This window comes from Mesorhizobium sp. B2-5-11, from assembly GCF_006440835.1.
Classification (GTDB): Bacteria; Pseudomonadota; Alphaproteobacteria; order Rhizobiales; family Rhizobiaceae; genus Mesorhizobium.
Genome location: NZ_VFUK01000019.1, coordinates 1 through 55,387, shown reverse-complemented (window position 1 = coordinate 55,387; position 55,387 = coordinate 1). Strand labels below are relative to the sequence as shown.

Here is a 55,387-nt window from a genome sequence, read left to right as displayed (position 1 = left end):
CACTGCTTCGCGGCCGCTCCGCGCGCGTTGTGGTGACGATGGGTATGCCTTCCGTTCTTTACCGGCTATGGTTCCTGGGACACGGCATCGCCGGCATGAAGCGAAGCATCCTGCATTTTGTCGGTATCAGTCCGGTGCGCGAGACGTTGTTCGGCATGGTCGCCGGCGCCAGCGATGCGACCCGCGCGAAGTGGATCAGCCAGATCCGAAATCTTGGCGAGCGGGCCAGATAATCCTCAACCGCCAATCACGGTACCAGGACGGCGGCGCCGCTCAATCTGCCTTGCCTCAGATCGTCCAGTGCCTGATTGGCCTGTTCCAGTGAGTAGACCTTGGTGTGGGTGCGTGCCTGCGCACGCTTGGCAATGGGGAAAAACTCTTCGGCATCGCGGCGCGTCAGGTTTGCCACCGACACCAGTTCGCGCTCTTCCCAGAGCAACTCGTAGGCCATCGCCTGAATGTCACTCATAGGGATGCCGCCGCAAACCACCCGGCCGCCCTTGCGGACGGCACCAAGCGCGATCGGCACCAAGTCACCCACAGGAGCAAAGATGATCGCGGCATCGAGTTGCCCGGGCGGAAGTTGATCCGAACCGCCCGCCCAGGTCGCTCCAAGCGAGCGCGCGAAATCCTGTGCTTGCTCGTCACCGGGCCGGGTGACAGCGAAAATCTCACGGCCTTGCCAGATCGCGATCTGAGCGACGATGTGCGCGGCGGCGCCGAAGCCGTAAATCCCGAGCCGCTTGCCGTCGCCGGCCTTCTTCAGGCATCGCCAGCCGATCAGGCCGGCGCAAAGCAAGGGTGCCAGCGATACGGGGTCGGCATCCCGGTCCAGATCGAAGGCGAATTGCGCGTCGGCAATGACATGGCTGGCAAAGCCGCCATCGCGCGTGTAGCCCGTGAAATCTGGCTGATCGCAAAGATTTTCATGTCCTGTGGCGCAGTAGGGACAACGCCCGCAAGTATGCCCAAGCCATGGCACACCGACTCTCTGCCCGATCCTGGAAGGCGCCACCCCCTTGCCCACGGCATCGACGATGCCGACGATTTCGTGACCGGGAACGAGCGGCAATTTTGGGTGATGCAGATCGCCATCTATGACGTGAGATCGGTCCGACAGATAGCGCATGCCTCGACCTTCAACCTGATCTCACCCATCCCCGGTAAGGGGTCGAATCTTCGACCAGTTTCAAGGGAGTGCCTATGCTTTCGAGCACCATTGCTCTTATGACGCGCTCCATGTTGCCCCGCAAACAAACGAAGCCGATTACGATCAACTCCTCCGCTATTCCCGGCACCAGGCGATGGGATGCGATCCGGGCAACCTTTCGAAAACGGCGACAAGTCGCAGGCTCCTAGCGCTGCTCTGTTTTGGGGGTTCATGGACCGACGGTGAACTCGGTCCACATGCCGGCGCCAAAATGACCTGGCACGTTGCAGATAAGCAGGTATTTTCCAGCCTTCAGGTCGACGGTCAATGTGCCCGATTTGCCGGGATCGAGCTCCGAAACCTCGCCCTTGTCGCCCGCCTTGTCTTCGTCGACCCGGTTCTCGGCCTCAACATAGGGAAGCGGCTTGCCGGGATCGGCAAGGTACATCACGATCATTTCGTGAACGGTGTCCTTGGAGTCATTCTTCACTTTGAATGTGACCTCCCCGGCCTTCACGGCTCCGGGGGACGCCTTGATGCCCATGGTGGCCTTCGAGAGATCGCGTCCTGGCGTTGCATAAGCAAGAGCCATCGGCATCTCCGTACTCGCGCCCTTGTCCGAAAGCGAGACCTGAACAAGCTCGGCAGTCCGCGCAACGCCCGCACTGCTTGCCATCAGCATTGCGGCCGCAAGCCCGAGCGCCACTCTCCTCGATATGGTTTCCACGGTATTCCTCTTTCAGGACGGCAGCAGAAGCGCTCTACATCCTGGCGGTCATCATGCTCGCAGCACACCCGCGGTCGTTGCGCCAGATCAAACCGACCGATGCGAGCCCGATCTGCGGCCCGACCAAACTGTCAGCCAGTTGTCAGGTTGAAGTGGTTATTTCGGAACCAATGACGGCGAAAAGGCCGTCTGACAGACCGATCGAAATCCACCCGCAGGCGCAAAATCGGCGCCCAACTCCCGAATGGAGCCATCATGTATCGCACACTCGTCCTCGCCGCTCTCGCTGGCATGATTGCAGGACCGGCGCTCGCCGCCGGCGACAGCTGCAGCACCGCCCCGAAATCACAGTTCAAGCCCAAGGCAACGCTCGAGGCGCAATTGACCGGCCAAGGCCTCACCGTGCGCCAGATCAAGGTCGAGAAGGGTTGCTACGAAGTCTACGCGGTCGACAAGGCCGGCAAGAAAGTCAACCTGGCCTACAATGCCGAAACCCTTGAAAAGCTCGACAATGCCGAAGCCGGCGAAAACTGATCTGCGTGTTTCAGCCACTGCGGACGTGCAGCCATCTTCGCAGATGGTGCGCGTCTGGGACCTGGTCGTACGGAGTTTCCACTGGGCGCTGGTGCTCAGCTTCGTAACGGCCTGGTTCACCTCCCATTCCTCCGAGGTCTTGCACCATTTGGCAGGTTACGCCGCCGCCGCCCTGGTCGTGATGCGGCTCCTGTGGGGCGTTGTGGGCACGCCCTATGCGCGGTTCACTCAATTCGTGCGAGACCCGGCGACGGTGCTGCGCTATCTCTCTGCAATACCGAGCGGTCGCGAAGCCCGCTACATCGGCCACAACCCGGCCGGCGGCGCAATGGTGGTCGCGCTGATGGCTGCGATGGGGTCAACCGCACTGACCGGCTGGCTGATGACTACGGACGCCTATTTCGGCGTGTCGCGGGTTGAAACGGCGCACAGCCTGAGCGCGCACGGCTTACTTGTGCTGGTCCTCTTCCATATAGGCGGCGTCGCGCTGGCAAGCTTTCGCCATCGCGAAAACCTGGTACGGGCCATGATCACCGGGCGAAAACGCAAAGCCGAGTCGGCGGACATCGGCTGACGACCTGCCAATGGGCCAAATTCGATTTGCGCCCCGGCCGATATCGGGGGCGCGTGTCGGTCGCTCCTTGTTCAACATGGCCCTGGAAGCGCGCGATGCGACATGGGCGGAGCGGATAATATAAGAGCAGGCATTGGTGCGGCGACCCAGAAACCGGAACACCAACGCCACTCTTTTTATTCAGCAACCGCTTATTGACCCGCATCAAAGCTGCCGGTCCTGCCTTCCTGTTTATTGCCTCCCATCAGAGCTTTCAAAAGTGGGGAGAGCATCATGACTACGGCTGATTTCAACATCCCGGTTCCGCAAGTCGGTACCTTGGCGCCTGCGAAACTTCGATTGGGGTCGTTGACCGCCTTGGTCATCGGCTCGATGGTCGGGTCCGGCGTCTTCAGCCTGCCGCAGAACATGGCGGCAGGCGCTGGTCCCCTCGCAATTCTGATTGGCTGGGGTATCACCGCGTTCGGCATGCTGGCGCTGGTCTTCGTCTATCAATCGCTTGCGACCCGCAAGCCCGAGCTCGACGCCGGTCCCTATGCTTACGCCAAGGCCGGCTTTGGTCCCTTCATCGGCTTTAACAGCGCCTGGGGCTACTGGATCAGTGCCTGGGTCGGCAACGTCTCCTATGCTGTGATCGTGTTCAGCGCCCTGTCCTATTTCTTTCCGGCCTTCGGTGACGGAAACACCTGGCAGGCGGTGCTCGGCGCATCGGTCCTGCTGTGGCTGATCCACATCCTGGTTCTCGCCGGCATCCGGCAGGCCGCGGTCGTCAACCTCATAGTCACCGCGGCAAAGATCGCTCCGATCGTCCTGTTCGTTGGCGTTGTTGCCGTTGCCTTCAAGCTTCAGGTCTGGTCCCTCGACTTTACCGGTCTCGGCAACGCCAGTCTCGGCTCGATCACCGCACAGGTGAAGAGCACGATGCTGGTGACGTTGTGGGTGTTTATCGGCATCGAGGGCGCCAGCGTCTTTTCTGGCCGTGCGGAGCGCCGCAAGGACATCGCCACCGCGACGGTTCTTGGCTTCTTCACATGCCTCGCGCTCTACGCCCTGGTGTCGCTGCTGTCACTCGGCGTCCTCAGTCAACCCGAACTCGCCGGCCTGAAGAACCCCTCCATGGCCGGTGTGCTAGAAGCCGTTGTCGGCCCGTGGGGCGCTAGCCTCATCAACATCGCGCTCGTGGTGTCGGTGGTCGGCGCCTTCCTGAGCTGGACGCTGCTTGCGGCTGAAATTCCGCATGTCGCCGCCAAGGACGGCACAATGCCGAAGTTCTTCGGCTGGGAGAGCGAACGCGGTGTGCCATCGACCTCGCTGCTGATCACCAACCTGCTCGTCCAGGCATTCCTGGTGATCACGCTCTTCGCCCAAAGCACCTATCAAGCGCTGTTCTACATCGCGTCGGCCGCGATCCTGGTTCCCTACATTTTTTCCGGAGCTTACGCAGCCAAGCTCGCGCTGACCGACGAGAGTTACGGGAATGGCGAGCAGCGCGTCGGGGCTCTTTTTGCCGGATTGCTGGCCACGGTCTACGGACTGTGGCTCGTCTATGCGGCGGGACCCGCCTACCTGTTCATGTGCGCGATCCTCTATGCGCCCGGCATCATCTTCTACATCTGGGCGCGCCGCGAAACCAACCAGCGTGTGTTCCACCCTGCCGAAGCAGCGCTCGCCGCAGCTCTCGTCGCCGTCGCCATCCTCGCCGTTTACGAGATGTGGACCGGCGCCGTCAGCCCGCTTTGAAGGGATCGGTTCGATGACAAGCCTGGGTGTTCACTCCGAAGTCGGCCGTCTGCGCGAGGTTATGGTCCATCGTCCGGACCTCAGCCTGCGCAGGCTGACGCCGGAGAACTGCAAGGCGCTGCTTTTCGATGACGTGCTATGGGTCAAGCGCGCCCGCCAGGAGCACGATGTCTTCGTCGATGCATTGCGTGAACGCGGCGTCGTGGTCCATTCCTTCGGAGAGCTCCTGGCTGAGACGATGAGCCTGGCCAAGGCCCGCGAGTGGCTTCTCGACCGCAGGGTCCACCCCGGGGTCGTCGGTCTCGACATGGTCAATGAGCTGCGCGGATGGCTCGATGATATGCCGTCGGCGCAGCTTTCGTCCTTCCTCGTCGGCGGGGTTGCCAGGGCGGAGCTTCCTTTCGAACCCAAAGGTCTGACCGGGAGGACGCTCGCCCCCCAAGATTTCGTGCTGCCGCCGCTTCCGAACCAGCTGTTCACCCGCGACAGTTCCTGCTGGATCTACGGCTCAGTCTCGGTCAATTCCATGTACTGGGCTGCGCGGCGCCCTGAAGCCGCCAACGTCGAGGCCGTCTACCGCTTCCATCCTCGCTTTCGCGACAGCGGCATACCTTTCGTGTCGCCGGACCTAGGCACAGGCACGAGCCTCGAAGGCGGCGACGTTATGCCGATCGGTGGCGGGACTGTTCTCGTCGGCATGGGGGAGCGCACCACGCCGCAAGCCGTTGGCGACCTGGCCCGCAAGCTGTTCGCAGCCGGTGAGGCAACACGCGTGATTGCCGCCTTGATGCCACGCGACCGCAGTTTCATGCATCTCGACACCGTCTTCACCTTCTGCGATCGCGATCTTGTGACCTTGTATCCACCGGTGGTCGACCGCTTGCGCTCCTTCTCGCTGCGGCCGGGCGATGGCGAGGCGGCGGTCGAGGTCACGGATGAGGCAAAACCATTCACGGCTGTCATTGCCGAAGCGCTTGGGCTGAAAACGCTCCGAATCATCGCCACCGGTGGCGACCGCTACGAGGCCGAACGCGAACAATGGGATGATGGCAACAATGTCGTTGCGGTCGAACCCGGCGTGGTGGTCGGTTATGACCGCAACGTCTACACCAACACGCTTCTGCGCCGCGCGGGCATCGAAGTGATCACCGTCGAGGGGGCTGAACTCAGCCGCGGCCGCGGCGGTGGCCATTGCATGACCTGTCCGGTGGTCCGCGACGCAATCTGACGTGAAAGGAATTCTGGATGTCGACCAATCTTCACGGCCGCTCCGTCCTGACGCTGGACGATCTCACCGCCGATGAAATCCGCTTTCTTCTTAAGCTTGCCGCGGACCTCAAGGCGGCCAAACTCGCCGGGCATGAGATCCCGCGTCTGGTCAGGAAAAACATCGCACTGATCTTCGAGAAGGACTCGACTCGCACGCGCACAGGGTTCGAAGTCGCGGCCTACGACCAGGGCGCACACGTGACTTACTTTGGTCCCAGCGGCAGCCATATTGGCCACAAGGAATCGATGAAGGACACGGCGCGCGTGCTCGGTCGCATGTACGATGCGATCGAATATCGCGGCTTTGGCCAGCACCAGGCGGAATTGCTTGCCGCGCATGCCGGCGTGCCCGTCTACAACGGCCTCACCAACGAGGCGCATCCAACACAGATCCTCGCCGACCTCATGACCATGCGCGAATACACGCACAAGCATCTTTCGGACATGACCGTCACCTTCGTCGGCGAAGGGCGCGACAACGTCGCGCTGTCGCTGGCACTAGGCGCAGCCAAGGTCGGTATCGACATGCGCATCGCCTCGCCAAGGGAGCTCTGGCCGGATGAGGTATTTTGCGGCCATGTCGGAGAGCTCGCAGCACAAAGCGGCGGCCGCTTCCGGCTCGACGAGAATGTGACGGGTTGCGTCCAGGATGCCGATTTCATTTACACCGACGTGTGGATGTCAATGGGCGAGGACAAATCCGGCTGGGCCGAGCGTATTCGTCTTTTGACACCCTACCGCGTGACCGGCGAGGTAATGGCTGCCGCCGGCAACCCCCACGTCAAATTCATGCATTGCCTGCCGGCGTTCCATGACACGGATACCGAGATCGGTGCCTTCGTTGCGAAGGAATATGGCATCGATTGCATGGAGGTCACCCACCAGGTGTTCGAGTCTGCTGCCTCCATCGTTTTTGATCAGGCCGAAAATCGCATGCATACAATCAAGGCGCTCCTCGTCGCCACGATCGGTAACTGAGATGCTGATCGTCGTTGCACTTGGCGGAAACGCGCTACTGCGACGCGGCGAACCGATGACGGCCGAAAACCAGCGCGCCAACATCGTGCGCGCTGCCGCTGTGTTGGCGAAGCTGGTCAACACAGGGCACTCGATTGTCGTCACGCACGGCAACGGTCCGCAGGTGGGACTGTTGGCCCTGCAGGCAGCGACAACTGCGGACGGTCGCACATTTCCACTCGACGTGCTTGGCGCCGAGAGCGCGGGGATGATCGGCTACGTCATTGAGCAGGAGCTCTGCAACCTCCTTAAGGAGAGGCTTTTTGCGACGCTGCTGACGCAGGTGAGGGTCGATCCGCAGGATCCGGCCTTCGCTCATCCAACGAAGCCTATCGGCCCTGTCTACGATGAGACAACCGCACGCAGGCTTGCCAGCGAGCGCGATTGGCAGATCGCGCCAGATGGCGACAAGTGGCGCCGCGTCGTGCCTTCGCCCAGGCCCCTGGCAATCCTGGAAGCATCGGTAATCGCGTTCCTGGTCGAGCGCGGCGTGATCGTCATCTGCACCGGTGGCGGCGGTGTTCCTGTGATAGCAAGGGAGGACGGCAGTCTTTGCGGTGTGGAGGCAGTCATCGATAAGGACCTGGCAAGCGCACTTCTCGCCCGACAGCTGAGAGCCGACATGCTGCTCATGCTGACCGATGTCGACGCCGTTTATGAAGGCTACGGCACGCCGGGCGCTCGCGCGCTTCGTCAAGTGCGGTCAACGGAAATATCAGGGCGGAATTTTGCAGTGGGATCGATGGGGCCAAAGATCGAAGCTGCGGTCGAATTCGCGCAAGCGACTGGCAATCCTTCAGCGATAGGCCAACTCAAGGACGCCGTTGAAATCGTCAAAGGCGAGCGAGGCACCCTGTTCGCCCCCTGAGCCGTCCGGCCTTCAAGGCCTTCGAGCATTTTTCCAGCCGGGTTGCTCGCTGAGATCCCAGTACCTCTAAAATTCATCGTCATGCGCATCGCTTGATCGCCGTCAAGGCAAGCCGCGTCGCACGTTAGGTTGCTCCTGGAAACGCGAACGGGGCGCCGGCGGATGAGCTACAAATCCATTCGCTTGAACGTGGACATTGACGGTCCGATCGAGCCCATTGCCAGGGTAGGTATCGACCTCGCCCGGTTGATAGGCTTTTTGCGCGGCCGAAGCTCCGCTGCCGGTGACAATGGCTCCGGAAGGCGCCGAGCTGGCCGCGCAGTTTGTGGGAGCAGTCGATGGCGAGCGCAGTGCCGAGCACCGCGCCCGCATCTGCGCCGGCAAGATCATAGGCGAGAAGCCCGAGCGCGACAGTGGCGAGGCCGGTGCCGATGAGCGCGATGACCTGCGCCATGAACAGATGCCGATAGGTGCGATCGGCGAGAACTTCCAGCATGATTATCTTCTCGGGATGCTTGGGCGGCGTAAGGTGCCACGCCAGTAGTAGGATCAGTGTTTGTGGCCTTCCGGCTCAACCATCTTGAACGGCAGGACCTGTTGCTTGCCCTTTGAGGTCAGGATCAGCCTCGCCTCGAACTCGTGCGGCTCGGCGGGGGCGACGCTGCTTTCACGACGGTGGTGATTGCCGGCGACAGGCCCGAGCGAAAGCGTCTCGGGATCTTCGGACCGGTCGATGATCACGGTCGCCCCTAGATCGTCGGCATGGCTGTCGATGGTGAGACGGAAGCGCTCGCCAGCGGGCGTATCGACGATTTCGAGCGTTCCCGTTGCCAGGTCGCTGACGACCTTGAAAGGCTCCGGCGCATGATCGGCGTGGGCCGAACCGCCCGCCACGGATCCGACTTCGCCTTCCAGACGGATGTTCGCCTCCGAGAGCGCCGGCAGGTGGTCGAACAGCTCCCCTCTCAAAGCCTCCGCGATGCCGACCACATCCTTTGCGCTCGCTGTCTCGGCCACCTTGATGGCGATATCGGCGTGCAGCCTGTGGCCTATCCAGCGCGCCCGCACCTGGGCGACCCGTTGGATGCCCCCCACATGTTCAGCCGCATGATGGATTTCCTCGACGATGCCCGGCTCGACGCCATCCAGCATGCGTGTCAGCACCGCCTTTGAGGACTGCCAGACGATGGCGAGGATAGCCACAGTGATCAAAAGGCCGATGATCGGGTCCGCGAGCGGGAAGCCTAGCCAGACGCCGGCCGCGCCAAGCACCACCGCAAGGCTGGTGAAGCCATCGGTGCGGGCGTGATAGCCGTCGGCGATCAGGGCCGCGCTGTTTATCTCGCGGCCGACGCGGATGCGGAATACCGCGACAGCCTCATTGCCCAGGAAACCGACCAGGCCGGCGGCGGCAACCCAGCCGAGGAAGCTGATGGCTTGGGGATGGATCAACCTGTCGATCGCCTCATAGCCGGCGACGATGGCACTGAAGAGGATAATCAGGACGATGATGATGCCGGCCAGATCCTCGACCCGGCCAAGGCCGTAGGTGAAGGTCCGTCGAAACCCCTCTCCCAACAAATGTCGTCCACTGTTGTCCACCCGCCATTTCGCCAGTTGCTGCCATTCGTGTCGACCGCAGCCTTGCCGTTCCGACATAAGGCTATCGAGCATATCGGAGATCACGCTCCGCTAAGCGGCGATCAGCAGGAAAGCGATCGTGACCAGACCGGCCTTCGAAGTCCAAAATCCGCCTGCCTCGGCCTTCGGTTCTGGTTCGGACCCGGTCGGGGGATCGAACATGCGGTGCACGTTGTTGGTGTTCATGGGGTGGGTTCCTTATTTGTCAGCGATTGTCGTTGCGGGAGCTTTCGAGCCCATAGACGATGAGGCTGACGGCCCAGACCAGTCGCGGGCGAAGAGTGGCCACCTAAAGTCGGAGCCGATTGTGAAGTTGACCGCCGACATCAAGCCGATGGACGACGCTCCTCCGATCAGAACGCCGGCCACCGCGATCGCATGGCGCGCGCGTAACGCGGTGATTGCCAGCGCAACCAGGAGAACGCCGGGGGCGAGGGCGTAGCCGCCGAGCATCCGGAAACCTGGGTGAGCCACACGGAGGTCGAACGGATCCTGCAAACGCTCTACGGCATCTTGCGAACCCGAGGCCAGAACGGCCAAGACAAGGTGACGGCGGCGGCGTCAAAACGCCTCCTAAACCGGCGGATTTGTACCCAACCATCTCGTAGGCAAGGTTAGCGCGGCTTGGTGAAACCCGCAGGGTCAGCACCAATGGCGCGGTCAGGCTTTTAACCACCCTCTCCAGAAATGCTTCAGGAACTCAAGGCAGACCAGCACTGCGGCTCCTGCCGCCAGCGTCATCGAGAGGTCGTCAAGGTGCAGCGGTCCGAACTGGAAGAGACCACTGGCGAATGGCCAGAGAAGTGTCCCGCCCAGCGCTGCAGCAACCACCACGACGACAAGAGCAAGCGATCGATTGGGCCGGAACAACGCAATCAGCAGCGAGTCGCCGAACGTACGGTTGACGAAGATCAGGCCGACGATCGAGAGGACCAGCGAAAAAAACGTCAAGGCGCGAATTTCGTTCTCCGGCATTCCCCAGTGGAAGGCAAAAAGGAAGATGCTTGCGACAAGTGCGAACGCCAGCAGGCCCTGCACAACGCTCCAGGCTATGAGCGAGCGCGAAAAGAGCGATGCTTGCGGATCTCGTGGAGGGCGATTCATGACGTCATCTTCCTCGGTCTCGGCTTCAAAGACCAAGGAACACACCGGATCGATCACCATTTCCAGAAAAGGCTATGTGCATCGGTCCGAACAGAATGGGCAGGCCAAACAGCAGAGGAAGAAGGGCCAGCCCAGCGATCGGCACATGCACGGCAAGAATGAAGCCCATGGCCTTGCGCAAATTGTCGTAGATGCGGCGGCCCAGCCGTATGGCTTTGACGATCGACCCGAAGTCGTCGTCGAGAAGGACAATGGATGAAGCCTCGCGCGCGACGTCGGTGCCGCGACCTCCCATGGCAATGCCGATGTTGGCCGCTTTCAGCGAGGGGGCGTCGTTGACGCCGTCTCCTATCATGCCGACGATCTCGCCATTGGCCTTCAACGCTCTGACGATCGCCAGTTTCTGCTCGGGCGTGATCCGCGCGAACACTGTGGCGGTCTTGACGCGCGCGCAAAGTGCCGCATCGTCCATTGTCTTGAGCGTTTCACCGGTCACGACGTCGTTGAAATCGAGCCCAGCCTGACTGGCTATTGCTCTGGCGGTCGCCGGATAATCCCCCGTGATCATGACCACTCTGATTCCAGCGGACCGGCAGTTGTTCACGGCATCCGGAACCTCCGGGCGGAGGGGGTCAGCCAGCCCGACGAGGCCCATGAACTCGAAATCGAAGCCTGTCTGCCTTTCTGGCAGTTCACCAGCACAATGACTGGCTCGGGCCACCCCGAGGACGCGCAGTCCTTCGGTCGCCATGGCGTCCACGGAAGCCTTGATCGAAGCGAAGCGCTCCGCGCTCAGACGACAGAGTGCCGCTATGGCCTCCGGCGAGCCCTTGGCGGCGACCAGACAGTCGCTGCCGTCAGCCGGTGATCGCCAAGCATTCGACATGGCCAGCAGCTCGGGACGCAACCCATAGGCGCGGACAAGTTTCCGATCAACACTGTCCAGATCCTTGCGACTGGGTGATCGCTCCTGCGAAAGGGTGTGAAATGCCTTTTCCATCGGATCAAAAGGAATTTCGGCGCTGGCGAGCACACCAAGCTCGACCAGCTCGCCAAAGGCCGCCGGCATCCCGGCATTCATGTTGTCCGGTAACCGGAACCGTTTGCCGTCAGGCGTTCTCAGCTCCGCGATTGTCATGCGGTTTTCGGTCAACGTTCCGGTCTTGTCGGTGCAGAGAACTGTCGCCGAGCCAAGCGTTTCGATCGCCGCCGCACGACGGGTGAGCACGCGCGCCTGCGAGATGCGCCAGGCGCCCATGGCCATGAAGATGGTCAACACCATCGGGAATTCCTCGGGCAGCATCGACATGCCCAGCGCGATGCCAGCAAGGACCGCGTCGAGCCACCCGCCCCGCAAAACGCCATAAAGCACGACCGCCAGAACGCTGACCGCACCACCGACCAGTGCGAAGATGCCGACAAGACGTTTCGTCTGTCGCTGCAAGCGGGGTGCTTCGGTCTCCATAATGCTGAGCGATTGGCCGATCGCACCGATTTGGCTCAGCGGCCCGGTTGCCAGAACTTCGCCAATGCCCGAACCGCGCACCACGAGTGATCCGGAAAATGCGAAAGGCAGGTCGTCGCCGCCTGGGCGGCGTTCGGCTGGCGGGTCGCCATCCTTGGCTGCAAACTTGCGCACCGGAACCGACTCACCGGTCAGCAGCGATTCATCGGTCTGGAGATCCAGGCTTTGGATCAGCAAGACGTCGGCCGGCACCCGATCGCCCTCGCCCAGCACCACCAGATCGCCGCGCACGACCTCGCGCCCTGCAATGCGCCTACGTTCACCGTCGCGTATCACCAGGGCACGCGGGCTTGTCAGGTCGCGCAACGCCTCCAGAACGCGTTCTGTCCGCGCTTCCTGTACGATGGTTATCCCCACCGACAAGGTGGCAAAAGCAGCCAGGATCAACGCCTCATGCAGATCCCCAAGCAGCAGGTAAACGGCACCTCCGCCCAACAGAAGGGCCAGCATCGGTTCGCGCACGACTTCGAAGGCAATCCGCAGCGGCGTCCGCCGGTTCGATCTGGGCAGTTCGTTGAAACCATCGAGGGCGAGCCTGGCTTGTGCCTCGACCTCGCTGAGACCAGACAAAGCGATAGTGGGTCGGGTGGATTGGGACATTTGGGTGTTTCCCTCGTTCCCAACATCTTTAATCAGGTGAATAGAGCGGGCCTTGACCTACCGCAAAGGCTATCGTTCAAATGCCGAACGGACACCCGGTTCTGGATGGCCATTCGCCGATGCAACGGGCCAGCCTGAACGGATTAGGTGGTTTCCCTTAGGGACATAACCGAATTTCGCGATCTGCGGATTCGCGCGATTGCTGTGTTACGGATCAACCGGGAACACAGCCATGTACGCTCAACAGATCGCCAAGATTGAACTGCCAACGCAGCCGAGCCCTTTCGCTCTCCTCGATGGGGCTATGGCGCAACCGGTCAGCTTCTTCCCGGCTGGCACGGAGATCTACGCCCAAGGCGAAAAGGCAGGACCCCTTTACCAGGTCGAATTCGGCGCGGTGCGTGTCTACCGGCTGCTCGCCGACGGCCGCCGGCAGATCAGCGCCTTCCACATGGCCGGAGAGACTTTCGGCTTCGAGGCCGAGGCCACCCATCATTTCTTCGCCGAGGCCATCAACGCGACCGGTATCCGCGTTGTCCGGATCGCTGCGGCCGCGGACATGTCCCGCCAGTTGCTGCCGCTTGCGCTCAAGGGCTTGATCAGAGCTCAGGAACATCTGCTGGTCCTTGGCCGCCAGAACGCCATCGAACGGGTCGCAGCGTTCCTAGTCGACATGACGGAACGGCAGGGCGGCTTGCGCCAGGTCGACTTGCCGATGTCGCGACTGGATATTGGCGACTATCTCGGCCTCACCATCGAGACGGTGTCGCGGGTCTTCACCCGACTGAAGGACAAAGGCGTCATTCGCCTGCTCGGTTTGCGCAGCATCGAAATCCTCAAGCAGGACGTGCTTTTGGACATGGGTGAATAACCCACCCTCGCCGCTGCGACGACGCCAGACAACACCCAAGGATTTGAGACGATGAACAAGACGCTCACCACCCACACGGGATTCTGTTTCCAAGTGCGCGGCGCGCGCCCCGAGGACGAGCCGGCACTGGCTGAGTTTTTCACCCATGTGACCCCTGAAGATCTGCGCTTCCGCTTTCTCGGCGCCGTGCGGGAAGTTTCGCACGAACGGCTGGTGGCAATGACGCGGTCCGATGATGCGCACATCCATAATTTTCTTGCATTCGCACCAGACGGAATGCTGATCGCGGTGGCGACACTGGCCAGCGATCCGGCCGACCGGCGTGGCGAGGTCGCTGTCTGCATTCGCGATGACCGCAAGCAACTGGGCGTCAGCTGGGAATTGCTCGCCCACATTGCGCGCTACGCGGATGAGCTCGGTCTCGAAACCATCGAGTCGATCGAACACCGGGAAAACCGTGCGGCAATCGAGCTTGAGCGCGAGATGGGCTTCACCGTCACGACGGATCCGGATGACGCAACCCTCGTGCTGGTGCAACGCAAGCGAGGGGCCAAGTTGCCGAAGTAGCTGGGCACGCGGTTCCAGCGGCAGACAGACCGCTCAGAATGCCAGCGTCTCGCGGGCAACGGCCTGTTCCTCACCGGCCGGAATGACGAGAATGTCGACGCGCGAATTTGGCGCGCTGACACTCTCCGCACCTTTCTGGTTCAAATGCTCATCGAGCTCGACGCCAAGCCACGCAGCTGCTTCGCAGATCCTGTGCCGGATCAGTGGCGCGTGTTCGCCGATGCCAGCGGTGAACACCAGCGTGTCGAGCCCGCCAAGCGCGGCGGCAAGCGAGCCGATTTCACGTCCGACACGATAAACAAATAGGTCGACGGCTTGAACGGCCGAAGGCTCTTTTGCGCCCAGCAGAACCTGCATGTCTCCAGAAATGCCGGAGACGCCCAGCAGGCCCGAACGTTCGTAGAGAAGGCTGGCCAGGTCTTCGCTCGACAGCCTCCTCTCCTGCAGCAAATACAGGATGACGCCCGGGTCCAGCACGCCGCAGCGGGTGCTCATGACGAGGCCGTCAAGCGTCGAGAACCCCATCGTCGTGGCGACACTGCGTCCAGCCTTCATCGCGCAGAGGCTGGCGCCGCTGCCGAGATGGGCGACGATCACCCGACCGCCGGCGGCCGCACCGTAGCGCTCGCGCAGCTTCGCAGCGATATGGCTGTAGGACAGGCCGTGAAAACCATAGGAAACGATGCCCGCCTCGGTCATCGCGCGCGGCAGCCCGTAGATCTTGACAAGTGCTGGCCGGCTCGCATGAAACGCAGTGTCGAAGCATCCGACCTGACGCGCCCGCGGGAGGAGCTCTGCAGCCCGGGCAACGATCTCGAGATTGATCCTTTGATGGATGGGCGCCAGCGGCTCCAGCAGCTGTAGTGCCTCGAGCGCGTCCGTGTCGAGCAGCGTCGCTTGGGTGAAGTCGCGCCCGCCATGGACGATCCTATGCCCGACCCTGTTGATGCGGCCAAGAAGGTTGCGATCGGCGAGCAGCGCAGCGACCGTTGAGAAGGCTTTGGCAACATCGATCGATTTTTCGCCCAGGCTGATGTCGATCTCGGGGGATCCGGCCGCGGCCGCGACGTGCAGGCGCGGATGCCGTGCGAGCGACGAAATACTGCCGCGCAGCAGCTCGGAAAGCTCGGCGCTTGCCTCGAACACCGCGAATTTCAAGCTCGATGACCCGCTGTTCAGGACAAGGAACGCATCACTCATGAAGCCGTCCGCATTCTCGGCCCGGTGGTGCGCCGAAACCCGCTCGTCGGCTTATTGGGCAAGTCTGGCGCCGCATCCATGCCCTGCTCCCATTTCCAGCCAAGGATCTCCGGCATATCCTGACCATGAGCACGGATATAGGCCCGATGCTCAATCAGTTTGCCTTCCATCTCCTGCACCTGCCCGATATTGGCGCCCTTGCCCTTTGGCAGCCGCTCAAGGACGCTCTGGACGAGATGGTATCGATCCAGGCCATTGAGCACCGTCATGTCGAATGGCGTTGTCGTCGTGCCTTCCTCATTGTAGCCGCGCACATGGATGTTGTCGTGATTGGTGCGCCGGTAAGTCAGGCGATGGATGGTCCAGGGATAGCCGTGATAGGCGAAGATCACCGGCTTTTCCGAGGTAAACAGGGCGTCGAATTCACGGTCCGACAACCCATGGGGGTGATGCTCCTTGGGTTGCAGGGTCATCAGGTCGACGACATTCACCACCCTGATCTTGAGTTCGGGAATGGCATACCTGAGGATCTGCACGGCCGCCAGCGTTTCGAGCGTCGGGACGTCGCCGGCGCAAGCCATCACGACGTCAGGATCCTCGCCATTGTCGGTCGAAGCCCAGTCCCAGATGCCGATACCCGTCCCGCAATGAACGATGGCCTTGTCCATTGAAAGCCACTGCCACGATGGCGGCTTGCCGGCGACGATCACGTTGATGCGGTTCCATGTCTGCAGCACGTGATCGGTCACGCACAGCAAGGTGTTGGCATCCGGCGGCAGGTAGACCCGCACAATATCGGCTTTCTTGTTGAGAGCGACATCGATGAAGCCTGGATCCTGATGGCTTGAAGCCATTGTGCTCCTGGTGCCAGACATGGCTCGACAGCAGATAGTTCAGCGACGCCACCGGCCGACGCCACGGAATGTCGCGGCAGGCATCCAGCCATTTGGCATGCTGATTGAACATGGAATCGACAATGTGAATGAACGCCTCGTAGCAGGAAAACAAGCCGTGCCGCCCGGTGAGCAGGTAGCCTTCGAGCCAACCCTGGCATGTGTGTTCCGAGAGAATCTCCAGGACCCTGCCGTCGCGGCCAAGATGAACGTCTTCGGGCAGGATCGTTTCCATCCAGGCGCGCTCGGTGACCTCGAACACGTCCTGAAGCCGGTTCGAGGCCGTCTCATCGGGACCGACGATGCGGAAGTTCTGCGCCGCCTCGTTCAGCTCCATGACGGCGCGCAGGAACTTGCCCATCGCCCGTGTCGATTCGGTCTTCACCGCGCCCGGTCGTTCGATCGCAACCGCGTGGTCGTGCACTAGGGGCAGGACGAGGGACTTGCGCAGCAGGCCGCCATTGGCATGCGGGTTGGCACCCATGCGCCATGTGCCCTCAGGGGCGGAAGCGCGGATCGCTTCAATAGGGGCGCCGGCTGCATCGAACAGTTCTTCGGGCCGGTAGCTTCTCAGCCAGTCCTCGAGCAGCTTGAGATGCGCCGGGTTTTCCGCAAGGCCCGACAAGGGAACCTGGTGCGAGCGCCAGAAGCTCTCGGTCTTCAGTCCATCGACCTCCTTCGGTCCGGTCCAGCCTTTGGGGCTGCGCAGCACGATCATCGGCCATCTTGGTCGCGAAGTCCCTGTTGCGGAACCGCTCCGCGCGGTCTGCTGGATCGCACGGATCCGGTCGAACGCATCGTCGAGCACGCTCGCCATGCGCTCATGCATCAGCGCCGGCTCGTGCCCCTCGACGAACAGCGGTTCATAGCCATAGCCGACGAACAGCGAGCGCAATTCGTCTTCTGGGATACGGGCCAGAATGGTCGGATTGGCGATTTTGTAGCCGTTCAGATGCAGGATCGGCAGAACCGCTCCATCGCGCTCAGGATTCAGAAACTTGTTGGAATGCCATGCGGTGGCCATCGGCCCGGTCTCGGCCTCTCCGTCGCCGACGACGCAGGCGACCACGAGATCGGGATTGTCGAAGGCCGCGCCATAGGCATGAGAAAGCGCGTAGCCCAGTTCGCCGCCCTCATGGATCGAGCCCGGCACGTCGGGCGCCGCGTGGCTCGGTATGCCGCCCGGAAAGGAGAACTGGCGGAAAAGTTTGCGCATCCCCTGCTCATCCATCGATATGTCGGGATTGAGCTCACTGTAGCTGCCCTCAAGATAGCTGTTCGCCACCATTGCCGGTCCGCCGTGACCAGGTCCGCAGACATAGATCACATTCGCGTCACTGAGCCTGATCATGCGATTGAGGTGGGCGTAGATGAAACTCAGCCCCGGCGACGTTCCCCAATGGCCGAGCAGGCGTGGCTTGACGTGCTCCAGCCGCAACGGTTCGCGCAGCAGTGGATTGTCGAGCAGGTAGATCTGGCCGATCGTGAGATAGTTGGCGGCACGCCAATAGGCATGGATGTCGTACGCCTCGCGGTTGGACAGGACACCACTGGAGGCTGGATTTGTCGTGTGCTCGGTCATGTCTGGCTCCGTTGTTGGCGACAGTCTTGAGTCTTGCGATTTCGACTTGCGCCTGTGTTTCGTCGAGCTGCAGCGAAGGAACACAAACGCGTCGGCGTTTCAGTGCATCTCTTCGCAGGATTTAAGCATCATTGCCGTCGAGCGCGCGGCGCATGCGCCTGATGACCGCCGCACGTCCCCGCTCGTCGGCCGCAGCGCCGACCGCTTCGTTGATGTCGAGGAGAAGTCTGGAAAGGTCGTTGTGCCAGTCGAGGCGGGCAACGCTTTCTGGTCTCAGACGGCGGGGCTGGTTGAGTTCGACCGGCAGACTGCCACTGAACGTCAATTGGAAGGCATCATCCAGCCGCGGCGTGATGATCCTGCCGTCAGGCATAATCGATTGCAGCCGCTCGCTGAAGCCACGCAGCCCTTCCTCCTCGCCATGGGTGAGGAACACCGCCTGCCTTACCGGACCTCTGGACGCGACCCACGCAACCAGTTCGGCTGCGTCGGCATGACCGGAATAGAGGTCGAACAGGCTGACATGCGCCTTGACCTCGACCTCCTCGCCCTGGATGCGCACGCGCCGAGCGCCGTCGAGCAGGATCCTGCCTAGAGAGCCCTGGGCCTGGTAGCCGGCGATCATCACCGTGGCATTCCGGCGCCAGAGATTGGCCTTGAGGTGATGGCGGATCCGGCCCGCGTCGCACATGCCGCTGGCAGCGATCACCACGAAGAAGCCGGTCAGGCGATTGATCGCCTTGCTCTGTTCCACCGTCTCGGTAAAGCGTAACTCCTTCGAGTTGAGGGCCTGCCGTAGCGCGTCACCCTGTTCGATCTCGTCGGCATGCCGCTCAAAAATCGCGCTGGCGCGTGTCGCCAGCGGCGAGTCGACAAAGACCGGCGCGGAGGGCACGGCACCGGTCCGCATGAGCAGATGGAGATCGACCAGCAGTTCCTGCGTTCGCTCCACGGCGAAGGACGGAATGATGAGAGGTCCGCCGGTCTCGGCGGCGCCACGCACGATGTCACCCAGCTGCGATCGCCGCTGCTCGGGCGATACATCCGGGCGCTCGCGGTCGCCATAGGTCGATTCGCAGATCAGGTAGTCGACCCCAGCCGGACCTTCCGGGCCGGTCTGCAGCAACTTGTGTCCAGGCCCGATATCGCCTGAAAACAGAATGCGCATGGGTCTCTTCTGGTGATCCAGATCGATCTCAAGTTCGACCGAGGCAGAGCCGAGCAGGTGACCAGCGTTCCAGAAGCGGGCCCGAAGGCCTTCGGCGACGGTTGTCCATTCGCCATATTCCAGGGCCCGGAACAAGGTCATGCAGGCGGCCGCATCTGAAAGAGTGTAGATCGGCTCGACCAGCGGCCGACCGCGCCGCGCGTTGCGTCTGTTCAGCTGTTCGACTTCCATTTCCTGGATATGCGCCGCGTCGGGCAGCATCACTGAGCAGAGATCGATGGTGGCGCGGGTCGAATGGATGGGACCGGAAAAGCCCTGCTTGACCAGCTTCGCCAACAGCCCACTATGGTCGATATGCGCATGCGTCAGGATGACAGCGTCGATCGTCTCCGGCGGGAACGGAAACTGGCCATAATTAAGTTCCCGTTCCGACTTCGATCCCTGGAAAAGGCCGCAATCGACGAGAACCCGCCAGCGGGAGGTTTCGATCTCGTAGCATGAGCCGGTGACGCCGTGGGCCGCGCCGTGAAAGCGCAGGATAGGATCCGTGCCGCGAGCGCCTTGCATGTCGCCACGCCCTAGTGGGAGAGCAGGACAGGCAGGCGCAGATCGGCAAGCACCCCGTCCGTAGCGCCACCGAGCACGAAATCCCTGACACGAGAATGGCCATATCCGCCCATGACCAGAAGCTTGCCGCCGATTTTGAGGGCATGCTCCTGCAGTGCAGTCGCGACCGAACGGTCCTGTGCCTGGATCGAGACCGCCTCGGCCATCAGACCACGCGCCCTCAAGCCCGAAGCAAGGCGCTCGCCAATGCCTTGCCCCGGAAGCGGCTTCTCGTCGGTGACGGTCACAACCGTAACCATTGAGGCACGTTCGAGAAACGCCCGCGCGTCTGCAACAGCCCTTGCGGCCACTCGGCTGCCATCCCAGGCGATAACGACATGTTCAAAGGGTTCCACCTTCGTGGAATCGGGAAGAAGAACGGTCGGCCTACCGGAGCCGAAGACTGTCGCCTCGGCCAGCGTCCGTGCCGTCTGGTTGGCGGGCGCCCAGCCGACAAGGCAGGTGTCGAAATAGCGGGAGTGCTCTGCGGCAACATCTCCCATCAGGGCCAGTGGCGCTGCGATCTCCTGGGCGGACAGGATCACCGCACCTGATGAGGCCTCATTGGCAACCGCCTCAAGCAGAGCTTTGCCGTGCTTGCGGCTTGTCGCCTCAGCTTCCGCTATCTTGTAGGGGAGGTCGAGGAGGTAGGTTGAGAGCGCATTTGAAACGTCGGGAATATCGACATTGATGGCGACGGCATGAAGCGCCGCTCCGATCTGCTTGGCGACGGCAACAGCGTTTACGGCCACTGCCCCAGCATTTGCGTCCGGATACGTCGCCAGACAAAGAACTGCCATTAGCTTCATCGGTTTTCGCCTCCATTGATGCCGGCCCGGATGGCCAACTTGCGTGGTATTGGTAGTCGCGGTGGGCGAGCCCGGCTTTGATCCACCGCAAATGCGTGACCACTGGACGAGATCCGCGTCGGCGCCCACGCCGACATCGTGTCGCCCGCCGTCGCTGCGCTGGCTCAATTGCATGGGCGAAAACCTGTCGCTATTTTGGAGCGAATGTTGTCTCTTGTCAGACGTCAATGCCCAAGCGGAAGACGACGCAACGATGGCACCGGCGGTCACCGCGATCCATGTCATTTCGGGGCTTCCGGACCTTTGACCGACTGACGTCGAGGACGCCTCCCGACGGGCTCGCCTCGCGACCCTCCCGTTCACGGTCCAGCATCAGCGCCACATCGTGGATTGTCTTGAACTGAAACGGCGCACGAAGCTGCGGCACCACCAGTAGACGGTCTGCCAGGGCGGGAAATCCTTCGGCAGCATGCGCCAGCCGCCACCCGGTCGGGCCATGTAGCGGATCGCGTTCAAGACTCGCGCAGGTCCCTCGCCACGCGCCGCCCGGTCATGGACGCGCCCGGCAGGAACGGTTGTATCCGCGACCATTCCTCATCCGTCAGATCGGACGGATAACGCTTGGTCTTCTTCTCGACGTCGGCCATCCGGCCACGCGTCGCTCGGGTCCACATCCCAAGCTTGAATTACGTGCGATCGCACCGTTCAAGGCGTTTTCAATCGGTCTCTGAGCGCGCTCGAACAAGCCCCGCCAATCCGCCGACCGCACTGCAGCATCGGGCGGCAATCAATCTGGTTCGGCTGTGATTCTTGGCGAGAACACGATGTCAATCGGAGATGACCAATCTGGATTAATCACTGAGTGGCTGACATTGCCATAAAATACGACAAAAAGGCGTGTGCCCGTTCCGAACCTTCGGGCCGGCCGCCACCTATGGTTCTGCACAAAACGGGAGGGCGGCTACTCCTAGCACAAGGGCTGCGTCTCTGCGTGGATACTCGTTGCCTCGACCCGAACAAGATCCGGCCTTCGCACCCTTGTCGCCGAAGACATACGGCCACTTTCGGAAACCCGAAACTTCATGGAGTGTTTCAATGACGCGAATACTGTTTGCCGGCCAGAAACCTGAAACCGTCGACTTCTCGGACCCGTCCTTGCCGCCCGGCTTCAATGCCGAAAAAATCAACGCTGGGATCGCTTTGGGCGTGGCGAAAATCGAGGAACGGGGCTGGCAGGGTGACACCTGCATGATTACGCCCGATGCCGCACTCAAAGGAGCGCTGAGCAATGCGACGTACGATTGCGTGGTGATCGGTGGCGGCCTAGGCTGCCGCCCAAGGGGCTACCCTTGTTCGAAACCGTTGTGAACATCATCCACAAGGCGGCGCCTAACGCCGCCTCAACACCAGACCCGAGGACACTGCGGAAGCCGCTGCCCGTCAGCTCCCCACGAGTTGACACCTCCCACGCAGTTTTGCAGTCGTGCTACAGCATTACAAAGTTTTAACCTTGGCGGCAGAGGTGGCCCTCAACCTTTCCGCTCCCGCTTGGCTCTAGCAAAGCCCCGATCGGTCGCGATAAATCGCTCAAGCATGGGCACAATCAGGCGAAGAGGATCAGTGGAAGGCTGACCCCCGTCGCGGCCAAGGATCTCAGCATATCTGGACAGATCGCGGTGCAGCGGCGCCGGCAGTTCCACTGTGACCTTAACCGGCTTGTCGTCTGCAATCGGACCGAGTTTCAGATTGGCCATTTTCAGCCTCCGTAGGGTTCGAGCACGAGATCGCGCGTAACGACGACACGCACATTGACGCCAGGCCGTATCGTCAGTGTGGGTGCGATGTTGAGTTGGCGCTGGACGATCTGCTGGCCCATCTGGCTGAGGCTGTCGGAGGCGCCGCTGCGCAAGGCGCGCACGATGTCACCTTCCTGGCCGGACGAGCCGGCCTCCGCGCCAACGCTGAGAATGGTGGTGAGTGCGGCCGCCTTGAACAGCTCGGCCCAATGGTAGTCGACGCCGTCCTCAAGGCCGGCATAGCCTTGGGCGTCAGTGCCAGGCTGGCGTTCAAGAACAATGGAGCGTCCGTTGGGAAAGACCAGCCTGTTCCAGACAAGCAGCACGCGCCGCTGGCCGAAGCCGACGCCATTGTCGTACTGGCCAATGACACGCGTGCCTTGCGGGATCAGCAGCGAGCGACCCGTCGGACTGTCATAGACATTTTCGATCACCTGGGCGGTGATCTGACCGGGCAGATCGGAACGGATACCGGTGATGAGGGCCGCCGGGATGACGGCCCCTGCTTGGAGCACATAGGGCGACGCCGGCGGCGTGACGCGATCCGGCGCCACGGTGCGCCGATCAGCGGCCGCATTCAGAAAGCCGAGCTGGCGGTCTTGCGTGGTCGACTGGCCGATCTGACCGGCAAGGTCGGGGCCGCCAAGGTTCGGCGGGGAAGTTCCTGCGGGCGGGGTTTCGGCCAATGCCGCGATTGACTGCCCCGTCTGGAAGAAAACACGCGACGTTCGGGCCGCCTCCTCTTCGGCCCGCCGGCGCTGTTCGGCTTCATCAACCATCGGCGTTGCGATCGTAGGCGGCACGACGGGCTGTCCCTTGTTCTGGGCATCAAGCATCGGCCGGCCAAGATCGCCAGGCAGCGGCGGTCCAAGAACAGGGCCAGTATAGTCGCGCGGCAGGCTGGCCAGTCCCTCGGCGGGCTGCCTGTTGGACGTCGAGTAGAGCTCGTCGCCATGCCTGCCGGTTTCACTCGTCCGAAGCGCGTAGATCAGCGCGCCGCCGACGCCAAGCGATGCACATAAGCCGATGCCGGCAAGCACCTTGCGCGACAAGCGCGTGACGCGCGGCGGATCGGCGCGAAGCTGCATGGGGGCAGCCGGGATTTCGTTCTCGCTCATGATTGTTCCCCTCCCCTTTGACGAAATGCGTTCTTTGCACTCGGCGCCGCATTGGTGCCTGACATCCACAGACCTCTCCTCGTGGCATCGGTGCGGACGATCCTGACGGTCTGTTGCCGCTTGCCACTGCCAAGCCGCAATTCCGCGGCGCCAAAGAGACGGTCGACGATCAGGGTGTTCTGGTAGACGCGGCTGTTGGCAATCTCGGCCTCGCCGTCCGGGCCTATGACGAAGATGGGCGGCATCTCGCCTTGCACGATCCCGCGTGGAAACTCGACGTAGGCCCGCCTGCCGTCGTCATAGACGCTGACGGGCCGCCACGGGGCCGCGTCGCCGGTGAAACCATAACGATAATTGCGTGCGGTGATGGCGGGAATCACCGGTGTCGCGGGGATCGCGCGCGCTTGTCCGGCCGGCGCCGCGGGATAGGCCCATGACACGGCGGGCATGTAAGGCTCCTCGCCCGATTGCAGCTCGATCATGTAGCTGCGCCGGTCGGTGGTGATGACGAGATTGGTGTTGATGTCCGGACGCGAAGGCTTGACCAGCACATGGACGCGCCTGGAGACGCCCGCTCCGCTTTCGGTGTCACCGATGATCCAGCGCGCGGTATCGCCCGCCGCGATCGGACCTTCGCCGGTCAGGCTTTCGCCGGGCTCAAGCGCGATGTCCGTTATCTGTCCTGGAGCGGCATAGACCTGATAAAGGGCTCCTTCACTCCAAGGATAAATCTGAATGGCGTTGTAATAACCCTCACGACGCGGCTGGACCCGCGCCGCCGCGTTCGCGTTCTCGACGCGCGCCACCGGCGTGCTGCCGGCCGCGCCGCCGCGGGCCGGGACCCACCCTGGTGGAACGTGCAGCGGTTTGGGTCTCTCATCGAGTGCGGCCACCGGAGCGGCAGGCAAAGGCGGCACGGAGGCGTCATAGGAGATCTGAGGTGGTTTCTGCGGTGTGGCGCAACCGGCAAGTAGCCAGCCCGACAACAACACCGCGGCAAACGCCGACTTTCTCAAAGCTGGAGTGGCGATGATACCGAATGGCTGGTTCATTGGCTCATCTCCCGCGACCAGTTTATGGCGTTGACGTATATGCCAAGCGGATTGGCCCGCAGCCGGTCAGCGTCGCGTGGCGCCTGGATCACGGTTGTCAGAATGGCTGTCCATCGCTCGCTGGTGGAGAGCTGGCCATCCTCGTAATGACGCTCGGCCCAGGCGACGCGAAAGGAGTCCGCCGAGGCACGAATGACGGACGAGACATCGACGGAGACCTGCTGCTTGCCCACCCTGGAGAAGGGGTCGTTGACACGGGCATAGTCGTTGAGTGCCGCGGCGCCCCCGTCGGTGGTCCATTCGTAGGCGCGCATCCAGTTCTGGCGCACGACGATCGGATCGGCCGGGATGGAGCGGACCTGCTCGATGAAACGGGCGAGATGCCACGCAATTTGCGGGTCGGTTGGCCTATAGTCCGAGGTGGCGGGCGCGAGTGCCTGCGCCTGTCCGAGCGTGTCAACCTGCACCACCCAAGGGATCACCGTCCCTCGCAGTGATTGCGAAACGAGCGTGGCGGCCAGGCCGGCCGACAGGATCAATGACCCGAAGGCCATTAAGCGCCAGCTTCTGGCCTGCACGCGAGCAGAGCCGATGCGGTCGTCCCAGACTTGCGCGGCCTTCTGGTATGAAGTCTCGGGCTGGGGCGCCTTGCCGTAGTGGGTGGCGGGCCGTCGAAAGATGTTCATGGGTCATTTGCCTTCGGAGAGAGAAACGGAACTACCGCTGCCATGGCCGTCGCCAGCGCGAACTGCGTGGGCAGCGGTTTGGACGCCGTGCGACAGGCGCTGGGACCGCTGCATGCGCTTGGCCCAGTCGGGTGTATTTTGTGCCACTTCGCCCGCGCCGGCCGCGCGGGAGACGGGAGGGTCGCTTGCGCGTTCGGCATTGCCCCTAACCGTCCCCGCTGTCGCGGTCTCACCGCGTTCCGCGTTGGCGGACCGTGGGCTAGCCGAGGAGGCCGATTGCACGGATTCACCGGCACGCGCGGCGGCGCGCCTGAGCGGCGAGCCATTTTGCGAAACACCGCCGCTGCCAACGCCGCCGCCCAGGGCGGAGGCGGCAGCTGCGGTGTCACCCTGGCCCGACGCGCCTGCAATCGAGCCGCCACGCACAATGGAGCTGCCTGCGGAGAAAGCCGCCGAGCCGCCGCGGGCTGCGAGGCTTGCGGTGCCGCCCGTGGCAAGCACCATGCCGCCTGCGGCCAGGCCTGTACCGACGGCGGCACCCGCACCGAGTTGCGGTCCGCCAGAGACGATGCCGTTGGCGATGCCCGGGCCGAAGATGCCGAGACCGAGAAGCGACAATGCAGCCAGCACGATTGCCATAGCTTGATCGATGGTGGGGTTTTCGCCGCCGAACCCTTGAGTGAACTCGCCGAACAGGGTCGAGCCAATGCCGATGACGACGGCCAGCACCAGCACCTTGATGCCCGATGAGATGACGTTGCCAAGGACGCGCTCGGCCATGAAGGCTGTCTTGCCGAAGAGGCCAAAGGGGATCAGCACAAAACCGGCCAGCGTCGCCAGCTTGAATTCGATCAGCGTTACGAAGAGCTGTACCGCCAAGATGAAGAAGGCAAGCAGGACCAGTGACCAGGCGAATAGAAGGCAGACGATCTGGATGAAGTTTTCAAAGAAGGAGACGTAGCCCATCAAACCTGAGATCGCCTCGAGCAATGGCCGTCCCGCATCGAGACCGGTTTGCGCCACCTTGCCGGGGTGCAGCAGGTCCTGAGCCGAGAAACCGGTTCCACTCGCCTTCAGGCCAAGACCGGAAAAACTCTCGAATACGATCTGGGCGAGACCGTTCCAGTTGGATATCAGATAGGCAAAGACACCGACGAAGAGCGTCTTCTTGACAAGCCGCGCAAGAATGTCGTCATCAGCGCCCCAGCTCCAGAAGAGCGCGGCGAGCGTCACGTCGATGACGATCAGCGTGGTGGCGACGAAGGCGACCTCGCCGCCGAGCAGGCCGAAACCGCTGTCGATGTAGCGGGTGAAAGTCGCCAGGAATTGGTCGATGACGCCAGTATTGCCCATATCTATCGGGCCTCGTGCAGGGCTGCATCTGGCGCGTCGGGCTCGCCTATCGAAGGCCCCGATGGCTGTTTCAGGCCGAGGAAGCGATCGCGCTGTTCGGCCCATAGCCGCGCGCATCCATCGTCACGCAGGGCAGCCTCGCCGAGGACCTGGCAACGGCGCAGACCCTCGCGAAGCGGGTTCGGCATCAAGCCTGCGCTTGTGTGCGCGCCCTCGCCCGCCAGCTTATTCTGTTTCCGGCTCATACCGAGCGCGGCCGCCGAGAGGGCGGCCGCGACAAAGATCACAGCCACCGCGCGAGCGAGGGTTTTGCCGTCCATGGCCATCGACCTCAGCGGTTAAACATCTGGACCGAGCCGACCTCGTAGCCCGAGCCGGGAGTGAGGAAGCGCCGGCGCTGCTCCCGCCCCTGATCGACCGCGGCGGCACGTTCGGCCTCGGTCAGCGCCTGGGCGCGACCGTTGGCGGCGACAACAGCGGTCAGGTCCGCGAGCTGCTGGCCCTGAAGCGCAAGAAGCTGATTGCCAGCTTGCGTCGCCTGCAGCGCTCCGGTCGCCGATTGGCTGGCGCCGACCAGCGCCGACATTTGCGCGCGGCCGGTCTCGATGTTTCCAACGACGCCCGCCTGGATGCGCATGGCGTCCTGAAGGCCGCCCACCGTGTTTTGCCAGCGCGAGCGCGCGTCCGTGACGAGCTCCTGGTCGGATGCAGAAAGCGAGACGCTGCCGTATTGCTGCTGAAAGGCCTTGTCGACCTGCTGGACGTCGAAGGCGATGTTTTGTGCTTGCCCGAGAAGCTGTTGCGTGCGTTGCACCGACTGTTGCAGTTGCTGGAGCGAGGACAAAGGCAGGCTCGCCAGGTTGCGCGCCTGGTTGATCAGCATCTGGGCCTGATTCTGAAGGGAGGTGATCTGGTTTGTGATCTGCTGCAGCGAACGCGCGGCCGTCAGAACATTCTGGGAATAGTTCGATGGATCAAACACGATGAAGGCATACGCTGGCGCAGTCGGCGAGATGGCGACCGGCGCGGCGAGTATCGCCGCGACCATGAGAAGGGCGTGTGGGCGCCTTTGACGAACAGTCATGGCTGGGAATCCTTTTCAGGTTCGGAAAGGGTTAGGTTGGGAATGAGGTCGGCGGCCCAGCCCACGTCACGGGCACGCAGCCAGGCCGCCAGGAAGCCGTTGCGGCCATGCTCGGCGATGATGCTGCCAATCAGGGCCTGATCGCTCTTCGAGGACGCGGCGCAAAGCGCCAGCCCGACCTCGGACAGGCCGAGCTCGAAGAGACGGTTGCCGCGGCGGGACTGGCAGTAGTAGTCGCGCTTGGGTGTGGCTCGTGCCAGGATTTCGATCTGGCGGTCGTTCAGGCCGAAGCGCCGATAGATGGCGGCAATCTGCGGCTCAACCGCGCGCTCATTGGGCAACAGCAGCCGGGTTGGACAGCTTTCGATGATCGCGGGCGCAATAGTCGAATTGTCGATATCGGCAAGCGACTGGGTGGCGAAGACGACGCTGGCGTTTTTCTTGCGCAGCGTCTTCAGCCACTCGCGCAACTGCCCGGCAAACCCCCCGTCATCGAGGGCGAGCCAGCCTTCGTCGATGATGAGCAACGTCGGACGCCCGTCGAGCCGGTCCCCGATGCGATGGAACAGGTAGGAGAGGACGGCCGGCGCGGCTTGCGTGCCCACCAGTCCTTCGATCTCGAAGGCCTGCACGGATGCCTGTCCGAGGTGTTCGGCCTCGGCGTCGAGCAATCGGCCGTGAGCGCCTCCGACACAGTATGGGCGCAATGCCTGTTTCAGGTCATTGGCTTGCAAGAGCACACTGAGCCCGGTGATGGTGCGCTCCTCGACGGGAGCCGAGGCAAGCGACGTTAGCGCCGCCCAGATATGCTCCTTTGCGTCCGGGGTGATCTGGATGCCTTCGCGCATCAGGATCGCGACGATCCAGTCAGCCGTCCAGGCACGCTCGTATGTGTCATGAACCCGGGCGAGCGGCTGCAGCGAAACGGAGGCGTCCACGCCTTCGGTGAGGTGCCCTCCGAGATCGTGCCAGTCGCCCCCCATGGCGAGCGCCGCGGCGCGGATAGACCCGCCGAAATCGAAGGCGAAGATCTGAGCGTTGCGGTAGCGGCAGAACTGCAGCGCCATCAGCGCGAGCAGCACCGACTTGCCGGCTCCAGTGGGGCCGACGACCAGCGTATGACCTACATCGCCGACATGAAGGACCAACCGGAACGGGGTCGAGCCTTCGGTCTTGCCGTAAAGCAAGGGAGGACTGACCAGATGCTCGTCCCGTTCCGGCCCCGCCCACACGGCAGAGAGGGGCATCATGTGGGCGAGATTGAGCGTTGAGATGGGAGGCTGACGGACATTGGCGTAGGCGTGCCCGGGCAAGGAACCAAGCCAGGCGTCGATGGCGTTGACGGTCTCGGCAATCGCCGTGAAGTCGCGGCCCTGGATGACCTTCTCGACAAGCCGTAATTTCTCGTCGGCCACGCGCGGGTCACAATCCCATATCGCGACGGTCGCGGTGACATAGGCCATGCCCGCCATGTCGGCGCCGAGCTCCTGCAATGCGGTGTCGGCGTCGGCCGCCTTGTTGGCGGCGTCGGTGTCGAGGAGGGCCGACGCTTCGTTGGTCATCACCTCCTTGAGGATCGAGGCGATGCTCTTGCGCTTCGCAAACCATTGCCGCCGTATCCTGGTCAACAGTCGGACAGCGTCGACCTTGTCGAGCAGGATCGCACGGGTCGACCAGCGGTAAGGGAAGGCCAGCCGATTGAGGTCATCAAGCAGGCCGGGTGTCGTTGCGGTCGGGAAGCCGGCGATCGAGAGCACGCGAAGATGCTTATCGCCAAGTCGTGGCTCGAGCCCGCCGGCGAGCGGTTCATCAGCGAGCAGCGCATCGAGATAGATCGGCGTCTCGGGGACGCGCACCTTATGGCGTTTGGTCGAGATCGTCGAATGCAGATAAGTGAGCGTTTCGCCGTCATCGAGCCAATGGCATTCCGGCATGAACCCGTCGAGCAGGGACAGCACGCGCACTGTCCGGTCGACAAAGGCGCGCACGATCTCGCCCGGATCCGCGTCCGACTGGTCGCGACCCTCATAAAGCCACCCCTCGGCGCGCGTGGCGTCTTCGGGCGGTGGCAAAAACAGGAATGTGAGAAAGTAGCTCGATACGAAATGAACCCCTTCCTCGTCGAAATCGGCTTTGCGCTCGGCATCGAGCAGGCTGGCGGCCGCATTGGGAAACTGGCTCTCGGGATAGGAGGCGGCTTCGTGCCGCTGTGCTTCGACAAAGACGCTCCAGCCCGAGCCGAGGCGACGAAAGGCATTGTTGATGCGCGACGCCACCGCGACAAGCTCTGCCGCGACGGCGGAGTCGAGATCGGGGCCGCGAAACCTCGCGGTGCGCTGAAAACTGCCGTCCTTGTTGAGCACGACGCCCGGCGCGACGAGTGCTGCCCAAGGCAGATAGTCGGCAAGGCGAGCAGCGGTTCGGCGGTATTCGGCAAGGCTCATCATAGCGGCGCCCTCAAACCGAAAGATGTCCGGGGAGCCGCAGGTGTCGGCGCCCAACCTCGAAAAACAGCGGATCGCGCCTGGCGGCCCATACCGCCGTGAGATGTCCGATTGCCCAGATGAGGAGACCGACCAGCCACAGCCGCAGCCCAAGGCCGACCGCGCCCGCCAGCGTGCCATTGAGGATCGCTATTCCGCGCGGCGCGCCGCCGAGCAGGATCTGCTCCGTCAGCGCCCGGTGGACGGGCACCGTCCACCCCCGCACCGCGTCGAGTTGTTCAAGAGCGGTTGTCATCAGATCAGCGCTCCGCCGCCGAACGAGAAGAACGACAGGAAGAAACTCGACGCCGCAAAGGCGATCGAAAGGCCAAAAACGATCTGGATGAGCCGCCTGAAGCCACCCGAACTGTCGCCGAAGGCCAGCGTCAGGCCGGTGACGATGATGATGATCACGGCGACGATCTTGGAAACCGGTCCCTCGACGGACTGAAGAATCTTTTCGAGCGGCTGTTCCCACGGCATCGAGGAGCCTGACGCATGGGCGACCGGAGCCACCACGAGATTGACGGCAATTGCGACGCAGGCCGCAGCCAGGCCGGCGCGGCAGCGCGAAAGCAGGCGGATCATGAATTTTCTCCTGTGTTGATGGGGGCAGCTTCAGCAATGCGGTAATCGCCGTCGGCGCCGAGACCCTCGACTCTGACCAGTTCGACAAGCCGCCGCGCGTTGCCGCGTCCGGCGAGCACAGCGACAAGCCCGATCGTGTCGGCGATCAGCGCACGCGGCACGGTGACAACGGCTTCCTGGATAAGCTGCTCAAGACGGCGCAGCGCGCCTATACCGGAGCCCGCATGAAGGGTACCTATCCCGCCAGGGTGCCCTGTGCCCCATGCCTTCAACAGATCCAGAGCTTCGGCGCCGCGCACCTCGCCGATGGGGATGCGGTCGGGCCGCAGGCGCAAAGACGAGCGAACCAGGTCGGAAAGCGTGGCGACGCCGTCCTTCGTGCGCATTGCGACAAGGTTGGGCGCGGCGCATTGGAGTTCACGGGTGTCCTCGATCAGGACGACCCGGTCCGTCCCTTTCGCCACTTCGGCAAGCAGCGCGTTGGTGAGCGTCGTCTTGCCAGTCGACGTGCCGCCGGCGACGAGGATGTTGGCGCGCACGGCAACCGCGGCACGCAATATCGCGGCCTGGGCGGCCGACATTGTGCCCGCCGCGACATAGTCATCGAGCGTGAACACGGCGACGGCGGGCTTGCGGATTGCGAAGGCCGGCGCGGCCACCACGGGCGGCAACAGGCCCTCGAAACGCTCGCCGGTCTGCGGCAACTCGGCCGAGACGCGTGGAGAACGGGAATGGACCTCGACGCCGACATGATGGGCGACCAGACGCACAATGCGCTCGCCGGCGGCGGGCGCCAGCATGTTCCCTGTATCGGCCAGACCGTCCGAAAGCCGATCCACCCAGATGCGGCCATCCGGGTTGAGCATGACCTCGACGATCGCGGGATCGTCGAGAAACCGGGCGATGGCGGGTCCAAGCGCGGTGCGCAGCATGCGCGAACTGCGCGCGCGTCCTTCGGTATCGTTGTGCGAGATGGCCATACTGTCCCCGTTCTGGCCGGGAACACGTCGAACAACGCCCGGTCGGGGACGATCAAAAGAGCCTTGGAGCAGCCCGGTTCAACCGGTTTCAGCCGTCGTCGTAGCGTAGCGTAAAATTACCGGCCAACGGCGGCGCCGACGGTCATCGCGCTTTAAGCCCGACGTCTTTCCGCCTTCGCCGCAGCTCAAATATGAACTTTTGCAGTAAGATGTCCATGTTTATTGACAGAAGACTCCCGCCGGGTTTATGACAAAGCCACCGATGGCCTCTCCGGAAAGGCGATCGTTCTTTCCACCGCACGGAGAATTGCCATGAGGTCCGGTCAGAAGGACGCGATTTCTGAGCGGAAAGCCGCCGACCTGAGGCACGCTGAAACCATACTGACATCATCGGCACCCCTTTCAGCAAAGATAGGTGGCACCTCGTGAACATGTTCGAGATCTGGCTAGGCATTCTGCAGGGGCTGGGCATCACCCTGAAGGTCACGGCCTATGGCCTGGTCTTTGCGATCCCCTTCGCGCTCGTCTTCGGCGTCGCGCAGTTTCTGACCACCGGCATGACCCGCTTCCTGGTCACCGCCATGATTGAATTCTGGCGCAGTTCCGCGGTGGTCGTCCTGCTCTTCGTCTTTTACTATGTGCTGCCGGTGATGGGGGTCACCCTATCGGCGCTGACCGTCAGTGCACTGGTGCTCGGTCTCAACACGGGCGGCTACGCCAGCCAGGCGGTGCGCGCCGGACTGCAATCTCTTCCCGCCGGCCAACGCGAGGCGGGCATGGCGCTCGGCCTCTCGCGCCCGGCGATCCTGTTTCTGATCGAGCTGCCGCAGGCCTTGGTCGCCATGAGCCCCACCTTCGTCAACAATCTTATCCAGCTCGTCAAGGCGACGTCCCTCGTTTCGCTGGTCACGCTGACGGACATGACCTTCCGGGCCAAGGAGATCGCGCAGACCGAATACGATCCGGTGGCGATCTACTCAGCGCTGCTGCTGGCCTTCTTCGTCGTGTGTTATCCGATCGCACTCGCCGGCCGCTGGCTCGAGGCGCGGGTCAAATCCTGAAAGAGGAACGCCTGGTGGGATTTAACTTTGACTTCGCGCTCTCGACCATTCCGACCATTCTCGGGGCAATCGGAGCGACTCTGCTGGCAACGGTGTTGAGTTGTCTCGGCGCTTCAGCGCTTGGTTTCAGTTTCGAGATGATCCGCCGCGGCGGCGGCGCGCCCGGCCTCGCCGTCCGCTTTCTGATTGACTTCATCCGCTCGACGCCGGTTCTGGCCTGGCTCTATTTCCTGTATTTCGTCATGCCTTTCTACGGCATCCGGCTTGGGGCCATGACGGTCGGCATACTGGGGCTGAGCCTGTATTACAGCGGCTATCTGGCGGAGGTGTTCAAGGCGGGCATCGACGCGATCCCGAAGGGCCAACAGGAAGCAGCCAGAGCCTTGTCGCTCAGCCGCCGCGACACGGTCGTTTTCATTGTCGCGCCGCAAATGTTGCGCAACGTCGCCGCACCGTTGGGCAACTATCTCGTTTCGATCCTCAAGGCCACGCCCTATCTCGCGATCCTGGCGGTACCCGAAATGCTCGGCCGCGCCTTCGATATCGCGTCTGAAACCTATCGATACGCGGAGCCGCTCACCGTCGCCGGCATTCTGTTTCTCGCCTTGGCGCTGATCGTTGCTTATGGCGTAAAGCGTGTCGAGCAGCGCCTGCTTGCATCCGGACGTCGCTGATGCTCGCTCAAGTCTCGCTCCCAGTCTCCTCCGTTCAAACCACCGCGCATCTCCGGGTCGATGGCCTCAATAAATGGTTCGGTGCCCTGCACGTCTTGAAGGATATTGATCTGACGATCCGCGCGGGCACACGCATCGTCGTTTGCGGGCCTTCCGGCTCGGGCAAATCGACGCTGATCCGCTGCTGCAACGGTCTTGAGCCTTTTCAAAAGGGAACGATCCAGCTCGACGGGATAGCACTGGGAAGAAATGCCCGGGACACGGCGACGGCGCGCCGGCTGACAGGCATGGTGTTCCAGAGTTTCAACCTCTTTCCGCATCTCACCGTGCTTGCCAACTGCACGCTGGCGCTGCGACGGGTTCTCCTGAAAACCGGCCGGGAGGCCGAAGAGATCGCCATGCAGCATCTGACGGCGGTGCGCATTCCCGAAAAGGCGCAAGCCTACCCGGCCCAGCTCTCGGGTGGTCAACAACAAAGGGTGGCGATCGCGCGTGCGCTCTGCCTCAATCCCCGAATCATGCTGTTCGACGAACCCACCTCCGCGCTCGACCCGGAAATGATCAAGGAAGCCCTCGACGTCATGATCGCGCTCGCGAAAACCGGCATGACCATGGTCTGCGTGACGCATGAGATGGGTTTCGCACGCGAAGTCGCCGATGAGATTGTTTTCATGGACGACGGCCGCATTATCGAGCGTGCCTCTTCCAAAGAGTTTTTCTCAGCGGCCGCTCACCCACGCGCGCGGCTGTTCCTGGACACCATCTTGAGCCATTGAGATGAGACGCGTGTCGACCGGCGTGCCGGCACCGCCCGCGCAGGAACGCTGCACGCCCGTCAGATCACCAGTCCGGCGCGAACGCGTAACCTGCCGAGCGAACGGTCCGGATCACATCGCTTCCCACCGACGCCCGAAGCCTTTTGCGCAACCTGGCTATATGGACGTCGACGCCCCGCACGTCGGTTGCGGCGGCATGTTCAGGCCATGCCGTCGCGACCAGCTCCTCGCGACTCAAGACCTTGCCAGGTTGCCCCAAAAGGCTGCGCAAAAGCTTGAACTCGATCGGTGGCATGACGATCTCCTTTTGCTTGAAGAATGTCCGGTGGGTCTGTCGCTCGAGCCGAAAATCGCCCTGCACCAACTCACCCGAGTCCGTTTCGCGTGAAAGCTTCGCTATGCCCGCCTTGCCGTGCAGCCATGTCAGCAGCTGTTCGGGGGCGAACGGCCGGGAAAATATTTCGTCGACGCCAGCCTTGATCAAGTCCAGATGCAGCCTGCCGGAGCGCGGGGCAACCAGGCTCGCGACCGGCGTCGCTTTGGTTGCGGCGGTCGACTTCAACCAGCTGCACTGCTTGACGATTGCACGGTCGCCCGGATGGCAGTCCACGATTATGGCAAGCGGGGCTGTCGCCGCGATGGCACGTGCGATTTCCCGGTCTCCCGTGATCAGCTGTGTTTCGAAGCCGGCTACCGAAAGTATGTGGCCGAAGACCAGGAAGAAATCCGGGTCCTTCGAGGCGATCAGGACCAGCGGCTTCATGAGTCCATCAACCGGGTTCGACACATCATAGGGCTGACTACCGCGCAAATGGGCGCGATGACAATACACCCCTGACGATCGAGCCCTCGCGCGCTTCCCGCAGGTGCCTGGTTACGAGCCTAGATGTTGTCGGCAAGTATGACGCCGCTGATGCCGTAAGCGCGGCGCGTCTGTTCAACAGCTTCGGGCGTGACCTCGATCAGCAACGCGATGATATCGCCGTCGGGATGTTCGAGAACGTCACCGAGCTCGGTCAGCGTCCACCCAAGCGCGCGCAGCCGTTTTGGCCAGAATGTCTCGCACACCACACTGATCTGTCGAATCCCCAGACGTTGAGCGATCTCGAGCAGACCGCAGAGAACCAAGCCGGCGATCGGCGACGGGGTGCCGTGCGTACGAAGCGATGGAACGACGAAGAAACGCGTCCACTCGAAAATTTCAGCCGCTCGCGGAGGCCTGTCGCCGGCGAGAACCGGGAACACTTCGCTCATGAGATGCGGCTCCAGCGTCGGGACGAGACGGGAGCCGCCTAGGATCTTGCCGTTGGTATCAAGCGCCAGAACATAAAGCGTATGCTCGTTATCGAAGGCGTCGATCTCGATGTTGATGGGCCGTGCGACGGCGCGCCATCGCCTCTGCTTGACGTAAATCTCGTAGCGTATCCGAAAGTAGCGCTCCAGAACTTTCCTGTAGTGCTTCCTGTTATCCCAAGTGACCAGATGTATACGAACCATGACGCCTCCAGGCGGAGGGTCGTAGGAAAACGGACTTGCCGTACGTATGACGGTATTCAGGTATTGCTAAATCTGGATTTCCTGCCGTCGCAGCGCCTTGACGATGGCATGCGCGACATTGATCGCATCGAGCTTTGCTCGAATGTTGCGCTGATGGCTTTCAACCGTGTTCCTGGTGACACCAAGGATACAAGCGATGTCATCGGTGGATTTGCCTTGCGCGCTCCACTCCAGGAGTTCGCGCTCGCGCGCCGTCAAGGGCGTGGGCTCTTCGCCATCGCCGGGTGTTCCCAGCCCTGAGAGGCTGCGAAAGGTATGCACGCAAACCGTCTCGATAAGGGGCATGGCGCTCGGCGGCACGTCCATCCGGTCGCTCGCCGCAGTGACCACACTTGGGCCCGCCAGAGGCACGTGAATGGGTACACAGATACCTTCTTTCATCCCGAACTCGGCAGCTTCGTCCATGACCAGCTTCGCGCGTGCACCCAACCTTGCGGCCGGCAGCTCGCGCCACAGGAAGGGCTCCGGCGAGTGCCGGCACTGCGCAACACACGGATCGTGCAAAAAGTGATCCTCGGAGACGTAGCGCCGATACCAATCGATAGGCCAGCCATCGCCCAGGATTTCACGCTGCCAGTCCGTATCGTGCGGCACGGGCAGTCCGGTGATCAGAAAATTGCGCAATCCGTAACGCCCCATGGCTGAGCGGAACTCTTGAAGGATTGCATCAGCCGACCGCGCAGTATCGATCTTGGTGATCGCCGCAAAAAGGTCGACAACAGTTTCGTTCTCCATTGGAAGACCTCAACCAAAGTCAGGCCCTACCCCGCAGAACAACCTATGGCTGTCTAGACACCATCTTCAATGGGACACGCATCGAATGTACACTAAAGGAGTCAATCACGTGTCACAAAGACGAGATAAGTGAAAATCAGGTCAGCACTGAATTGCGGAAGTCCGGCTTCATTCATTCGACTTTGAGGCGGCCGGCTTCGTCACCCGAACAGCGTGCTTACTTGCCGGGTTTGCTGAAACCAACTCTTGTGGCTCGACATTCAACGCCTTGGCCAGAATTTCGACTGTATCAAGCGTAGCGTTGCGCCGCCCGGCTTCGACGCTGCTGATATAGGCGCGCGTGCGGCCCGAAACGAAAGACAACTGCTCCTGAGAGAGTTTTCGCTCTCTGCGAAGCCGCTGCACGTTTAGGCCGAAAACGCCGCGAAGTTTCATCCAACAACGGATGCTACGACGCGCACTGTGGTGCGACACACTATAGTGCACATTCCGCATTGACAGCCGTGCTGCGGGCTGTTGAAACAACAAGCGAATTCCTCGTTTCCTGAATAAGGAATAGCCATGGCGAGCCGGCCATTTCGCGACCTCGCACACAACATGTCCGCGCATCTCTCGGGCGAGCAAAAGCCGCCTGGTATGGACGCAGGTCGTGTCCTGGAGTTCGTCTGCATCCGATGCGGCGCTTCCTCGCCTGCGCACGTCACCATCGACTCCAGGGGATGCGCCCACTGCCAAGACACCGCGCCGGCAAATCTTCGTCCGGTCTATGCGGTCCCGCACCTCCATCCCTTTGACGGCGTCACCAGTTCGCGCTCGCTGTGGCGTTTTGCGCATATGCTGCCTTGCACAGAAGCCGACGCGGTGAGCCTTGGCGAGGGTCTGACACCTTTGCTTGCCGCACCGCGCATCGGCGCGTTTCTGGGCGTGCCGGACCTTGCAATCAAGGACGAAGGCCGAAACCCGACCTGGTCGCACAAGGACCGCTTCTCGACCATCGCGGTCAGTGTGGCGCGCGCACGTGGCGCGAAAATCGTCGCGACCGCCTCATCGGGAAACGCCGGCGCTTCGCTGGCGGCCTACGCCGCTCGAGCTGGTCTCAAATGCGTCGTCACCACTTTCGCGGGGTCGGCCGGCGCGATGCTGGCGCAGATCCGAAAGTATGACGCGACGGTCTTGCCCCTGGTCAACAAAATGGACCGATGGTCGCTGCTTGAACAGGCGGCTGCCCGTTACGACTGGTTCATCGCATCGCCCTATCACGGTCCGGTCGTCGGCAGCCATCCACTCGGCATCGAGGGCTACAAGACGATCGCCTATGAGATCGTCGAGCAATCGAATGGCACGGCGCCAGACTGGTGCGTCCTGCCGGTCTGCTATGGTGATGCGTTGTCCGGCGTGTGGGCTGGCTTTTGCGAGCTGTTCGCGGCAGGGTCGATCACGCGCTTGCCTCGTCTCGTCGCAGCAGAGGTGCATGGGTCGCTGGCGCACGCTCTGGCCAGCGGCGCCGATGCGTTGAGTGAACGCAAGATGCTCTTCGACAGCCTAGCCGTATCGATTGGCACGCCACGCAGCACCTTTCAGGCCTTGAAGGCTCTGCGCGAATCCGGCGGGCATGCCGTCCCCGTCAGCAATCACGGCCTGATCGCGATGCAGGAACGCCTTGCGCGGGAGGAAGGAATCTTTGCCGAACTGGCCTCGGTCACGCCGCTGATAGCGATATCGACGTTGAAGGACCAAGGTGTCATCGCAGCCACAGACCGTGTCGTGGCCGTCGTGACAGCCAGCGGCCTCAAGGACCTCGATCGCTCCGTTGGATCGAACGAACACGACCAGATCTTCCAGACGACGCACGACGCCTGGCGCTGGCTCGACAAAAACGGGCTGGATCTCGTTTCATAGATTTTCCGCCGCACCAACAACCGGTGGCACTTCGCCTGCCGCCTGCGTTTTCAGCACATCGCCGAGGCAGCGACGCAGCCAAAGAAAGCGCGTCCATTGCGTCTCTTCGGCCGGTGCGATGGTCGTCAGCGTCCTCGGCTCCGACAGTTCCTTGCAGGGCCAGCCAGGCAGCGCCGCAAGCCACTCATCATTGTAGACGGTCTCGGCATGGCGATGGCCTTCGTCAGGCATGATCACCGCCACCTGCGCGTCAGGAAGCGTCGTTGCAACCCATTGCGCCACCAAGGCGGCGGCGCCGCTGGTCGGCCCCATGAAAATGCCATGCTCGCGCAGCAAGCGGTGCGCGCTCCTATACGCCGGGTAGGCGCCAACCCAATGGATCTCGTCGACAAGCTCATGCCTGACATTTTTCGGCAGAACGCTGTTGCCCAAGCCCCGCAGCATGCGCTTGCCGACAGGGTGCCCGAACAGAATGCTGCGATGGGTATCGACGGCAAACACCATCAGGTGGGGAAAGACAGTTCGCAAAAAGGAGGCGGTGCCGCATAGCGAGCCTCCCGTGCCGACGCAGCCGACCAGGCAGTCAATCCTGCCCATGGCCCGGACAAAGAGTTCGGCCAGCCGCGCATAGGCAAGCCAATTGCCCGGACTGTCGTATTGGCGGGTCCAGAAGCCATCCGGCTCCTTCGCCAGGATTTCCTTGAGGCGCTCCAGCCGGCCCGGCTGGTTGCCATCGCCGCGCGGATCGTCAAGGGCGATAACCGTCGCGCCGATGCGCTCCAGACGGGCTTTGTATTTGGCATCGATCAGCGTTGAAGCGGTGACGAGCGTAAGGCGATAGTCACGCGCCGCCGCCAGCAGCGCCACCGCCATTCCAAATGTGCCGGACGTCGTCTCGACGATATGGGAGCCGGCCTTCAGTTCGCCATTCGACGCTGCCCGATCCAGAATGTAGCGGGCCGGCATCAGCTTCATCAGCGGGAACGCAGCGGCCACGAGATTGGGCGCCAGCAGAGCAAGGCGCGGGGTCTCAAGGTCCCTGAAATAGTCCACGTCGAAGGTCACCATGTCCAGCTCTCCGCGTTGACCAAGTGAACTTCGACATCCTTGAAGCCGGCACGTCTTATCTGTTGCGCGACGAGGGCCGCCCGTCGCTTCAGATTCGATGTGAAAAGATCGAAAATCAGGCCAAACAGCGAACCGCTATGGGCGACTTGCACCCCGCACGCCCCGGCTCGCCTGGCGATGTCGGCGATCTCGCCGAAGCCCTGTTTCGGCAAGTGCCGTTGACTGATCACCGCACTGGCCGAGGCGGCACGTCCGAGAAGATAGGGATCCTGAAGGCGAACCGCCCGCGCCACCAGCGCCCTAAGCACGCCGAATTCCTGGATCTCGGTACTGTCGTAGCGTGCAGGCGGCAGCTGCAATGTGTCGACCGGAACCCCGCCATTTGCCTTGAACCCGACCAGGAGCAGCGGCGGCAGGGAGCCCCCGAAATTCTCGATCACCATGCCTTCCCGTTGCGCGAAGAGCACTGCGTGCTCATCGAACGCGATCGCGTCGCTGGCGCGCTCGGCAGCCACGGCCAGACGCCCGATGCTCGACGCCCGCAGCTGGATGTTGACGGCTGCGGCGACAGCGCGAATGGAAGCGACAACGTCAGCCGTCGATGAGCCGTAGCCGTGCCCCACAGGGATTGAGCTTTGAAGTGTCAGCTCGCCGCCGCCAGTGACGTTCAGAAAATCGAGCGTGAGGCGCGCGGCTGCCGCCGCCTTGACCTTATGATCGGGGTGGACAACGACCGCATCGCCGTCGCTCCTGGCGAAGCTTGCCTCGGATCTCAAGCCAGCAATCGGCAGCGTCACGAGCCCGCGATGAAGGCGCCCGCCATCATCCTTGAAGACGCCCTGGATGAGCTCGCCGTGATGCGCCATTGCCGTCGCTGTTCTCACCGGCGACCGCAGCGCTTCACGGCTCATGACATCGCCGGCCTCGGCCATTTTCATCTCCCCCATGCTTTTCTCGCCATGCGGGAAGATGGCGCCGACGATCGGCCGCGGCTCTCAAGGAATTCCGGTATTGACGGCCTCCTACCGTACCAGCAGGCGCGAGGCGATGCTGGCGGATCGTCAGGCGGCCGAGCCAAGGTGCCGCAGCGGCCGGCCGGCCGAAACCGATTGCACTGCTGCCATGATACCTTGCGCATCGATCCCGTAATGCCGGTAGAGATCCGCGATCGTACCGGTCTGGCCGAAATGCTCGACGCCGAGCGCGCGCGTGCGGTGGCCATGGACCGATCCCAGCCAGGCGAGCGTCGCGGGGTGCCCGTCCAGCACCGTCACGATGGCGCACGAGGCCGGGAGGCCAGCCAGCAGGCGCTCGACATGGCTGGTGGCGCGCGGATGGCCAAACTGGCGCGCCCGCGCCGCCGCAGACCAGCCGGCGTTCAGCCGATCGGCCGAGGTCACGGCCAGAAGCCCGACATCGCGCCGATCTCCGGCCATCAGCCCCAACGCCTGCACCGCCTCCGGCGCGACAGCTCCCGAATAGGCGATCACCACAGCGGCATTGGGCCCGGGCTTGCGCAACCAGTAGGCGCCGTCGACGATGGCGCGCGCCAGCGGATCCTCCATCTGGCGAGACGGTTGTTCGACCGATCGCGTTGAGAGCCTGAGGTAGACCGAACCTCCAGTACGATCGCGCAGCCAGGTTTGGTCGTCGGGCTCGGCCTCGCCGGAGCGCTGCATGTAGTCGAACGCCCAACGCAGGATGACTGCCAGCTCGTCAACATAGGCCGGCTCGAATGCGGCCAGGCCGTCCTGCGCCATGCCGATCAGCGGCGTGGCGATCGACTGATGCGCTCCGCCCTCTGGCGCCAGCGTCACGCCGGAGGGCGTTGCCGCCAGAATGAAGCGCGCGTCCTGATAGCAGGCATAGTTCAGCGCATCGAGGCCACGCTCGATGAAAGGGTCGTAGAGCGTGCCGACCGGAAGCAGCCGCTCGCCGTGAAGCGAGTGCGACAAACCCAGCGCCGACAGCATCGTGAAGAGGTTCATCTCCGAGATGCCCAGTTCGAAATGCTGTCCCGACGGCGAAAACGTCCAATTGAAGGTGGAGGGTATGCGTTCTTCACGGAAGAGGTCCGCCTGGTCGCCGCGCGCGAACAGGCCTCGCCTGTTCACCCAGGCGCCGAGATTGGTCGAGACCGTGACGTCCGGAGACGTGGTGACCACACGCTTTGCAAAATCGCTGTCTGACTTGGCGATCTCATGCATCAGAAGGCCGAAGCCCTGCTGTGTCGACATGGAGACCTGCGCGCGCCAGGGTATCTGTGCCGGCACGGATACGGCCGAGGCTTTATGGCGACGGGTAGCTGCCTGCGCGAAAGGCGACGACGCCAGATAGGACCGGATCGCGGCCTCATCGTATGCAAGGCCCTCGAACATGTCCCATTCACGCCCCTGGCGGACACCCATGGCTTGTCGCAGCGCCTCGACTTGCGCCGGTGTCATCAATCCGGCGTGATTGTCTTTGTGGCCTGCCAGCGGCAGGCCGAAGCCCTTGATCGTATAGGCGATGAAACAGGACGGACGATCATGCCCTCGCGCCTGCTCGAAGGCATCGACGATGCTCGCCAGATCGTGGCCGCCGAGATTTGCCATCAATGCGGCGAGGTCTTCGTCGCTGCGCTTCTCGACCAGCCGGGTCACCGATCCCTGGTCACCGAGGTCGTCCAGAAGGCGCCGGCGCCATGCAGCGCCGCCCTGGAAGGTCAGCGCCGAATAGAGCTGGTTGGGGCATGCATCGATCCATGACCGCAGCTTTTCGCCGCCCTCTTCCTCAAAGGCCGCCTTTTGCAAGGTGCCATGTTTCAGGATCACCACATCCCAGCCGAAGTTGCGAAAGATGGACTCGAAGCGCTGCCACAGGCCTTCGCGCACCACCGCATCCAGGCTCTGCCTGTTGTAGTCGACGACCCACCAGGTGTTGCGCAGGCCGTGCTTCCAGCCTTCGAGGAGGGCCTCGAAGATATTGCCCTCATCCATTTCGGCGTCGCCGAGAAGGGCGACCATCCGACCTTCAGGCTGGTCCGCGTTCCAGCCCTTTGCCCTGACATAATCCTGGACCAGGGAGGAGAACAGGGTCTGTGCCACGCCCAGTCCAACCGACCCGGTCGAGAAATCGACGTCGTCGATATCCTTGGTTCGAGACGGGTATGACTGCGCGCCGCGATAGCCGCGAAAATTCTGCAGCTGCTCGAGCGTCTGCTTGCCGTACAGATACTGGATGGCGTGAAAAACCGGGCTGGCATGCGGCTTGACGGCGATACGGTCTTCAGGCCTGAGGATCTGGAAATAGAGCGCCGTCAGCAAGGTCGAGGCGGACGCCGAGGACGCCTGATGTCCGCCAATCTTGAGGCCGTCCTGCGAGCCGCGAACATGATTGGCATGATGGATCATCCAGACCGCCAGCCACAGAACCTTGCGTTCGAGTTCGGAGAGGATCGTCATCGTCGGCTCCTGTCAGTCGGGTCTCAACGATAGCTGCCTCTGCCTCTCAAAAGTGACTATTCTTACGCAAGCCGACCGATGATATTGGCTGATGCAGCCAATAATGACGCCAGACGAGGGAAACATGCCAAATCCGACGCTTGATGCCATCGACCTGAAGATCATTGCCGCGCTGCAGAAGAACGCAAAAGCGACGACGAACGACCTTGCTGAAGCCGTCGGCCTTTCGCCCTCACCATGCGCCCGGCGCGTCAGGCTCTTGGAGGGCGCCGGCGTCATCAAAGGCTATACGGTCGTCGTCGACCAAAAGAAGCTCGGGCTGCCGATCAGCGCTTTCGCGTCGATCAAGCTTGAACGGCAACGCGAAGACGATCTCGACCGCTTCTCTCAGTCCGTGCTGCGCTGGCCGGAGGTTGTCGACTGCTATCTGATGACGGGCCAGCGCGATTACCTGATGCGCATCGTGGTGCGCGACCTGGAGGCCTACGAACGGTTCATCAAGGACAAGCTGACGCGGCTGGACAACATCGCCTCGATCGAAAGCAGCTTCGCGCTCGGCCAGGTCAAGCGCTCGGAAGTCTTGCCTGTCTAGGCGACCGGTCATTCGGCGTCGGTTAAGCTTCAGCGGCGGAAGCGAGTTGGGGGACCGCGTCACCCCGATCGCAATTCACGTCGGGCGTGTATCTCCTCGAGCGGCCAGGCTTGATCCACCCACCCCAGTCCGTCCGCAATATGTACATATTTTGTACATATATATTGACGAAGCACCGCATCCGACCGTAGCGTTGAGCGGCTGAGGCGGGACGCCTTCGCGCAACTCAAACTCATGGGAGGACCCCACCGATGAAATTTCGAGCCCGATCGGCTGCGATTGGCCTGGCCTGCATCGCCTATGCCGCGCTTGTTGGATCTGTGCTGCCGGCAGCGGCAGAGACCACGAAAGAACGCGTCTTGAAGGAAGGGCGGATCGTCATCGGCATCCACAACCGCTCGCCATGGGGCTACAAGAAGGAGGGAACCGGCGAGCTGCTTGGCTGGCATCCGGATCTTCTCAGGGCTGCCTTTGCCGATCTCGGGGTCAAGCAGGTCGAGTTTGAGGTCACCGAGTTCGGCGCGTTGATCCCTGGCCTGATGGCCGGCCGTTTCGATGCCGTTGCGTCGGGCCTGTCGATAACGCCGGAGCGATGTCAGCAGGTCGCCTTCGGCGCTCCCGACCTGAGGTCCGACGACGCGGCGATCGTGCTCGCAGGCAACCCCAAGGCGATCCACAGCTATGCGGATCTTGCCAAGAAATCCGACGCTATCATGGGCGGCGGCCGCGGCAGCAACGTCATCAAGAACGCTATCACCGAGGGTGTGCCGGAGGACCGCATCCTGCAGTTCCCCGACATCGAGACCAACATCGCGGCACTGCGCGCCGGCCGCATCGACGCGGCTCTGTTCTCTTCCCCGACGGTGATCGGGCTGCTTGCCGGCAACAAGAGCCCCGATCTGGAGCGCGCCAGCCCGTTTACGACGGACGAGAAGTCGATCAGCTACATCGCGATCGCGTTCAGGAAGGACGATGGCGATCTGCGCGACCTCTACAATCGGGGTCTGGCGAAGGTCATGTCGAATGGCACGATCGCCACCATCATGGCGAAGTACGGATTTGGCCCCACGGAGAACGTGCCGCCAGGATTGACGAGGTCGCAATTGTGCGGAGCCGCCAACTGAACGCCATCAGCAACAGAACCCAGTTGGCATCAACAGCGCGGGCGGCCCCGCGCTAGCGCCGGCGGCCCGCGCTGGCGATGACCGGGTGCGGACCGCCCTCCCCCAGGTACGGCGTCGTCATCATGGCCGCCATGTCAATTCGATCGGGCGCTTCGAATCGGACAGGAATGCCGCGACGCCGCCAGGGTCTTGTCCGGTCCGGCATAGAGCACATGCAGGACCGCACCGACCAGCAGCGCGTGGCTCGTGTTTTCCCAATGGTTGCGCCTTTCAAGCGAGCCTTCGGGATCGACCAGGATGTCGGCGATGTTTTGTACGTCGCGGACCTCCCATTCCCCACGCCAGACCTCGAGAAAGTAACTCGAGGCGTAGCCGCTCGGGCAGACGCTCGTGTCGCTTGAACCTTGATCCTCGCCGAGGGGCAATGACTGCGAGTGAGCAAGGAATACATGGTTTTCAGGACGCGCTCGTCGTAGCCGTTCGCCATCTGAAGTTCCGTATCCCAGGTGTAGACGCCAGTTAGGTTGATGTGTTCCCGACCGGGCGGCGAGATGTGCTTCAACAAAGTCTCAAGAATGTATCGTCCCGCTCGTTTCAGTTGGGGCCAAGACCGCCGCTGCCAGCTACACGGCATCATACGCGATCGCGTATATCTTTCCTACATACGTGATCGCGTATATCTCCGTTTTATACCTAACCCCGTATATTGACGATCAATACGCGATCGCGTATATTACGGGCGTGGAGACCCATCATGACAGACCAGATCGCTCGCAACGAAAAACAACTCGGAGCCATCCTGCGCCGCGCTCGCAAGAACGCCGGGCTCACGCAAGGCTCGCTCGGCAACCAGATCCACCTACGCCAGGGTACGGTCTCCCGCCTCGAGGCCGGCGAGCCTGCGATGCAACTCCGCACCTTGATGGCCGCCCTCTCCGCTCTCGACCTTGAACTCGTCGTGCGCGCGCGCAGCAAAGGCAGCTCCGCTGATATTGAGGACCTGTTCTAATGGCACGGCGACGGGCTCACATTCCCTTGAATGTCTTCCTGAACGGGCGCCTGGTGGGCGTCCTGCGCAGGGAATCGACGGGCGCCATCGACTTCCAATACGCCCGCGAATGGCTGGACTGGCGAGGCACCTTCCCGATCTCACTCTCGCTTCCTTTGCGGGAAGACCGCTACATCGGCACGCCGGTGACCAACGTCTTCGACAACCTGCTTCCGGACAATGACGCCATACGCAGGCGTGTTGCCGAACGCGTCGGCGCCGACGGCACGGATGCCTACAGCATGCTGGCTGCGCTCGGCCATGACTGCGTCGGCGCGTTGCAATTCCTGCCTGATGGCATGGATCCAGGCCCTCCCGGCAGTCTCGAAGGCAGGCCGGTCAGCAACCAGGACGTCGCCGGAATCATCGAGAACCTTGCTGCCGCTCCGCTAGGCCTCGGCGAGGATGAGGACTTTCGCATCTCGATTGCCGGCGCGCAGGAAAAGACCGCACTGCTGCGCAAGGACGGAGGCTGGTTCAAACCGATCGGCACGGCAGCGACCACCCATATCCTGAAGCCGCAGACCGGCCGGCTGCCGAACGGCATCGATCTCTCCAACAGCGTCGAGAACGAGTATCTGTGCCTTAAGCTGCTGCAAGCGTTTGGCGTTCCCGCCGCCCAGGCGCAGATCGCTGACTTCGGCAAACGCCGCACGCTGATCGTAGAACGCTTCGACCGGCTGTGGGCCCGCGACGGCCGCCTCCTGCGCCTACCGCAGGAAGATATCTGTCAGGCGCTGTCAGTGCCGCCGACGCGCAAGTACCAGTCGGATGGCGGTCCCGGCATGCGCGAGATTATCGAGCTCTTGAAGGGTAGCGATACGCCAGATGAAGGCATCGCCACCTTCTTGCGCACCTGCATCTTGTTCTGGCTGATTGGCGCGACCGACGGCCACGCCAAGAATTTCAGTATTTTTTTGAGCCCTGGCGGACGATTCCGCATGACGCCCCTTTACGACGTGCTGACCGCGCAGCCCAGCCTTGATACCGGCCAGATTCCGCACCAAAAATTCAAGTTGGCAATGTCGGTCGGCAAGAACAGGCACTATTCGGTACCTGACATCATGCCACGCCACTTCCTGCAGACCGCTGACATTGCCGGTGTGGGCACCCCTGTCATGCGCAGAATTTTCGATGACATTGCTGAAAACGTGGAAAAGCAGGCCGACGAGGTGATCGTCTCGCTGCCGCGTGGCTTTCCTGAACAGCTTGTCGACGCAGTCAAGTCGGCTATCGGCAAGCGGGCGGCTCTCCTCGCCGATAACAAGGCTGATGCCATCGATTGATCAAGGTGCGACGAACCGGCTGCCGGGACTTGCTCGCCAGCCGCTGCTGATCATCATCGTCTTCTTCGGTCCAACAAACATTGTCGTCGCGTGACCGCCACCGGCGTCAAGTATACCCATCATCATGATGAACATGGCCATCAGGCTCCAAGCTAGCCAACTCCGTCAGGGTGGGTTTTCGCGGTGTCCATCGGATTGATATCCTCGGAAATCTCCTGTCGCAGTTTCGGCCCCTTCGCGAGGCGCCTGCCCAGGGCGGTCACGAAGGCTTCGTAGCGCTCGGCCGCCTTGGCGCGCGCGGCCTGGGCGGCGGGCTCGGGCAACGCTGGCGTTGTCGCGAGCCAGAAACGGACAAACACCGCCAGTGTCTCGACCGCAATGCCGATATCGCGCTCCTGCCTGGCCAGGCGGCGATCAACCTGATCGAGGCGTTTGGCGATAGCGGCCTCGCGACGTTCATCCCCATCCGGCGACAGGAAGGAAGCGAGTGCGGCTTCCGCAATCATGGATTGGGGTTGATCGCGCCGCGCCGCATAATCGCCAAGCATCGTCATGATGGCCTGATCGAGATAGACGGAAATCTGCGCCTTCTTTTTGCGAGCCATCATGGCGCCTACAACTCCATGCCGTCATCGGGATCCAGGGAAACCTGCCGCGCAACGCCCTGCATGAGGCGCGCCAGTCGCCGGTTGCGGACGGCATCATCGTCGTCGTCGGCATCGTCGTCCTGTCCCATATCGAATTCGTCTTCAATCGGCGCCGCCCTCTCGACGGCCTGCGCCCGATTGAGTTCGGCTTGCAGGCGGCGCTCCGATCCCGTTGGATCGCCATCGCCCTGCTGTAGCGTTCCGGAAACGTGCGTGACCTCCAAGGGAGCCAGGATCGGCAACTCGCTCCAGTCGTCAGGCTCGGCCTCTCCGGACCGCGCCAGTTCGGGTGGCGGCAACACGCGCTCCTTAAAACTGGCGTCCTCATAGTACCGCGCCTTCTTGGCCCTGATCGGCGGCGCGCCTGCCACCATGACGATCTCGTCGGTCGGCGGAAGCTGCATGATCTCGCCAGGAGTGAGCAACTGCCGTGCAGTCTCTTGCCTCGACACCATGAGATGCCCAAGCCACGGCGAAAGCCGGTGACCGGCATAGTTCTTCATCGCCCGCATTTCGGTTGCCGTGCCGAGCGCGTCTGAGACACGCTTGGCGGTCCTTTCGTCGTTTGTGGCGAAGCTGACGCGGACATGACAGTTGTCGAGGACCGAGTTGTTGGGGCCATAAGCCTTCTCGATCTGGTTGAGCGACTGCGCGATGAGAAAGCTTTTCAGGCCATAGCCGGCCATGAAAGCCAACGCGCTCTCGAAGAAGTCGAGGCGGCCCAGCGCCGGGAACTCGTCCAACATCAGAAGCAACCGGTGGCGGGTTGTCTTGGTAGGCAGGTCCTCGGTGAGGCGGCGACCGATCTGATTGAGGATGAGGCGGATAAGGGGTTTGGTCCGGTTGATGTCCGAAGGCGGCACGACGAGATAGAGCGTTGCTGGTTGCGTCCCCGCAACGATGTCGGAAATTCGCCAGTCACAGCGCCGGGTCACGCCGGCGACAACCGGATCGCGGTAAAGACCGAGGAAGGACATCGCGGTGGAGAGCACACCCGAGCGTTCATTGTCGGATTTGTTGAGCAGCTCGCGCGCCGCACTGGCGATAACCGGATGCGGGCCGGCATCTCCCAGGTGCGCGGTCTTCATCATCGCGGCAAGCGTCGATTCTATCGGGCGCTTGGGATCGGAGAGGAAGGCCGCGACGCCGGCGAGCGTCTTGTCCTGCTCGGCGTAGAGAACATGGAGGATCGCGCCGACCAGCAGCGCGTGACTGGTCTTCTCCCAATGGTTCCTCTTCTCCAGGCTCCCTTCCGGATCGACGAGAATGTCGGCGATGTTCTGCACGTCGCGAACCTCCCATTCGCCGCGGCGGACTTCCAGAAGCGGGTTGTAGGCTGACGATCTCGAATTGGTCGGATCGAAAAGCAGCACGCGACCGTGCAGAGCGCGAAAGCCCGCGGTGAGCTGCCAGTTCTCGCCCTTGATGTCGTGGACGATCGCCGAGCCCGGCCAGGTCAGAAGCGAAGGCACCACCAGGCCGACGCCTTTGCCGGACCGGGTCGGGGCGAAGCACAACACATGCTCTGGCCCGTCGTGACGCAGATAATGGCGGTCATAGCGCCCGAGCACGACACCATCGTTATCGATTAGGCCGGCTGCCTCCACCTCTCGCTTCTCGGCCCAGCGCGCCGACCCGTAGGTCTGGACAGTCTTGGCTTCGCGCGCCCGCCACACCGACATGCCGATGGCAACAATGATCGAGAGGAAGCCACCGGACACGGCGATCAATCCGCCTTTCCCGAAGATAGACGGGGCGTAGGCGTCGTAGAAATACCACCACCAGAACAGAGCGGGCGGATAGTAGACAGGCAACCCGGCGATCTCGAACCAGGGCGGACCGAGCCCCATCTGGAAACCGAGTTGCCATGCGGTCCATTGTGTCGCCGCCCAGGTCGTCAAGAGGACGATCAGGAAGACCGTGAGGATCTGGCCCCACAGGATTTTCGTGGCGGACATGGTTGTTCCTTTCTTCCAGTGTCAGAGGCCGAGACCCTTCTTGCGGCCAAAGCTCCAGTCGATGCCGCCGTCGCCACGTGCGACACCGGAGACGTGCTGGCCGAGATGCTTTTCGAGTGAGGGCGTCCAGGGGACGAGCTGGAAGCCTAGTCCGTCGTCGATCATGGCGAAACGGCCGGAGGCGAGCGCCAAGCGCTGGCGATAGGTGCCGGCAACAAAGTCTCCGCTGGCGGCGCGCTTGAAGGGTTTTCCGGTGTCGGCGGCGAGCCTGTCGCCCAGCGTCTCCAGTTCCGCACGTCGCAGCGTGTCGAGCAGGTTCCGGGTGAAGACGACCCGTCTGCCTTGGCGCTCCGCGAACCCCTGTTTGACAAGATGTTCGGCGCGCCGGTCGAGGGCGTCGCGAACCTCGGCGCCGAAGCCGGCCTCGGCCAGGGCGGCCGGTTCGCGCGCGATTGCCTGACGGTCGAGCCAGGTCGCACCCGATGCCGTGATCTGCTGATCCACTCCAAGGTCGGAGCGCACGGCGAGCGCGGCTCGCCGCTGCCCGCGCGCATCATCGAATTTTCGCAGCTCGACGATCGATCCCGGTGCGCTGTCGCCAGCGGCCTCCAGATCGGAGAGCTTGATGTGATGGGTGCGTCCGTCGACGCCGTCGACCACGGCATAGGCCGTGCCGATCAGTTCGTCATCGAGCCCACGATCGACCAGCCGGCCGACAACCGGCGTCTCCAGGCTCTCCGCGGCCAGGACATAATTGGCTGAGCCACGCTCGATGTCAGCCGCACTCATCGCGCGGTGGATGCGCTTGATGATGTCGCCGCGCTCGCCTAGCTCGCGCAGTGTTGCTTCGGCCCGTTCGTCGATTGCCCATTGGCCAGGCCCGGCCTGTTGGGCAAGACCAAGGGTCTCGAGCTTGCGCAGGCGACCGATTTTCAGAGCGTGATACTCGTCCGGTTGACTTTGGGGAGATGGCGCGAGATCGATGATCCCGCTGTCACGGCTGTCGCGAAGCAACTGCCGATCAAGTTGCGTCCACCGCTCGGACTGGATGTGGCTTTCGAGCGAGTGGCGGATATCGAGCTCGGTGCGCGGACCCAGTTCCTGGGTAACCAGATCGCGAGCCCGGTCGCGCATGCCTTCCTTGATGTAGTCACGCGCGATGACCAGATCCTGGCCATCGTCGCGAACCCCACGCACGATCAGGTGAATGTGGGGATGCTCGGTGTTCCAGTGATCGACCGCCACCCAGTCGAGCCGCGTGTCGAGGTCCTTCTCCATCTGCCCCACCAGATCGCGGGTGAAGGCGTTGAGGTCCGCCATATCGAGAGCGTCGTCCGGCGAGACGATGAAGCGGAAATGGTGACGATCGTCCTTGGCGCAAGCGGCGAAGGAAGCGCCATCGGCATTCTCCGTTCCCGGCCCGAACAGCTTCCCCTTCTCCCCGTCCCGGCTGACACCCTCGCGGCGCAGATAGTTGAGGTGAGTGCCAAGTGGAGCGGCGCGCACGGAATGACGGACGACTCGCGCCTTGACGACGGCGCCGCGCGATCGCGAGGTGATGAGGCGGTTGGCCTGGATGCTGGCGCGCTGACCGTGACCAAAGCGGGAGCGGCTTGCTTGTACAATCCGGCCCGAGCGCGAAATACCGCCGCCGGCCTTTTTCGCCGCGGCCAACACCTGCGCGATGAAGGGCCGGGCCTGCTGGGCGCGCGTGGAGCGGATGCGCCCGGGTCGAATGCGAAACTCGCGCTCATCAGCCATGGCGCGGCACCGCAATGTGGAAAAAGAAAAGCAAATACAATATGCTGGCTGCTTCATACACATTGCGCCGATGGCCGGCAATGTGCGGAACGCGCCAGAAAATCAAGCAAGAACAACCACCAGACCGCCGCGCAATGTGCGCCCTTTTATCCTGCCATCCCTCGGTTGTTACCTCGTGCCCGACTCGCCTCATTGGCTGCGACGTCAAACGAGACCCCAGGGGGCGACCTGACGGAGACTTCGTCATCGCTGCGATGTCCGGACGTCGGACCCTGTGAACAGCTGGCGCGGCCGCGAACCGGCCGCGAAAAGTTTGCGCACCAACGGTGACGACGAAACCTCGACGGAAATGTCTTCGCCAGCCGGAAGACCGGAAGCGGCCATTGACCCGGACGGGACTATGAACAGCGGCGCAACCGTCCAGCTGACGGCCTTGGCATGGCCGGCGGTGAGTGCGCCGGGCGCATCACCGCCGCCCCAGAAAGGGCGAAGCGTGACAACATAGGCCCGGGTCTCAGCCGGCAGCGGACGGCCCTTCAAGGAGGCTTCGTAACGCCCTGGCCCGGCGTTGTAGGCGGCGAGAAAGCCCGGTGAACCGTATCGATCATACAGCTCGCGAAGATAGGCGGTGCCGGCAAGGATGTTGTCGCGCGGATCATAGGGATCGCGGCCGAGCTGGTGACGAAGGCGCAGCTCGGCAAAGGTTGCGGGCATGATCTGCATCAAGCCCAAGGCGCCCTTTCGCGACACGGCGCGCGGGTCGCGGGCGCTTTCGACGTGCATGATTGCCCGTATCCAGCGCTGAGGAACGCGGAAGCGATGCGACGCCTCGGCAATAGGCGCGGCATAGGGATCGTCCGCGGATTTGCGGGAGGCCGGCGCGGATTGTGCCAGCGCCCCCGTCATCGCGTGACAGACGATCAGCATGCCACCGATCAGCCAGAGTGCCTCTCGCCGACCAGGCAACCGACTGACGGGGCGGCTTCCGTCCGCACGTTTCGGCGCCGATGGCCCACTCATCGAGCACGCTCCGGCCGCGATTTCGGCCGGATCCAGCGCAGAGACCAGGAGCCGTCGTCGGTTCGGAAGAGACCGGCGCGAAAGCGCCGGCCAAACAGCGGGTCCTCCAACCGGCACGACAGATAGTCGCCAACCGTCTGTCCGGTTTCCTTCCAGGCCGCACCCACCTCGGGGCCGCCGCCGTCACCGATGTGGATACGAAAATCCGGCGCTTTGCCGTCAGATATTGTGGTCGGCACAAGCACCAGCTCGGCATCCACGAGCAGCGTTCGAACCCGCCCGCAGTAACCCGAATCTGTTTTCTGGAAGACGCCGATCTCGGCCATGGATTATCTCCTTCTCTTGTTGGCTGGACTGAATTTCAGTTCGCCGGAGCGAGCCAGGTGTAGTGGCCATCGCCCCTCTCGTCGGTCCAAAGCGGCAGCGCGGCCCCGACGATCGAGCTCGCCGGGAACGGGCCGAAATAGCGGCCATCGAGACTCTCCCCGACCTTCCGGTTCATGACGAAGATTTCGGCGGCGGCGATGATGCGGCAGCCCTGCCATTCCGGCAGCGCGCGCCCCTTGCGGTCGCGCTCCAGTGCAGCACCCAGCGCAAGCCCGTTCACCGTGACGAGGCGGCCGAGACGGCAGACTTGCTGCCCAGGAAGCCCTTCGATGTGCTTCAGCATCGGCACGCCGAGCGGAAGGTAGCCACGCTCGGCGGCGAACCGAGCGACCTTGTCTGGCGGTTCGATGACAACGAGCGCGCCGGCCGTGGGGACGGCCATGTTCCTGATCGCATAAAGCCCGAGTGGCGCGCTGGCCGACGCGTTCCACAGCAGCAGCTGCGGCATCTCCACGACAGCGGGAGCGACCGTCGCGGTGACGGCTGCAAGTGCCGCGGCTATGCAGGCGGTGCGGCTCATGAAGTCACCCGCTTGCGCAACAGAAAGGCGCGGTGCTGCTCGAGCGAATAGGCACGCGGCCTTCCGCCCGCAATCAGACGGTTGTGGGTCTGACGCCAATAGCCCGGTGCGGCCTCGACCGGATCGAGGCCGATCGCCTCGACCGCATCGATCAGTTGGAGAACCCGCTCGACCTTGTCCCAACCTGCGATCTTGAGCAGGATCTCGCCGCCTGGCCGGATGTAAGGCAGAGTCTGATACGCTTCAGCGGGCAAGACCGCGCGCACGATGTCGATGCGCGAAACAACAGTGCCAAAGTCATTCGCCGCCCAGCGCACGAACGCAAAAACACTGCCTGGCGCAAATCCGACGACGCGGCGCCGCTTGTCGATGATCGTCTCATGGGCAGGACGTCCGAAGCGGATGCGATGCTCAATCCGATTCTCGATCCAGATCAGCTCGACCGTCGTGAGGTCGTCGCGCGGCGTCGATTGGGTAGACGACGTCATGTGTCGTCTCCCTTGCGCCAGCCAGCGCACCGCCGCTTCTGCCCCTCACTGCCAGTCGACGGCTTGCGCGCAAGACTGTTAGATTGAGAGTTAGACTCTAAGTTAAGAGCGCGATTTTCCGTGTCGACCCCGCCGCTTAGGGCCGATCGCGGTTCCCGAAAGCACGAGGATCCGGTTCCCGATGGCACGATAGTCCGGGTTCCTGATGGCACGACCCTGTCCACTGATCCGGGCGCCGGCTCGAAAGCCAACAGCACACGGCCGCTGGCTTCGACCTCCGTGAACAGAAGGTATCCCGGCAAAGGTTGGCGGCGCACGATGCCACGCAGTTCGAAGGCGAAGCGCTTGAGCGGCGAGAGGCTGCCGGACTTGCGATGCAGGTGGCTGATGTCAAAACGCCAGCCGGAGTGCTGGCGACCGCCATGCTTGCGCACCAGCCGATAGAGCCAGCGCTCCAGACCGCCCGTCAGGCGGAAATAGGCGCGGTCGATCGTCAGGATGAGCGCATCGTCCATAACAGCGCGGTAGAACCAATCCGGCAAAATCAATTCGACGCCGAGCGGGTGGCCGTTTCGATCGAAGCGCTCCTGCCACTCGTTGATCCACGAGAAGCGATGGCGCCGGCCTTCGGCGCGTTGGCGAATGGAGGTGACGACGCTTGTCGACTGCAGGCGATCGAGCGCCGCCTTGAGGCGCAGATAGTCTCGCTTCGAGACACCGCGGCCGACGAAGGTGAGCATTTCGTATGGCGTCGCGGCCATCAGGCGCGAAGTGCGCAATCCGGCGTCCCGCGCATTGACGATCTGGCTTGCGGCCCAGATCAGGATATCGGCATCCCAGATCGTCGCCATGCCGTGGTCGGGCATCGCTTCGACACGGATAGCCACATCGCCGGCGCGAAAGTCGATGGGCGCGATGCGCCTGGATTTGGCGAGGGAAAAGAAGGGATAGGCCATGAGGTCCTGCGCATCGCGTGGCGCGACAACACCGGGCAGCGCGTGGAACAGATCAAGCTGTCCGCGTTCCGATGGTTGGCGTGGTCGTGCCGACATAGGGGAGATCAGCCGTGTCAGCGCCTTTCGCGCCCGGCATAGGCGATCAGGCGGGCGGCTTGAGGCTTGGCGGGCAGCACCGAGCCTTGCGGATCGGATGTCGACGTCATCGCGCCGCGCTGCACCCAGGCCTGGAGGTCGTCGACGGCGTAGACGACGCGGCCGCCGAGTTTTCGATAGGCAGGCCCGGTGCCGTAGGTGCGGTGTTTCTCCAGCGTACGCGCCGAAAGACTGAGGAAATGCGCAGCTTCCGAAGTGCGCAGGTAGCGCGGCGGCAATGGCGCGGCGTCGGCATTCATCGGGTGTCTCCTTGCGGCCGTCGAGATTGAACGGCGATCGATGGCCAGGATGGAAGAGTGTGGAGACGGTGATCAGGTGCGCAATTGAGGGGCGCTATTTCGCACCGCCAAGAGGCCTTCAGGCAGTGGCGCCGGCGCGCAGCCATTGAGAACAGCCGCGCTCGACCATCTCCACGGCGTCGCGCATCAGACGACAGGAAGCCGGTAATGGCAGCCGGCGGCGCGGAAAGCTTCCGCGGCACCGGCAGAAGGCGCCTCGCCCGACACCGGGCGAGGCGTCTGCCAGTTCACTCGCCGTTGCGGCGGTTGGGGCGGGACCAGATGAGGCTATGGCCCTCGCCTTCCTCGTCGGCGAAGAGGTTGGCGTAGATCGGGGCGGTGAAGCTCGGATCGTCGAGCTTGAGCCC

53 protein-coding genes and 6 pseudogenes (1 of these 59 cut by a window edge) are annotated in these 55,387 nt (G+C 62.7%); 18 read left to right on the top strand and 41 right to left on the bottom strand.

Going from position 1 to position 55,387, the window contains the following annotated elements:
- On the top strand, positions 1-233 hold the 3' portion of the coding sequence (locus FJ490_RS31435; RefSeq protein ID WP_140522933.1) for an NAD(P)H-dependent oxidoreductase. Its footprint begins 358 nt before the window's first position; 233 of the gene's 591 nt are visible here — the last part of the coding sequence; its start codon lies beyond the left edge, outside the window; it ends in the stop codon at positions 231-233.
- 14 nt (positions 234-247) lie between these two features.
- Here FJ490_RS31435 and FJ490_RS31430 read toward each other — a convergent pair.
- Positions 248-1,229, bottom strand: a pseudogene (locus FJ490_RS31430) (zinc-dependent alcohol dehydrogenase family protein).
- Between the two features lie 150 nt (positions 1,230-1,379).
- A complete protein-coding gene (locus FJ490_RS31425; protein WP_224656351.1) occupies positions 1,380-1,856 on the bottom strand; it encodes a plastocyanin/azurin family copper-binding protein in 477 nt (158 codons plus the stop codon).
- A 276-nt stretch (positions 1,857-2,132) separates the two neighbouring features.
- Here FJ490_RS31425 and FJ490_RS31420 point away from each other — a divergent pair, with 276 nt between their 5' ends.
- The 6 genes from FJ490_RS31420 to arcC all read left to right on the top strand — a co-directional run bounded on the left by FJ490_RS31420 (position 2,133) and on the right by arcC (position 7,879).
- Positions 2,133-2,411 carry a PepSY domain-containing protein gene (locus FJ490_RS31420; RefSeq protein WP_140522935.1) on the top strand — a complete coding sequence of 93 codons (279 nt, stop codon included), beginning with the start codon at positions 2,133-2,135 and terminating at the stop codon, positions 2,409-2,411.
- Entirely contained in the window at positions 2,389-2,985 is a 597-nt protein-coding gene (locus FJ490_RS31415) for a cytochrome b/b6 domain-containing protein (RefSeq protein ID WP_348640098.1), read from the top strand. Before FJ490_RS31420 ends, FJ490_RS31415 begins: the two co-directional genes overlap by 23 nt.
- Before the next feature lie 273 nt (positions 2,986-3,258).
- On the top strand, positions 3,259-4,725 hold the full coding sequence (gene arcD, locus FJ490_RS31410; protein WP_140522937.1) for an arginine-ornithine antiporter: 1,467 nt from the start codon (positions 3,259-3,261) through the stop codon (positions 4,723-4,725).
- A 13-nt stretch (positions 4,726-4,738) separates the two neighbouring features.
- Positions 4,739-5,953: an arginine deiminase gene (locus FJ490_RS31405; RefSeq protein ID WP_140522939.1), complete on the top strand. Its 1,215-nt coding sequence runs from the start codon at positions 4,739-4,741 to the stop codon at positions 5,951-5,953.
- Positions 5,954-5,970: 17 nt separating this feature from the next.
- Complete coding sequence (argF, locus tag FJ490_RS31400; protein ID WP_140522941.1) at positions 5,971-6,972, top strand: ornithine carbamoyltransferase; 1,002 nt, start codon at positions 5,971-5,973, stop codon at positions 6,970-6,972.
- A gap of 1 nt (position 6,973) precedes the next feature.
- Positions 6,974-7,879: a carbamate kinase gene (arcC, locus tag FJ490_RS31395; protein ID WP_140522943.1), complete on the top strand. Its 906-nt coding sequence runs from the start codon at positions 6,974-6,976 to the stop codon at positions 7,877-7,879.
- Positions 7,880-8,216: 337 nt separating this feature from the next.
- On the opposite strand, the pseudogene FJ490_RS31390 reads toward arcC, so the two are convergent.
- From FJ490_RS31390 to FJ490_RS31380, 4 genes and pseudogenes are all read right to left on the bottom strand, one after another.
- Positions 8,217-8,375: pseudogene (locus FJ490_RS31390) on the bottom strand (MFS transporter); the annotation flags it as partial.
- A 53-nt stretch (positions 8,376-8,428) separates the two neighbouring features.
- Positions 8,429-9,553 carry a cation diffusion facilitator family transporter gene (locus FJ490_RS31385; RefSeq protein ID WP_224680307.1) on the bottom strand — a complete coding sequence of 375 codons (1,125 nt, stop codon included), beginning with the start codon at positions 9,551-9,553 and terminating at the stop codon, positions 8,429-8,431.
- A gap of 18 nt (positions 9,554-9,571) precedes the next feature.
- Positions 9,572-9,706, bottom strand: coding sequence for a hypothetical protein (locus FJ490_RS33600; protein WP_263483449.1), 135 nt, complete (start codon positions 9,704-9,706; stop codon positions 9,572-9,574).
- Between the two features lie 474 nt (positions 9,707-10,180).
- Positions 10,181-12,749, bottom strand: a pseudogene (locus FJ490_RS31380) (cation-translocating P-type ATPase).
- Positions 12,750-12,981: 232 nt separating this feature from the next.
- On the opposite strand from FJ490_RS31380, the gene FJ490_RS31375 reads away from it, so the two are divergent.
- Together FJ490_RS31375 and FJ490_RS31370 are read left to right on the top strand one after the other, a co-directional pair.
- Positions 12,982-13,620, top strand: a complete 639-nt coding sequence (locus FJ490_RS31375) for a helix-turn-helix domain-containing protein (protein WP_140522947.1) — start codon at positions 12,982-12,984, stop codon at positions 13,618-13,620.
- A 51-nt stretch (positions 13,621-13,671) separates the two neighbouring features.
- Positions 13,672-14,187, top strand: coding sequence for a GNAT family N-acetyltransferase (locus FJ490_RS31370; protein ID WP_140522950.1), 516 nt, complete (start codon positions 13,672-13,674; stop codon positions 14,185-14,187).
- Between the two features lie 33 nt (positions 14,188-14,220).
- Here the strand turns inward: FJ490_RS31370 and FJ490_RS31365 are convergent, their stop codons facing one another.
- From FJ490_RS31365 to FJ490_RS31345, 5 genes and pseudogenes are all read right to left on the bottom strand, one after another.
- The gene (locus FJ490_RS31365) at positions 14,221-15,387 is read right to left on the bottom strand and encodes an acetate/propionate family kinase (protein WP_140522952.1); all 1,167 of its coding nucleotides are present in this window, start codon (positions 15,385-15,387) and stop codon (positions 14,221-14,223) included.
- Positions 15,384-17,862 (bottom strand): annotated as a pseudogene (locus FJ490_RS31360) (phosphoketolase family protein). The gene FJ490_RS31365 and the pseudogene FJ490_RS31360 overlap by 4 nt, the downstream one beginning before the upstream one ends.
- A 121-nt stretch (positions 17,863-17,983) precedes the next feature.
- The gene (locus tag FJ490_RS31355; protein WP_140555415.1) at positions 17,984-19,597 is read right to left on the bottom strand and encodes an MBL fold metallo-hydrolase; all 1,614 of its coding nucleotides are present in this window, start codon (positions 19,595-19,597) and stop codon (positions 17,984-17,986) included.
- Positions 19,598-19,608: 11 nt separating this feature from the next.
- On the bottom strand, positions 19,609-20,730 hold the full coding sequence (locus tag FJ490_RS31350; RefSeq protein WP_224656362.1) for a universal stress protein: 1,122 nt from the start codon (positions 20,728-20,730) through the stop codon (positions 19,609-19,611).
- A 31-nt stretch (positions 20,731-20,761) separates the two neighbouring features.
- Positions 20,762-21,119, bottom strand: a pseudogene (locus FJ490_RS31345) (transposase); the annotation flags it as partial.
- Between the two features lie 421 nt (positions 21,120-21,540).
- Between FJ490_RS31345 and FJ490_RS31340 the strand changes: the two are divergent.
- Positions 21,541-21,813, top strand: coding sequence for a hypothetical protein (locus tag FJ490_RS31340; RefSeq protein WP_224656363.1), 273 nt, complete (start codon positions 21,541-21,543; stop codon positions 21,811-21,813).
- 161 nt (positions 21,814-21,974) lie between these two features.
- Here the strand turns inward: FJ490_RS31340 and FJ490_RS31335 are convergent, their stop codons facing one another.
- The 11 genes from FJ490_RS31335 to trbB are packed head-to-tail and all read right to left on the bottom strand — an operon-like array spanning position 21,975 to position 31,585.
- Positions 21,975-22,199, bottom strand: coding sequence for a DUF2274 domain-containing protein (locus FJ490_RS31335; protein ID WP_140522958.1), 225 nt, complete (start codon positions 22,197-22,199; stop codon positions 21,975-21,977).
- Between the two features lie 2 nt (positions 22,200-22,201).
- Positions 22,202-23,359: a TrbI/VirB10 family protein gene (locus FJ490_RS31330; RefSeq protein ID WP_140522960.1), complete on the bottom strand. Its 1,158-nt coding sequence runs from the start codon at positions 23,357-23,359 to the stop codon at positions 22,202-22,204.
- On the bottom strand, positions 23,356-24,411 hold the full coding sequence (gene trbG / locus FJ490_RS31325; protein ID WP_140522962.1) for a P-type conjugative transfer protein TrbG: 1,056 nt from the start codon (positions 24,409-24,411) through the stop codon (positions 23,356-23,358). The genes FJ490_RS31330 and trbG overlap by 4 nt, the downstream gene beginning before the upstream one ends.
- Positions 24,408-25,097, bottom strand: coding sequence for a conjugal transfer protein TrbF (trbF, locus tag FJ490_RS31320; RefSeq protein WP_140522964.1), 690 nt, complete (start codon positions 25,095-25,097; stop codon positions 24,408-24,410). Before trbF ends, trbG begins: the two co-directional genes overlap by 4 nt.
- 3 nt (positions 25,098-25,100) lie before the next feature.
- The gene (trbL, locus tag FJ490_RS31315; protein ID WP_140522966.1) at positions 25,101-26,450 is read right to left on the bottom strand and encodes a P-type conjugative transfer protein TrbL; all 1,350 of its coding nucleotides are present in this window, start codon (positions 26,448-26,450) and stop codon (positions 25,101-25,103) included.
- Positions 26,451-26,452: 2 nt separating this feature from the next.
- Positions 26,453-26,770, bottom strand: coding sequence for a putative entry exclusion protein TrbK-alt (gene trbK-alt, locus FJ490_RS31310; RefSeq protein WP_140522968.1), 318 nt, complete (start codon positions 26,768-26,770; stop codon positions 26,453-26,455).
- Between the two features lie 11 nt (positions 26,771-26,781).
- Positions 26,782-27,534 (bottom strand): P-type conjugative transfer protein TrbJ, encoded by a 753-nt coding sequence (gene trbJ, locus FJ490_RS31305; protein WP_140522970.1) that lies wholly within the window; start codon positions 27,532-27,534, stop codon positions 26,782-26,784.
- A complete protein-coding gene (gene trbE / locus FJ490_RS31300) occupies positions 27,531-29,981 on the bottom strand; it encodes a conjugal transfer protein TrbE (RefSeq protein ID WP_140729557.1) in 2,451 nt (816 codons plus the stop codon). The genes trbJ and trbE overlap by 4 nt, the downstream gene beginning before the upstream one ends.
- A gap of 10 nt (positions 29,982-29,991) precedes the next feature.
- The gene (locus FJ490_RS31295; protein WP_140522972.1) at positions 29,992-30,273 is read right to left on the bottom strand and encodes a VirB3 family type IV secretion system protein; all 282 of its coding nucleotides are present in this window, start codon (positions 30,271-30,273) and stop codon (positions 29,992-29,994) included.
- The gene (locus FJ490_RS31290) at positions 30,273-30,605 is read right to left on the bottom strand and encodes a TrbC/VirB2 family protein (RefSeq protein ID WP_140522974.1); all 333 of its coding nucleotides are present in this window, start codon (positions 30,603-30,605) and stop codon (positions 30,273-30,275) included. Before FJ490_RS31290 ends, FJ490_RS31295 begins: the two co-directional genes overlap by 1 nt.
- Positions 30,602-31,585: a P-type conjugative transfer ATPase TrbB gene (gene trbB / locus FJ490_RS31285; RefSeq protein WP_140522976.1), complete on the bottom strand. Its 984-nt coding sequence runs from the start codon at positions 31,583-31,585 to the stop codon at positions 30,602-30,604. The genes FJ490_RS31290 and trbB overlap by 4 nt, the downstream gene beginning before the upstream one ends.
- A 431-nt stretch (positions 31,586-32,016) precedes the next feature.
- Between trbB and FJ490_RS31280 the strand changes: the two genes are divergently transcribed.
- The 3 genes from FJ490_RS31280 to FJ490_RS31270 are packed head-to-tail and all read left to right on the top strand — an operon-like array spanning position 32,017 to position 34,096.
- Entirely contained in the window at positions 32,017-32,646 is a 630-nt protein-coding gene (locus tag FJ490_RS31280) for an amino acid ABC transporter permease (RefSeq protein WP_210239488.1), read from the top strand.
- A 14-nt stretch (positions 32,647-32,660) separates the two neighbouring features.
- Positions 32,661-33,320 carry an ABC transporter permease subunit gene (locus tag FJ490_RS31275; RefSeq protein ID WP_140522978.1) on the top strand — a complete coding sequence of 220 codons (660 nt, stop codon included), beginning with the start codon at positions 32,661-32,663 and terminating at the stop codon, positions 33,318-33,320.
- A complete protein-coding gene (locus FJ490_RS31270) occupies positions 33,320-34,096 on the top strand; it encodes an amino acid ABC transporter ATP-binding protein (RefSeq protein ID WP_140522980.1) in 777 nt (258 codons plus the stop codon). Before FJ490_RS31275 ends, FJ490_RS31270 begins: the two co-directional genes overlap by 1 nt.
- Before the next feature lie 64 nt (positions 34,097-34,160).
- Here FJ490_RS31270 and FJ490_RS31265 read toward each other — a convergent pair whose 3' ends face one another.
- From FJ490_RS31265 to FJ490_RS31250, 4 genes are all read right to left on the bottom strand, one after another.
- Positions 34,161-34,928: a response regulator transcription factor gene (locus tag FJ490_RS31265; protein WP_246681243.1), complete on the bottom strand. Its 768-nt coding sequence runs from the start codon at positions 34,926-34,928 to the stop codon at positions 34,161-34,163.
- A 50-nt stretch (positions 34,929-34,978) separates the two neighbouring features.
- Complete coding sequence (locus FJ490_RS31260) at positions 34,979-35,593, bottom strand: acyl-homoserine-lactone synthase (protein WP_140522982.1); 615 nt, start codon at positions 35,591-35,593, stop codon at positions 34,979-34,981.
- Between the two features lie 66 nt (positions 35,594-35,659).
- Positions 35,660-36,388: a LuxR family transcriptional regulator gene (locus FJ490_RS31255; protein ID WP_140522984.1), complete on the bottom strand. Its 729-nt coding sequence runs from the start codon at positions 36,386-36,388 to the stop codon at positions 35,660-35,662.
- A 168-nt stretch (positions 36,389-36,556) separates the two neighbouring features.
- Positions 36,557-36,823, bottom strand: a complete 267-nt coding sequence (locus FJ490_RS31250) for a helix-turn-helix transcriptional regulator (RefSeq protein WP_140555418.1) — start codon at positions 36,821-36,823, stop codon at positions 36,557-36,559.
- A gap of 201 nt (positions 36,824-37,024) precedes the next feature.
- On the opposite strand from FJ490_RS31250, the gene FJ490_RS31245 reads away from it, so the two are divergent.
- On the top strand, positions 37,025-38,287 hold the full coding sequence (locus tag FJ490_RS31245) for a threonine synthase (RefSeq protein WP_140523428.1): 1,263 nt from the start codon (positions 37,025-37,027) through the stop codon (positions 38,285-38,287).
- Here the strand turns inward: FJ490_RS31245 and FJ490_RS31240 are convergent.
- The 3 genes from FJ490_RS31240 to FJ490_RS31230 form a co-directional block, all read right to left on the bottom strand.
- Positions 38,282-39,355, bottom strand: a complete 1,074-nt coding sequence (locus FJ490_RS31240; protein ID WP_140522988.1) for a PLP-dependent cysteine synthase family protein — start codon at positions 39,353-39,355, stop codon at positions 38,282-38,284. The two genes, FJ490_RS31245 and FJ490_RS31240, sit on opposite strands and share 6 nt — an antisense overlap.
- Positions 39,349-40,293, bottom strand: coding sequence for a kinase (locus FJ490_RS31235; protein ID WP_140523430.1), 945 nt, complete (start codon positions 40,291-40,293; stop codon positions 39,349-39,351). The genes FJ490_RS31240 and FJ490_RS31235 overlap by 7 nt, the downstream gene beginning before the upstream one ends.
- A gap of 123 nt (positions 40,294-40,416) precedes the next feature.
- Positions 40,417-42,798, bottom strand: coding sequence for a transketolase (locus FJ490_RS31230; protein WP_140522990.1), 2,382 nt, complete (start codon positions 42,796-42,798; stop codon positions 40,417-40,419).
- A 124-nt stretch (positions 42,799-42,922) separates the two neighbouring features.
- Between FJ490_RS31230 and FJ490_RS31225 the strand changes: the two genes are divergently transcribed.
- A complete protein-coding gene (locus FJ490_RS31225) occupies positions 42,923-43,390 on the top strand; it encodes an Lrp/AsnC family transcriptional regulator (RefSeq protein WP_140522992.1) in 468 nt (155 codons plus the stop codon).
- Between the two features lie 251 nt (positions 43,391-43,641).
- A complete protein-coding gene (gene ehuB / locus FJ490_RS31220; protein WP_140522994.1) occupies positions 43,642-44,514 on the top strand; it encodes an ectoine/hydroxyectoine ABC transporter substrate-binding protein EhuB in 873 nt (290 codons plus the stop codon).
- Positions 44,515-44,575: 61 nt separating this feature from the next.
- Here ehuB and FJ490_RS31215 read toward each other — a convergent pair.
- A pseudogene (locus tag FJ490_RS31215) lies at positions 44,576-44,867 on the bottom strand (type IV secretory system conjugative DNA transfer family protein); the annotation flags it as partial.
- Positions 44,868-45,268: 401 nt separating this feature from the next.
- Here FJ490_RS31215 and FJ490_RS31210 point away from each other — a divergent pair.
- Both FJ490_RS31210 and FJ490_RS31205 read left to right on the top strand, forming a co-directional pair.
- Positions 45,269-45,523 carry a helix-turn-helix domain-containing protein gene (locus FJ490_RS31210; protein ID WP_064982438.1) on the top strand — a complete coding sequence of 85 codons (255 nt, stop codon included), beginning with the start codon at positions 45,269-45,271 and terminating at the stop codon, positions 45,521-45,523.
- Positions 45,523-46,848: a type II toxin-antitoxin system HipA family toxin gene (locus FJ490_RS31205; protein WP_140522996.1), complete on the top strand. Its 1,326-nt coding sequence runs from the start codon at positions 45,523-45,525 to the stop codon at positions 46,846-46,848. The genes FJ490_RS31210 and FJ490_RS31205 overlap by 1 nt, the downstream gene beginning before the upstream one ends.
- On the opposite strand, the gene FJ490_RS32900 is transcribed toward FJ490_RS31205, so the two are convergent.
- The 11 genes from FJ490_RS32900 to FJ490_RS31155 form a co-directional block, all read right to left on the bottom strand.
- The gene (locus FJ490_RS32900) at positions 46,849-46,989 is read right to left on the bottom strand and encodes a hypothetical protein (protein ID WP_181165445.1); all 141 of its coding nucleotides are present in this window, start codon (positions 46,987-46,989) and stop codon (positions 46,849-46,851) included.
- A gap of 11 nt (positions 46,990-47,000) precedes the next feature.
- Positions 47,001-47,456, bottom strand: a complete 456-nt coding sequence (locus FJ490_RS31200; protein WP_140522998.1) for a CopG family transcriptional regulator — start codon at positions 47,454-47,456, stop codon at positions 47,001-47,003.
- 5 nt (positions 47,457-47,461) lie between these two features.
- The gene (locus FJ490_RS31195) at positions 47,462-49,453 is read right to left on the bottom strand and encodes a conjugal transfer protein TraG (protein WP_140729556.1); all 1,992 of its coding nucleotides are present in this window, start codon (positions 49,451-49,453) and stop codon (positions 47,462-47,464) included.
- Positions 49,454-49,474: 21 nt separating this feature from the next.
- The gene (locus tag FJ490_RS31190) at positions 49,475-51,214 is read right to left on the bottom strand and encodes a VirD2 family relaxase/mobilization nuclease (protein WP_140523002.1); all 1,740 of its coding nucleotides are present in this window, start codon (positions 51,212-51,214) and stop codon (positions 49,475-49,477) included.
- 243 nt (positions 51,215-51,457) lie between these two features.
- Complete coding sequence (locus FJ490_RS31185) at positions 51,458-52,141, bottom strand: lytic transglycosylase domain-containing protein (RefSeq protein ID WP_318013186.1); 684 nt, start codon at positions 52,139-52,141, stop codon at positions 51,458-51,460.
- 89 nt (positions 52,142-52,230) lie between these two features.
- Positions 52,231-52,560: a DUF736 family protein gene (locus FJ490_RS31180; RefSeq protein WP_140523006.1), complete on the bottom strand. Its 330-nt coding sequence runs from the start codon at positions 52,558-52,560 to the stop codon at positions 52,231-52,233.
- A 35-nt stretch (positions 52,561-52,595) separates the two neighbouring features.
- Entirely contained in the window at positions 52,596-53,141 is a 546-nt protein-coding gene (locus FJ490_RS31175; protein WP_140523008.1) for a S26 family signal peptidase, read from the bottom strand.
- On the bottom strand, positions 53,138-53,629 hold the full coding sequence (locus FJ490_RS31170; protein WP_140523433.1) for a DUF2840 domain-containing protein: 492 nt from the start codon (positions 53,627-53,629) through the stop codon (positions 53,138-53,140). The genes FJ490_RS31175 and FJ490_RS31170 overlap by 4 nt, the downstream gene beginning before the upstream one ends.
- Positions 53,626-54,681 carry a replication initiator protein A gene (locus FJ490_RS31165; RefSeq protein WP_140523010.1) on the bottom strand — a complete coding sequence of 352 codons (1,056 nt, stop codon included), beginning with the start codon at positions 54,679-54,681 and terminating at the stop codon, positions 53,626-53,628. The genes FJ490_RS31170 and FJ490_RS31165 overlap by 4 nt, the downstream gene beginning before the upstream one ends.
- Before the next feature lie 17 nt (positions 54,682-54,698).
- Positions 54,699-54,980: a helix-turn-helix domain-containing protein gene (locus tag FJ490_RS31160; protein ID WP_140523012.1), complete on the bottom strand. Its 282-nt coding sequence runs from the start codon at positions 54,978-54,980 to the stop codon at positions 54,699-54,701.
- A gap of 287 nt (positions 54,981-55,267) precedes the next feature.
- Positions 55,268-55,387, bottom strand: a 120-nt coding sequence (locus tag FJ490_RS31155; protein WP_140729555.1) for a DUF736 family protein, incomplete at its 5' end; no start/stop codon positions are given.

Bases quoted from the DNA above. Each gene is read 5' to 3' on its own strand.
- FJ490_RS31420 (WP_140522935.1), top strand. From the start codon at position 2,133: ATGTATCGCACACTCGTCCTCGCCGCTCTCGCTGGCATGATTGCAGGA.
- FJ490_RS31415 (WP_348640098.1), top strand. From the start codon at position 2,389: ATGCCGAAGCCGGCGAAAACTGATCTGCGTGTTTCAGCCACTGCGGAC.
- arcD (WP_140522937.1), top strand. From the start codon at position 3,259: ATGACTACGGCTGATTTCAACATCCCGGTTCCGCAAGTCGGTACCTTG.
- FJ490_RS31405 (WP_140522939.1), top strand. From the start codon at position 4,739: ATGACAAGCCTGGGTGTTCACTCCGAAGTCGGCCGTCTGCGCGAGGTT.
- argF (WP_140522941.1), top strand. From the start codon at position 5,971: ATGTCGACCAATCTTCACGGCCGCTCCGTCCTGACGCTGGACGATCTC.
- arcC (WP_140522943.1), top strand. From the start codon at position 6,974: ATGCTGATCGTCGTTGCACTTGGCGGAAACGCGCTACTGCGACGCGGC.
- FJ490_RS31385 (WP_224680307.1), bottom strand. From the start codon at position 9,553: ATGCTCGATAGCCTTATGTCGGAACGGCAAGGCTGCGGTCGACACGAA.
- FJ490_RS33600 (WP_263483449.1), bottom strand. From the start codon at position 9,706: ATGAACACCAACAACGTGCACCGCATGTTCGATCCCCCGACCGGGTCC.
- FJ490_RS31375 (WP_140522947.1), top strand. From the start codon at position 12,982: ATGTACGCTCAACAGATCGCCAAGATTGAACTGCCAACGCAGCCGAGC.
- FJ490_RS31370 (WP_140522950.1), top strand. From the start codon at position 13,672: ATGAACAAGACGCTCACCACCCACACGGGATTCTGTTTCCAAGTGCGC.
- FJ490_RS31365 (WP_140522952.1), bottom strand. From the start codon at position 15,387: ATGAGTGATGCGTTCCTTGTCCTGAACAGCGGGTCATCGAGCTTGAAA.
- FJ490_RS31355 (WP_140555415.1), bottom strand. From the start codon at position 19,597: ATGCAAGGCGCTCGCGGCACGGATCCTATCCTGCGCTTTCACGGCGCG.
- FJ490_RS31350 (WP_224656362.1), bottom strand. From the start codon at position 20,730: ATGACATGGATCGCGGTGACCGCCGGTGCCATCGTTGCGTCGTCTTCC.
- FJ490_RS31340 (WP_224656363.1), top strand. From the start codon at position 21,541: ATGACGCGAATACTGTTTGCCGGCCAGAAACCTGAAACCGTCGACTTC.
- FJ490_RS31335 (WP_140522958.1), bottom strand. From the start codon at position 22,199: ATGGCCAATCTGAAACTCGGTCCGATTGCAGACGACAAGCCGGTTAAG.
- FJ490_RS31330 (WP_140522960.1), bottom strand. From the start codon at position 23,359: ATGAGCGAGAACGAAATCCCGGCTGCCCCCATGCAGCTTCGCGCCGAT.
- trbG (WP_140522962.1), bottom strand. From the start codon at position 24,411: ATGAACCAGCCATTCGGTATCATCGCCACTCCAGCTTTGAGAAAGTCG.
- trbF (WP_140522964.1), bottom strand. From the start codon at position 25,097: ATGAACATCTTTCGACGGCCCGCCACCCACTACGGCAAGGCGCCCCAG.
- trbL (WP_140522966.1), bottom strand. From the start codon at position 26,450: ATGGGCAATACTGGCGTCATCGACCAATTCCTGGCGACTTTCACCCGC.
- trbK-alt (WP_140522968.1), bottom strand. From the start codon at position 26,770: ATGGACGGCAAAACCCTCGCTCGCGCGGTGGCTGTGATCTTTGTCGCG.
- trbJ (WP_140522970.1), bottom strand. From the start codon at position 27,534: ATGACTGTTCGTCAAAGGCGCCCACACGCCCTTCTCATGGTCGCGGCG.
- trbE (WP_140729557.1), bottom strand. From the start codon at position 29,981: ATGATGAGCCTTGCCGAATACCGCCGAACCGCTGCTCGCCTTGCCGAC.
- FJ490_RS31295 (WP_140522972.1), bottom strand. From the start codon at position 30,273: ATGACAACCGCTCTTGAACAACTCGACGCGGTGCGGGGGTGGACGGTG.
- FJ490_RS31290 (WP_140522974.1), bottom strand. From the start codon at position 30,605: ATGATCCGCCTGCTTTCGCGCTGCCGCGCCGGCCTGGCTGCGGCCTGC.
- trbB (WP_140522976.1), bottom strand. From the start codon at position 31,585: ATGGCCATCTCGCACAACGATACCGAAGGACGCGCGCGCAGTTCGCGC.
- FJ490_RS31280 (WP_210239488.1), top strand. From the start codon at position 32,017: ATGTTCGAGATCTGGCTAGGCATTCTGCAGGGGCTGGGCATCACCCTG.
- FJ490_RS31270 (WP_140522980.1), top strand. From the start codon at position 33,320: ATGCTCGCTCAAGTCTCGCTCCCAGTCTCCTCCGTTCAAACCACCGCG.
- FJ490_RS31260 (WP_140522982.1), bottom strand. From the start codon at position 35,593: ATGGTTCGTATACATCTGGTCACTTGGGATAACAGGAAGCACTACAGG.
- FJ490_RS31255 (WP_140522984.1), bottom strand. From the start codon at position 36,388: ATGGAGAACGAAACTGTTGTCGACCTTTTTGCGGCGATCACCAAGATC.
- FJ490_RS31250 (WP_140555418.1), bottom strand. From the start codon at position 36,823: ATGAAACTTCGCGGCGTTTTCGGCCTAAACGTGCAGCGGCTTCGCAGA.
- FJ490_RS31245 (WP_140523428.1), top strand. From the start codon at position 37,025: ATGGACGCAGGTCGTGTCCTGGAGTTCGTCTGCATCCGATGCGGCGCT.
- FJ490_RS31240 (WP_140522988.1), bottom strand. From the start codon at position 39,355: ATGGTGACCTTCGACGTGGACTATTTCAGGGACCTTGAGACCCCGCGC.
- FJ490_RS31235 (WP_140523430.1), bottom strand. From the start codon at position 40,293: ATGAAAATGGCCGAGGCCGGCGATGTCATGAGCCGTGAAGCGCTGCGG.
- FJ490_RS31230 (WP_140522990.1), bottom strand. From the start codon at position 42,798: ATGACGATCCTCTCCGAACTCGAACGCAAGGTTCTGTGGCTGGCGGTC.
- FJ490_RS31225 (WP_140522992.1), top strand. From the start codon at position 42,923: ATGCCAAATCCGACGCTTGATGCCATCGACCTGAAGATCATTGCCGCG.
- ehuB (WP_140522994.1), top strand. From the start codon at position 43,642: ATGAAATTTCGAGCCCGATCGGCTGCGATTGGCCTGGCCTGCATCGCC.
- FJ490_RS31210 (WP_064982438.1), top strand. From the start codon at position 45,269: ATGACAGACCAGATCGCTCGCAACGAAAAACAACTCGGAGCCATCCTG.
- FJ490_RS31205 (WP_140522996.1), top strand. From the start codon at position 45,523: ATGGCACGGCGACGGGCTCACATTCCCTTGAATGTCTTCCTGAACGGG.
- FJ490_RS32900 (WP_181165445.1), bottom strand. From the start codon at position 46,989: ATGGCCATGTTCATCATGATGATGGGTATACTTGACGCCGGTGGCGGT.
- FJ490_RS31200 (WP_140522998.1), bottom strand. From the start codon at position 47,456: ATGATGGCTCGCAAAAAGAAGGCGCAGATTTCCGTCTATCTCGATCAG.
- FJ490_RS31195 (WP_140729556.1), bottom strand. From the start codon at position 49,453: ATGTCCGCCACGAAAATCCTGTGGGGCCAGATCCTCACGGTCTTCCTG.
- FJ490_RS31190 (WP_140523002.1), bottom strand. From the start codon at position 51,214: ATGGCTGATGAGCGCGAGTTTCGCATTCGACCCGGGCGCATCCGCTCC.
- FJ490_RS31185 (WP_318013186.1), bottom strand. From the start codon at position 52,141: ATGCTGATCGTCTGTCACGCGATGACGGGGGCGCTGGCACAATCCGCG.
- FJ490_RS31180 (WP_140523006.1), bottom strand. From the start codon at position 52,560: ATGGCCGAGATCGGCGTCTTCCAGAAAACAGATTCGGGTTACTGCGGG.
- FJ490_RS31175 (WP_140523008.1), bottom strand. From the start codon at position 53,141: ATGAGCCGCACCGCCTGCATAGCCGCGGCACTTGCAGCCGTCACCGCG.
- FJ490_RS31170 (WP_140523433.1), bottom strand. From the start codon at position 53,629: ATGACGTCGTCTACCCAATCGACGCCGCGCGACGACCTCACGACGGTC.
- FJ490_RS31165 (WP_140523010.1), bottom strand. From the start codon at position 54,681: ATGTCGGCACGACCACGCCAACCATCGGAACGCGGACAGCTTGATCTG.
- FJ490_RS31160 (WP_140523012.1), bottom strand. From the start codon at position 54,980: ATGAATGCCGACGCCGCGCCATTGCCGCCGCGCTACCTGCGCACTTCG.